Annotated in this window: 42 protein-coding genes, 1 tRNA gene, 1 other RNA gene and 2 pseudogenes (1 of these 46 running past the window's edge); 31 read left to right on the top strand and 15 right to left on the bottom strand. The window is 64.5% G+C overall.

The features are described from left to right. Positions 1 to 549 precede the first annotated feature (549 nt). Positions 550 to 637: transfer RNA gene (locus E3O28_RS13350), tRNA-Ser, on the bottom strand. 163 nt (positions 638 to 800) lie between these two features. Here E3O28_RS13350 and ffs point away from each other — a divergent pair. The 7 genes from ffs to recR all read left to right on the top strand — a co-directional run bounded on the left by ffs (position 801) and on the right by recR (position 11,338). Next, positions 801 to 897: signal recognition particle sRNA small type (gene ffs / locus E3O28_RS13345), an RNA gene on the top strand. A gap of 136 nt (positions 898 to 1,033) precedes the next feature. Further along, the gene (locus E3O28_RS13340) at positions 1,034 to 3,502 is read left to right on the top strand and encodes a phosphoketolase family protein (RefSeq protein WP_134416395.1); all 2,469 of its coding nucleotides are present in this window, start codon (positions 1,034 to 1,036) and stop codon (positions 3,500 to 3,502) included. Positions 3,503 to 3,505: 3 nt separating this feature from the next. Beyond that, positions 3,506 to 5,767, top strand: a complete 2,262-nt coding sequence (pta, locus tag E3O28_RS13335; RefSeq protein WP_104099833.1) for a phosphate acetyltransferase — start codon at positions 3,506 to 3,508, stop codon at positions 5,765 to 5,767. Then, entirely contained in the window at positions 5,764 to 6,978 is a 1,215-nt protein-coding gene (locus E3O28_RS13330; RefSeq protein ID WP_104099832.1) for an acetate kinase, read from the top strand. Before pta ends, E3O28_RS13330 begins: the two co-directional genes overlap by 4 nt. Positions 6,979 to 7,369: 391 nt before the next feature. Further along, on the top strand, positions 7,370 to 7,780 hold the full coding sequence (locus E3O28_RS13325) for a YccF domain-containing protein (RefSeq protein WP_104099831.1): 411 nt from the start codon (positions 7,370 to 7,372) through the stop codon (positions 7,778 to 7,780). Positions 7,781 to 7,861: 81 nt separating this feature from the next. Next, entirely contained in the window at positions 7,862 to 10,735 is a 2,874-nt protein-coding gene (locus E3O28_RS13320; protein WP_134416393.1) for a DNA polymerase III subunit gamma and tau, read from the top strand. A gap of 3 nt (positions 10,736 to 10,738) precedes the next feature. Next, positions 10,739 to 11,338 carry a recombination mediator RecR gene (gene recR / locus E3O28_RS13315; protein WP_104099829.1) on the top strand — a complete coding sequence of 200 codons (600 nt, stop codon included), beginning with the start codon at positions 10,739 to 10,741 and terminating at the stop codon, positions 11,336 to 11,338. A gap of 225 nt (positions 11,339 to 11,563) precedes the next feature. Here the strand turns inward: recR and E3O28_RS13310 are convergent, their stop codons facing one another. The 3 genes from E3O28_RS13310 to E3O28_RS13300 are packed head-to-tail and all read right to left on the bottom strand — an operon-like array spanning position 11,564 to position 13,245. Then, positions 11,564 to 12,562, bottom strand: a complete 999-nt coding sequence (locus tag E3O28_RS13310) for a DUF5692 family protein (protein WP_134416391.1) — start codon at positions 12,560 to 12,562, stop codon at positions 11,564 to 11,566. 50 nt (positions 12,563 to 12,612) lie between these two features. After that, a complete protein-coding gene (locus tag E3O28_RS13305) occupies positions 12,613 to 12,993 on the bottom strand; it encodes a hypothetical protein (protein WP_134416389.1) in 381 nt (126 codons plus the stop codon). 21 nt (positions 12,994 to 13,014) lie between these two features. Continuing rightward, entirely contained in the window at positions 13,015 to 13,245 is a 231-nt protein-coding gene (locus tag E3O28_RS13300; protein WP_134416387.1) for a helix-turn-helix domain-containing protein, read from the bottom strand. A 202-nt stretch (positions 13,246 to 13,447) separates the two neighbouring features. Here E3O28_RS13300 and E3O28_RS13295 point away from each other — a divergent pair, with 202 nt between their 5' ends. After that, positions 13,448 to 14,785 carry an aspartate kinase gene (locus E3O28_RS13295; protein ID WP_104099827.1) on the top strand — a complete coding sequence of 446 codons (1,338 nt, stop codon included), beginning with the start codon at positions 13,448 to 13,450 and terminating at the stop codon, positions 14,783 to 14,785. Positions 14,786 to 14,916: 131 nt separating this feature from the next. Here E3O28_RS13295 and E3O28_RS16435 read toward each other — a convergent pair whose 3' ends face one another. Continuing rightward, a complete protein-coding gene (locus E3O28_RS16435) occupies positions 14,917 to 15,093 on the bottom strand; it encodes a hypothetical protein (RefSeq protein WP_166784832.1) in 177 nt (58 codons plus the stop codon). Between the two features lie 17 nt (positions 15,094 to 15,110). Here E3O28_RS16435 and E3O28_RS13290 point away from each other — a divergent pair, with 17 nt between their 5' ends. The 4 genes from E3O28_RS13290 (at position 15,111) to E3O28_RS13275 (ending at position 20,851) form a co-directional block, all read left to right on the top strand. Then, entirely contained in the window at positions 15,111 to 16,202 is a 1,092-nt protein-coding gene (locus E3O28_RS13290; protein ID WP_134416385.1) for an aspartate-semialdehyde dehydrogenase, read from the top strand. Positions 16,203 to 16,242: 40 nt separating this feature from the next. Beyond that, a complete protein-coding gene (locus E3O28_RS13285; protein WP_134416383.1) occupies positions 16,243 to 18,768 on the top strand; it encodes an EAL domain-containing protein in 2,526 nt (841 codons plus the stop codon). Further along, positions 18,765 to 19,217, top strand: a complete 453-nt coding sequence (locus tag E3O28_RS17045) for a DUF1801 domain-containing protein (RefSeq protein ID WP_134342253.1) — start codon at positions 18,765 to 18,767, stop codon at positions 19,215 to 19,217. Before E3O28_RS13285 ends, E3O28_RS17045 begins: the two co-directional genes overlap by 4 nt. Positions 19,218 to 19,381: 164 nt before the next feature. After that, complete coding sequence (locus tag E3O28_RS13275) at positions 19,382 to 20,851, top strand: malate:quinone oxidoreductase (protein WP_134401277.1); 1,470 nt, start codon at positions 19,382 to 19,384, stop codon at positions 20,849 to 20,851. 175 nt (positions 20,852 to 21,026) lie between these two features. On the opposite strand, the gene E3O28_RS13270 is transcribed toward E3O28_RS13275, so the two are convergent. Both E3O28_RS13270 and E3O28_RS13265 read right to left on the bottom strand, forming a co-directional pair. Continuing rightward, positions 21,027 to 21,869 carry an IS3 family transposase gene (locus tag E3O28_RS13270; protein WP_134416381.1) on the bottom strand — a complete coding sequence of 281 codons (843 nt, stop codon included), beginning with the start codon at positions 21,867 to 21,869 and terminating at the stop codon, positions 21,027 to 21,029. Positions 21,870 to 21,878: 9 nt separating this feature from the next. Further along, on the bottom strand, positions 21,879 to 22,190 hold the full coding sequence (locus E3O28_RS13265; RefSeq protein ID WP_166784831.1) for a transposase: 312 nt from the start codon (positions 22,188 to 22,190) through the stop codon (positions 21,879 to 21,881). Between the two features lie 972 nt (positions 22,191 to 23,162). Between E3O28_RS13265 and E3O28_RS13260 the strand changes: the two genes are divergently transcribed. The 10 genes from E3O28_RS13260 (at position 23,163) to E3O28_RS13215 (ending at position 35,574) form a co-directional block, all read left to right on the top strand. Beyond that, a complete protein-coding gene (locus E3O28_RS13260) occupies positions 23,163 to 24,599 on the top strand; it encodes a hypothetical protein (RefSeq protein ID WP_134416377.1) in 1,437 nt (478 codons plus the stop codon). Then, a complete protein-coding gene (locus E3O28_RS13255) occupies positions 24,596 to 25,936 on the top strand; it encodes a hypothetical protein (protein ID WP_134416375.1) in 1,341 nt (446 codons plus the stop codon). Before E3O28_RS13260 ends, E3O28_RS13255 begins: the two co-directional genes overlap by 4 nt. Before the next feature lie 92 nt (positions 25,937 to 26,028). Beyond that, the gene (locus E3O28_RS13250) at positions 26,029 to 26,658 is read left to right on the top strand and encodes a thymidine kinase (RefSeq protein ID WP_134372096.1); all 630 of its coding nucleotides are present in this window, start codon (positions 26,029 to 26,031) and stop codon (positions 26,656 to 26,658) included. Positions 26,659 to 26,914: 256 nt separating this feature from the next. Continuing rightward, the gene (locus E3O28_RS13245; protein ID WP_104099815.1) at positions 26,915 to 27,568 is read left to right on the top strand and encodes a response regulator transcription factor; all 654 of its coding nucleotides are present in this window, start codon (positions 26,915 to 26,917) and stop codon (positions 27,566 to 27,568) included. 38 nt (positions 27,569 to 27,606) lie between these two features. Continuing rightward, a complete protein-coding gene (locus E3O28_RS13240) occupies positions 27,607 to 29,922 on the top strand; it encodes a hypothetical protein (protein WP_134416373.1) in 2,316 nt (771 codons plus the stop codon). Positions 29,923 to 30,039: 117 nt separating this feature from the next. Continuing rightward, positions 30,040 to 31,464 (top strand): polysaccharide biosynthesis tyrosine autokinase, encoded by a 1,425-nt coding sequence (locus tag E3O28_RS13235; protein ID WP_134416371.1) that lies wholly within the window; start codon positions 30,040 to 30,042, stop codon positions 31,462 to 31,464. Between the two features lie 2 nt (positions 31,465 to 31,466). After that, positions 31,467 to 32,111 carry a low molecular weight phosphatase family protein gene (locus E3O28_RS13230; protein ID WP_134416369.1) on the top strand — a complete coding sequence of 215 codons (645 nt, stop codon included), beginning with the start codon at positions 31,467 to 31,469 and terminating at the stop codon, positions 32,109 to 32,111. Between the two features lie 50 nt (positions 32,112 to 32,161). Then, a complete protein-coding gene (locus tag E3O28_RS13225; RefSeq protein ID WP_134416367.1) occupies positions 32,162 to 33,088 on the top strand; it encodes a hypothetical protein in 927 nt (308 codons plus the stop codon). A gap of 77 nt (positions 33,089 to 33,165) precedes the next feature. Then, the gene (locus E3O28_RS13220; protein ID WP_134416365.1) at positions 33,166 to 34,656 is read left to right on the top strand and encodes a sugar transferase; all 1,491 of its coding nucleotides are present in this window, start codon (positions 33,166 to 33,168) and stop codon (positions 34,654 to 34,656) included. 81 nt (positions 34,657 to 34,737) lie between these two features. Continuing rightward, positions 34,738 to 35,574: a glycosyltransferase gene (locus E3O28_RS13215; RefSeq protein WP_166784830.1), complete on the top strand. Its 837-nt coding sequence runs from the start codon at positions 34,738 to 34,740 to the stop codon at positions 35,572 to 35,574. A gap of 36 nt (positions 35,575 to 35,610) precedes the next feature. Here the strand turns inward: E3O28_RS13215 and E3O28_RS17040 are convergent. Beyond that, positions 35,611 to 35,813: pseudogene (locus tag E3O28_RS17040) on the bottom strand (IS3 family transposase); the annotation flags it as partial. Positions 35,814 to 36,233: 420 nt separating this feature from the next. Between E3O28_RS17040 and E3O28_RS16555 the strand changes: the two are divergent. The 5 genes and pseudogenes from E3O28_RS16555 (at position 36,234) to E3O28_RS13195 (ending at position 39,108) form a co-directional block, all read left to right on the top strand. Beyond that, a complete protein-coding gene (locus E3O28_RS16555) occupies positions 36,234 to 36,881 on the top strand; it encodes a hypothetical protein (RefSeq protein WP_174721910.1) in 648 nt (215 codons plus the stop codon). A 73-nt stretch (positions 36,882 to 36,954) separates the two neighbouring features. Beyond that, complete coding sequence (locus tag E3O28_RS16550; protein WP_174721909.1) at positions 36,955 to 37,620, top strand: hypothetical protein; 666 nt, start codon at positions 36,955 to 36,957, stop codon at positions 37,618 to 37,620. Then, positions 37,617 to 37,817: a hypothetical protein gene (locus E3O28_RS16545; RefSeq protein ID WP_174721908.1), complete on the top strand. Its 201-nt coding sequence runs from the start codon at positions 37,617 to 37,619 to the stop codon at positions 37,815 to 37,817. The genes E3O28_RS16550 and E3O28_RS16545 overlap by 4 nt, the downstream gene beginning before the upstream one ends. Beyond that, positions 37,817 to 38,494 (top strand): annotated as a pseudogene (locus E3O28_RS13200) (ATP-binding protein); the annotation flags it as partial. The gene E3O28_RS16545 and the pseudogene E3O28_RS13200, both read left to right, overlap by 1 nt. 311 nt (positions 38,495 to 38,805) lie before the next feature. Then, positions 38,806 to 39,108 carry an ATP-binding protein gene (locus E3O28_RS13195; protein ID WP_134416359.1) on the top strand — a complete coding sequence of 101 codons (303 nt, stop codon included), beginning with the start codon at positions 38,806 to 38,808 and terminating at the stop codon, positions 39,106 to 39,108. Between the two features lie 85 nt (positions 39,109 to 39,193). Here the strand turns inward: E3O28_RS13195 and E3O28_RS13190 are convergent, their stop codons facing one another. Beyond that, entirely contained in the window at positions 39,194 to 40,555 is a 1,362-nt protein-coding gene (locus E3O28_RS13190) for an O-antigen ligase family protein (protein ID WP_134416357.1), read from the bottom strand. After that, on the bottom strand, positions 40,548 to 41,927 hold the full coding sequence (locus tag E3O28_RS13185; protein ID WP_134416355.1) for a hypothetical protein: 1,380 nt from the start codon (positions 41,925 to 41,927) through the stop codon (positions 40,548 to 40,550). The genes E3O28_RS13190 and E3O28_RS13185 overlap by 8 nt, the downstream gene beginning before the upstream one ends. Before the next feature lie 333 nt (positions 41,928 to 42,260). On the opposite strand from E3O28_RS13185, the gene E3O28_RS13180 reads away from it, so the two are divergent. Together E3O28_RS13180 and E3O28_RS16730 are read left to right on the top strand one after the other, a co-directional pair. Next, entirely contained in the window at positions 42,261 to 43,088 is an 828-nt protein-coding gene (locus E3O28_RS13180) for a glycosyltransferase (RefSeq protein WP_134416353.1), read from the top strand. Positions 43,089 to 44,318: 1,230 nt separating this feature from the next. Beyond that, positions 44,319 to 44,927, top strand: coding sequence for an IS30 family transposase (locus E3O28_RS16730; protein ID WP_347232390.1), 609 nt, complete (start codon positions 44,319 to 44,321; stop codon positions 44,925 to 44,927). 102 nt (positions 44,928 to 45,029) lie between these two features. Here the strand turns inward: E3O28_RS16730 and E3O28_RS13170 are convergent, their stop codons facing one another. From E3O28_RS13170 to E3O28_RS13165, 3 genes are all read right to left on the bottom strand, one after another. After that, positions 45,030 to 45,956: an IS110 family transposase gene (locus E3O28_RS13170; protein ID WP_198411607.1), complete on the bottom strand. Its 927-nt coding sequence runs from the start codon at positions 45,954 to 45,956 to the stop codon at positions 45,030 to 45,032. Then, positions 45,854 to 46,297 carry a transposase gene (locus tag E3O28_RS16725; protein WP_198411606.1) on the bottom strand — a complete coding sequence of 148 codons (444 nt, stop codon included), beginning with the start codon at positions 46,295 to 46,297 and terminating at the stop codon, positions 45,854 to 45,856. Before E3O28_RS16725 ends, E3O28_RS13170 begins: the two co-directional genes overlap by 103 nt. A gap of 986 nt (positions 46,298 to 47,283) precedes the next feature. After that, positions 47,284 to 47,517, bottom strand: coding sequence for a hypothetical protein (locus E3O28_RS13165; RefSeq protein WP_134416351.1), 234 nt, complete (start codon positions 47,515 to 47,517; stop codon positions 47,284 to 47,286). Positions 47,518 to 47,681: 164 nt separating this feature from the next. On the opposite strand from E3O28_RS13165, the gene E3O28_RS13160 reads away from it, so the two are divergent. After that, a complete protein-coding gene (locus tag E3O28_RS13160) occupies positions 47,682 to 48,797 on the top strand; it encodes a glycosyltransferase (RefSeq protein ID WP_134416349.1) in 1,116 nt (371 codons plus the stop codon). Here the strand turns inward: E3O28_RS13160 and E3O28_RS13155 are convergent. Continuing rightward, complete coding sequence (locus E3O28_RS13155; RefSeq protein WP_241973130.1) at positions 48,794 to 49,708, bottom strand: NAD-dependent epimerase/dehydratase family protein; 915 nt, start codon at positions 49,706 to 49,708, stop codon at positions 48,794 to 48,796. The genes E3O28_RS13160 and E3O28_RS13155 overlap by 4 nt on opposite strands. Positions 49,709 to 49,756: 48 nt before the next feature. Continuing rightward, a complete protein-coding gene (locus E3O28_RS13150; RefSeq protein WP_241973129.1) occupies positions 49,757 to 50,302 on the bottom strand; it encodes an acetyltransferase in 546 nt (181 codons plus the stop codon). A gap of 89 nt (positions 50,303 to 50,391) precedes the next feature. Here E3O28_RS13150 and E3O28_RS13145 point away from each other — a divergent pair, with 89 nt between their 5' ends. Further along, positions 50,392 to 50,713, top strand: partial view of a glycosyltransferase family 4 protein gene (locus tag E3O28_RS13145; RefSeq protein WP_347232389.1) — the 5' end (the start) only. The gene runs 992 nt beyond the window's last position; 322 of the gene's 1,314 nt are visible here — the first part of the coding sequence; its start codon is at positions 50,392 to 50,394; its stop codon lies off the right edge, out of view.

The raw sequence follows: 50,713 nt of genomic DNA, 5'->3' as shown, positions 1-50,713 counted from the left end.
GGTGCTCGCCGGGGCTCGCCGGTGCCCGCCGGTGCCCGCCGCCGCCCGTGCCGCGTGCGCCGCGGCATCCGCTCGCCGACTAGCCCGCCGGTGCTCGCCGGTGCCCGCCGGACCTGCCCCGACACTTCCGTGGCCAACTCAGGAGATCCCTGGGCGGCCGCAGTCTGCTCCGCACTGGTCTGCGGCCACGGCGGAGCGGTCCGCGCGGATCTCCTGAGTTGGCCCCATGCCAGGCACGGTCGGAGCCTCGCTACGTGCATAACTCCTGCCAATTCTCGGCGGTGGGCTGTTTCAGGGCTCTATTGGCCACATCCGGCAGAATGTGCGGGAGCTATGTACGCGGGTCGGTGGCTAACTCAGGAGAACCACGGCCAGTTGCGGTTCCCGCCCCCGGAATCAGGCGGTGGATGTTTGCGTGCGGCTTGGATCTCCTGAGTTAGCCCCATCCGGGCACGGAAGCAGCACTGCGGGGGCGGAAGATTCGAACCCCCGAGAGTTGATTGTCGAGTTCGTCGAGACTAATGCCCGCCCGCGTGCTGCAGCGCGATCTGGCGGAGAATGGGGGATTCGAACCCCCGAGGGCTCTCACCCAACACGCTTTCCAAGCGTGCGCCATAGGCCACTAGGCGAATTCTCCTGGCCGAACGTTCCCTCAAGGAACGACCTAGAGAATCTTACCTGTTTCCGGTGGCCTCCGTGCACACTCGCCCCGCCCGCCCGGTGCAGACCCGGTGCAGACTCGGAATCGACTTGGAATCGGCCCGTTTTTCGGCCTCGCCGGCTTTGCGTCTAAGCTAAGGGTCGGCTCCTCGCGTGGCGCCATCTCGGCCAACTCCCCCAGGACGGAAACGTAGCAAGGGTAACCGGGCTCTGGTGGGTGCGCGAGGAGTCTTTTTCATGCCCGCACGCGCCGGAAAAACAGCCACAGCCCAGCCACAGCCGCAGGCCGTTAGCAATGATAACGATTTCGCCTCATCTCGTAAGATGAAACGGCGCAGATAACGCCCCCGCCCCGATAGTGCCTGGAGGCACCATGGCTGAAATATTCGGTAAACCCTTTCTCTGGCCAGACCGGTCACCGCATCCGCTCAGCGCTGAAGCGCTCGCCAGCGTCGATGCCTGGTGGCGGGCCGCCAACTACCTGTCGGTAGGGCAGATCTACCTGCTCGACAACCCGTTTTTGCGTGAGCCGCTCACGCGGGACCACATCAAGCCGCGTCTGCTCGGCCATTGGGGAACCACCCCGGGGCTCAATTTTCTTTATGCCCACCTGAACCGCGCCATCCAGGAACGGTCGATCAGCACCCTCTACGTCACCGGCCCCGGCCACGGCGGCCCCGGGATGGTGGCCAACGCCTACCTCGACGGCACGTACTCCGAGATCTACTCCGGCGTCGACCAGAGCGAGCAGGGCGTCAAGGCCCTGTTCCGCCAGTTCTCGTTCCCCGGCGGCATCCCCAGCCACGCCTCGCCCGAGACGCCCGGCTCGATCCACGAGGGCGGCGAGCTCGGTTACGCGCTCAGCCACGCCTACGGCGCCGCGTTCGACAACCCCGACCTGCTGGTCGCCGCGGTCGTCGGCGACGGCGAGGCCGAGACCGGCCCGCTGGCCACCAGCTGGCACTCGAACAAGTTCATCGATCCGCTTCAGGATGGCGTCGTGCTGCCGATCCTGCACCTCAACGGGTACAAGATCGCCAACCCCACCGTGCTCGCCCGCATCCCGGAAGAGGAACTCCTCCACCTGATGCGCGGCTACGGCCACAAGCCCTACATCGTGGATGGCGGCTTCGACGGCGAGGATCCCCTTCTCGTTCACCAGCGCATGGCGCTCACCCTCGACGAGGTGCTCAACGAGATCGCCGCGATCAAGGCGCGCGCCCTCGCCGGCGACACCGAGCGTCCGCGCTGGCCGATGATCATCCTGCGCACGCCCAAGGGCTGGACCTGCCCGCCCGTCATCGACGGGGTGCAGGTCGTCGACTCCTGGCGTTCGCACCAGGTGCCCCTGAGCAACGCCCGCGACACCGAGGCTCACACCCGGCTGCTCGAAGAGTGGCTGGCCTCTTACCGGCCGGGCGAACTCTTCGACGCGAACGGCGCCCCCGCCGCAGAGATCTCGGCGCTGGCCCCCGCGGGCGACCTGCGGATGAGCGCGAACCCGGTCTCCAACGGTGGGCTGCTGCGCCGGGCGCTGAAGCTGCCCGACTTCCGGGAGTACGCGGTGGATGTCCCTTCCCCGGGCGCCACCACCGATGAGGCGACCAAGGTTCTCGGCACCTGGCTGGCCGACGTCATCCGTGACAACCCCGACAATTTCCGCATCTTCGGGCCCGACGAGACGGCCTCCAACCGCCTCGCCCCGGCCGTCTACGCGGCCACGGACAAGCAGTGGAACGCGGAATTCCACGAGGGTGACACGAACCTCGCCCGCGCCGGCCGCGTGATGGAGATGCTCAGCGAACACCAGTGCCAGGGCTGGCTGGAGGGCTACCTGCTCACCGGCCGTCACGGCCTGTTCAACTGCTACGAGGCCTTCATTCACATCGTCGACTCGATGTTCAACCAGCACGCGAAGTGGCTCAAGGTCACCCGCGAGATCCCGTGGCGCCGCTCAATCTCGAGCCTGAACTACCTGCTCAGCTCGCACGTCTGGCGCCAGGATCACAACGGGTTCTCGCATCAGGACCCCGGGTTCATCGACCACGTCGTCAACAAGAGTGCGGATGTCGTACGCGTCTACCTGCCGTTCGACGCCAACACGCTGCTCGCCACCTACAGCCACTGCCTGCGCAGTGTGGACTACGTCAACGTGGTCGTCGCCGGCAAGCAGCCCGCGCCGAACTGGCTCACCATGGACCAGGCCGTCGCGCACTGCAAGCGGGGTCTAGGCATCTTCGACTGGGCCGGAACCGAGACGTTCGGCACCTCACCCGACGTCGTGCTGGCCGCCGCCGGCGAGGTGCCCACCCTCGAGGTGCTGGCCGCGGCCGCCATCCTGCGGGAATGGCTGCCCGACCTGTCGGTGCGCGTTGTGAACGTCGTTGACCTGATGCGCCTGCAGTCCGAGGCGGACCACCCGCACGGCCTCAGCGACAACGAGTTCGACGCCATCTTCACGGCCGACAAGCCGATCGTGTTCGCCTACCACGGGTATCCGTGGCTGATCCATCGCCTGACCTACAAGCGCACCGGGCACGGTAACCTGCACGCCCGCGGCTACAAGGAGAACGGCACCACCACCACGCCGTTCGACATGGTCATGCTCAACGACCTCGACCGGTACCACCTGGTGATGGACGTCATCGACCGGGTTCCCGGACTCGGCGCCCGCGCCGCCCTGCTTCGCCAGGAGATGCAGGATGCCCGCCTTCGGGCCCGCAATTACACCCGCGACCACGGGGAAGACATCCCCGCCGTCACCGAATGGGTCTGGGACGCCGATGGCGTCGGCGTGACCCCCGACAATGCCGGTGTCTCCACCGGCGGAGATAACGTATAAACCGTGGCTGACAGTATCTACATCACCTCTGCCGAGGGAAATACCGGCAAATCCACCATCGCCCTGGGCGTGCTCGACACCCTGCTCCGTTCGGTGGAGCGCGTCGGTGTGTTCCGGCCCGTGGCTCGCTCGGCGCACCACCCCGACTACGTGCTCAAGCTGCTGCTCTCGCACCTGTCGAGTGCGTCTGCGCTCACCGTGCAGCCCCCGCTGACCTACGACGACTGCGTCGGCGTCACCTACGACGAGGTGCACCTCGACCCCGACGCGGCCCTCGGCCGCATCGTGCAGCGCTTCAAGGCCGTCGAGGCCCAGTGTGACGCGGTGGTCGTGATCGGCTCCGATTACACGGATGTCGGCAGTCCCACCGAGCTCGCCTTCAACCTGCGCATCGCCGCCAACCTGGGGGTGCCGGTGCTGCTGGTGCTCGGCGGGCGGGTCGGTCCCGGCCAGCGCGACACGCTCAGCCAGGGTGACCGGCAGCTCGGCCAGAGCGACCCGCGCACGGCCGAGGACATCCGCCAGTTGACCGACGTGACCCTGGCGGAACTGCGCGACGAGCACGTTTCACTGCTTGGCGTGATCGTCAACCGCGCCGATCCGACTCGGCTCGATGAGCTCATCGACGCCGTGCGGAGCGTCGTCGACGCCGACACGAAGCCCGGCAGCGGGCGCAACGCGGTGCCGGTCTGGGCGCTGCCCGAAGACCCGTTCCTCGTGGCCCCGAGCATGAAGAGCATCCTCAAGGCCACCGACGGCACGCTCGTCAAGGGTGACCCCGCGCTGCTGTCCCGGGAGGCGCTCGGCGTGGTCGTGGCGGCCATGTCGATGGTCAACGTGCTGCCGCGCCTGTTCGAGGGCGCCGTGGTTGTGGTTCCCAGCGACCGCCCGCAGGTGCTGCTGGCCGTTCTGATGGCGAACTCGTCCGCTACGTTCCCGTCGATCGCCGGCATCGTGCTGGTCGGCGGCTTCGCCCTGCCCGAGGAGATCGGGCGGCTCGTCGAGGGGCTCGACGCCTCGGTGCCGATCATCAGCACCGAGCTGAACTCCTATGACGCCGCGCTGCGCATCACACACACGCCCGGACGGATGGCCGCCGACTCGCAACGCAAGCGCGACACGGCGCTGGCGCTCTTCGAAGGCCACGTGGAGGCATCCGTGCTGCTCGACCGGCTCAAGGTGAGCCGCGCCGACGTGGTGACGCCGCTGATGTTCGAGTACATGCTGCTCGAACGCGCACGCACCAACCAAAAGCGCATCGTGCTGCCCGAAGGGGACGACGACCGCGTGCTGCGCGCCGCCGCGACCCTGCTGGCCCGCGATGTGGCCGACATCACGATTCTCGGTGAGGAGTTCGAGGTGCGCTCGCGTGCCATCGGCCTCGGCCTGGACATCGCCAAGGCGCAGGTTCTGAGCCCCTTCGACGACGTGCTGCGGCGCAAGTTCGCGGAGGCGTACGCGAAGCTGCGCGCCCACAAGGGCGTCACGGTCGAGCAGGCCATGGAACTCGTGACCGACGTGTCCTACTTCGGCACCATGATGGTGCAGCTCGGGCTGGCGGACGGCATGGTCTCCGGGGCGACGCACACCACGGCGCACACCATCCGGCCGAGCCTGCAGATCATCAAGACGCGTCCGGGAGTCTCGGTCGTGTCCAGCGTGTTCCTGATGGCGCTGGCCGACAAGGTGCTCGTCTACGGCGACTGCGCGGTGAACCCTGACCCCACCGCGGAGCAGCTCGCCGACATCGCCATCTCGGCGTCGGAGACGGCCGTCGAATTCGGTATCGAGCCGCGCATCGCCATGCTGAGCTACTCGACCGGCGAGTCCGGGCAGGGTGCCGACGTGGACAAGGTGCGGGCCGCCACCGCCCTCGTGCGGGAGCGTCGCCCCGACCTTCTGATCGAGGGTCCCATACAGTACGACGCGGCGGCGGATGCCGCCGTCGCCGCCACGAAGATGCCCGGTTCGGCTGTCGCCGGCCGCGCCACCGTCTTCATCTTCCCCGACCTGAATACGGGCAACAACACGTACAAGGCCGTGCAGCGGAGCGCCGGAGCAGTGGCCATCGGCCCCGTCCTCCAGGGCCTGCGCAAACCCATCAATGACCTTTCTCGAGGAGCACTAGTGCAGGACATCGTCAACACCGTAGCCATCACCGCGATCCAGGCCGCGACGCTCGCAGCGTCCGAGTCCGGCACCCCGGCAGCTTCGGCTTCCGGTGCGGCATCTTCCGCATCGGCCGCAGCGGCGGTGTCCGCATGACCGCCATCCTGGTCGTCAACTCCGGATCGTCGTCGTTCAAGTACCAGCTGATCGACATGGACACCGAAACGGAGCTCGCCAGCGGCCTGGTCGAGCGCATCGGCGAGCCGATCGGGCACTCACGGCACACCGCGGGAACGTCGAAGGGCGGCCGCACCGAGCGCGACCTGCCGATCATGGACCACACCGCCGGCTTCGCCGTGATGATCGAGGCCTTCGCCGAGCACGGCCCGAAGCTGTCCGAGACGAACCTGATCGCCGTCGGCCACCGCGTGGTGCAGGGCGGCAACCGGTTCTTCGAGCCGACCGAGATCACCCACCTGGTCGAGCTGAACATCGAGGACCTCTCCGAGATCGCTCCGCTGCACAACCCGGCCAACGTGCAGGGCATCCGTGCCGCCCGCGCCAGCTTCCCGAACGTGCCTCACGTCGCCGTGTTCGACACCGCGTTTCACCAGACGCTGCCGCCGGCCGCGTACACCTACGCGATCGACAGGGACATCGCGACGCGGTACCGCGTGCGCAAGTACGGCTTCCACGGCACCTCGCACAAGTTCGTCTCGGAGGCCGCGGCGGCCTACCTCGACCGGCCCCTGGCCGAGCTCAAGACGATCGTGCTGCACCTGGGAAACGGGGCATCCGTGTGTGCCGTCGACGGCGGCGAATCGATCGACACCTCCATGGGCATGACCCCGCTGCAGGGGCTCGCGATGGGCACCCGCTCGGGCGACATCGACCCGGCCGTGATCTTCCACCTGCGCCGCCGGGCCGGGATGACCACCGCCGAGCTCGACGACCTGCTCAACCGCCGCGGCGGCATGCTGGCCCTGGCCGGCAACGGCGATATGCGCGACGTGGAGGATGCCGCGGTCGCGGGCGACCCGGTCGCCCAGGCTGCCCTCGACGTGTACTTCCACCGCGTCAAAGGCTATGTCGGCAACTACTACGCGCAACTCGGAACCGTGGACGTCATCGTCTTCACCGCGGGCGTCGGTGAGAACTCGCCGATCGTGCGCGCGGGCGCCCTGGCCGGACTCGAGGGCATGGGGATCGAAATCGACCCCGTGCGCAACGAAGCCAAGTCCCGCACGCCGCGCGTGATCTCCACGGATAACTCCCGGGTAACCGTGCTCGTCATCCCGACGAACGAGGAGCTGGAGATCGCCCGGCAGACGCTGGGGACGATCAAGCGCACGCATCCTTCGGTGTAGGGGGTTCGCTGGTAGGGGTTTCGGCTCCTGTGTCTCGTTGATGCCTTTGTTGATGCTTTGTTGATGCTTTCGTTGATCGGCCGTTCCCGGGTTCCGGGGGCGGCCGATTGGCAGGTGGGGGTTCGGGGCGCTCGGGATGCGAGGTGCGGGGTGCTGTAGGACGTGACTTCGAAGTTTTTAGGCGACACGGGTCACCCCAGCGCCGTGGGCGGCGTGTTGCGAAATTCTCCGAGTTTAAAGTCGAGCCGGGTGCCGGGAGCCGGGAGCCGGAAGCCGGAAGCCGGGAGCCGGGTGCCGGGAGGGCAACACGCGGCCGGCGACGGATGTCCGCGCTCGCCGCGCCCGATTCCGATCCCGCGACCTCCGCCTCCTGCGCGGGTAGTATTTTCGCGTGAGCACACTCCTGAACTTGATCTGGCTCGTGCTGAGCGGGTTCTGGCTGTTCCTGGGCTACCTCGCCGCAGGCATTCTGCTCTGCGTGCTGATCGTTACGATCCCGTGGGGCATCGCGTCGTTCCGCATCGCCGCCTACGCGCTCTGGCCGTTCGGCCGCACCGTCGTGGCCAAACCCACCAGTGGAGCGTTCTCGTTCATCGGCAACGTGATCTGGGTGATCCTCGCGGGCTGGTGGCTGGCCCTGGCGCACATCGTCTCGGGAATCGCGCTCTGCCTCACCATCATCGGAATCCCCCTCGGCATCGCCGACTTCAAGATGGTGCCGGTCTCGCTCGCGCCCCTCGGCAAGCAAATCGTGAGCAATCGCCCCGGCGCGTTCGACCAGGCCGTCGCCCGCCGCGCCTGAGCTGCCGCGCCTGAGCCGCCGCGCCTGAGCCCCGCCCGCCCCACACCGCACTAGTCAGTGGCTCCGGCTACGATTGCTCTCGTGGTTACCGCCCTGTATCGCCGCTACCGGCCCGAGACTTTTGCCGAAATGATCGGTCAGTCTCAGGTGACCGATCCGCTGATGACGGCCCTGCGCACGAACCGGGTGAATCATGCCTATCTGTTCAGCGGGCCCCGAGGTTGCGGCAAGACGACATCCGCCCGTATTCTCGCGCGCTGCTTGAACTGCGCCGAGGGTCCCACCGACACGCCATGCGGGGTCTGCCCGAGCTGTGTGGAGCTGTCCCGCGACGGCGGCGGATCCCTCGACGTGGTCGAGATCGACGCGGCCAGCCACAACGGGGTCGACGATGCCCGGGACATCCGTGAGCGCGCGATCTTCGCTCCCGCCCGCGACCGATACAAGATCTTCATCCTGGACGAGGCGCACATGGTCACGCCGCAGGGCTTCAACGCGCTGCTGAAGATCGTCGAAGAGCCGCCCGAGCACGTCAAGTTCATCTTTGCGACAACGGAGCCCGAAAAGGTGATCGGCACCATCCGTTCGCGCACGCATCACTACCCGTTCCGGCTCGTGCCGCCCGGGCCGATGCTCGAATACGTGCAGCAGATGTGCGACACCGAGCAAATGACCGTCGCGCCGGGCGTGCTGCCACTCGTGGTGCGGGCCGGCGGCGGGTCGCCGCGCGACACCCTGTCGCTGCTCGATCAGCTGATGGCCGGATCCGACGGGCACTCCGTCGAATACGACCGCGCCGTGGCGCTGCTCGGCTACACGAACGCGTCGCTGCTCGACGAGTCCATCGACGCGATCGCCGACCGCGACCCGTCCGCCGCGTTCGACGCCGTCGACCGGGTCGTGCAGACCGGCCAGGACCCGCGCCGCTTCGTCGAAGACCTGCTCGAACGCCTGCGCGACCTCATCATCGTGGGCGCCACGAGTGCCGCCGCCGCTGCCGCCGTGCTGCGCGGCGTGCCGCAGGAGGAACTCGACCGCATGGCCGTGCAAGCCGCGAAGTTCGGCCCCGCCGAGCTCTCCCGCACCGCCGACGTGATCAACGCCGCCCTCACCGAGATGACCGGCGCGACCAGCCCCCGCCTGCAGCTCGAACTCATGATTGCCCGCGTGCTCATCCCCGCGAGCGACGATTCCACCCGCGGCGCGCTCGCCCGCGTCGAACGCCTCGAGCGCCGCATCGGGGTCGGTTCTGGTTCTGGTTCCGGTTCTGGTTCCGGTTCTGATCCCGGCGACAGCTCGGCGACGGATGCCCCAGCCACCAGCCCGGTCGGCTCGCCCCCGCGCGCGGCTGCGGTCTCGGCGACGCATGCCTCCGGCCGGCCCGCGGTCTCCGGCGGTGCGGCTGCTGCTTCTGCCGCCGCACCTGATGCAGCTGCGCCCGCGACCCAAGTCGCGGCCCCGCCCCGCCCTGTCGGACCCGTCACCCTGCAGCAGGTAAAGGACTCTTGGCCGCAGATCCTCGAGGCAGTCAAGGCCGCCAAGATCAGCGCCTGGCTCGTGCTCTACACGGCCCGCGCCATGGAACTGCGTGGCGGGGACCTGTTGGTGCTCTCCTTCCCGAGCCAGAACGACGTCGCCGGACTCAAGCAGTCGGCGGCCCCCGGGCAGGGCGTCGGCGACTATCTCAAGCGCGCCGTCAACGAGGTGCTCGGCTTCACGCCCCAGCTCACCGCCCGGGTCGACTCCCCGAGAACGGATGTCCCAGCCACCCCCAACGCATCCGCCCCCGCTCCGGCACCGGTCGCCCCGGTCTCCCCGGGGTCAGGTTTCGGCGTGCAGGACTCCACCGCGCCGAGCCCTGTCGCGCGGGCCGCAACCGTCAGCGGCTCGGCCGCAGCCGGGTCCGGAAGCGGCGACACCGGCTCCAGGACGACACCCAAATCCGCTGCTGCAACAACCGACGAGGCGTCGCCCGCCGACCCCGATCCGGCTGCTGCCGCCGACCCCGATCCGGCTGCTGCCGCCGACCCCGATCCGGCTGCTGCCGTGAACGCTTCAGCCGGTTCCGCCCCAGCCGGCGTTGGCAAGGTTGACGCCCCAGAAGCGCCTGCGGCATCGGCTGCCGGCCCCACGGTGACCAGCCCCACGGTGACCAGCCCCACGGCGGCCAGCCCGGCGGCGGCCAGCCCGGCAGTGGCCAGCCCGACAGTGCCCGAGTCGCCGGTGACCAGCCGCGCAACTGCCAGCCCGGCGGTCGCCGCGACCGGCTGGGCGACCGCTGCCATTCCGAGTCCCTCGGATGCCGGCACCGGCTGGGCCACGGTGGCCATCCCGGGGTCAGCCCCGGCTGCTGAAACCGCTGCTCCTGCGTCTGCGGCCTCCGCTGCGACCCCCGATGCCCCCGCGCACGCATCCGCCCCGCAGACCGCCCCGCGTTCCACGCCGAGCGCGCCGGCGCCCACGACGCTTCCCGCGTCCGGGCGAGACCCTGAGCCGCAGCCGCCCTACGACGACGAGCCCCCGTCCTACGACGAGGAATTCCCGCCGGACCTGCACCCGAACGGCGGCCAGCCCGGCCGCTACCAGGCGCCCGCCGCGCGTGCGGGATTGTCCGCAGCGGGAGCCCAGCACCAATCGGGAGCCCAGTCTCAGCCGGGAGCCCAGGCCCAGTCTCAGTCCCAGTCTCAGTCTCAGTCTCAGCCGGGAGTCCAGTCCCAGTCCCAGTCTCAGAACGGCGCCCAGAACGGCGTACCAAACGGCGCCCAGCCCGGAACCCCGGCGCGCACCCAGGTGCAGGCTCCGAACCGGGCGGGCGTCGAAGCATCCGTTGCCCGTCGCGGGCCCGCCTTTGCGGAGAAGCAGCGCTACGGCGAGTCGGTGGTGCGCGAAATCCTCGGCGCCACCTTCCTCGAAGAACAGCCGCACGATCCGGCATCCCGAACCAGAGGCGACTAAACCATGTACGAAGGCATTGTTCAGGAACTGATCGACGAGCTCGGCACGCTGCCCGGGATCGGGCCCAAGTCCGCGCAGAGGATTGCGTTCCACATCTTGCAGACCGAGCAGTTCGACGTGACCCGGCTCGCCAACGTGCTGCTCGAGGTGCGCGACAAGGTGAAGTTCTGCGACATCTGCGGCAACGTGTCCGAGCAGAAGACCTGCATGATCTGCCGCGACCCGCGCCGCAATCCCGCGATGATCTGCGTGGTGGAAGAGGCCAAGGACGTCGTCGCGATCGAGCGCACCCGCGAATTCAAGGGGCTCTACCACGTGCTCGGCGGGGCGATCAGCCCCATCGACGGCGTCGGACCGGACGACCTGCGCATCCGTCAGCTGATGCAGCGCCTTGCCGACAACACGGTGCAGGAGGTCATCATCGCCACCGACCCGAACCTCGAGGGGGAGGCGACCGCGACCTACCTGTCGCGCCTGCTGACCACCCTCGAGATCAAGGTCTCCCGGCTCGCGTCAGGGCTGCCGGTCGGCGGCGACCTCGAGTACGCCGACGAGGTGACTCTCGGGCGGGCCTTCGAGGGCCGCCGTACCGTCACGAACTAGCCCCCCGCGCCGCCTGCCCACTGCCGCAAGTGTTGCCGGAGCGGACAACTGTGCCCGGTGTGCCGGCAACAGTTGTCCGCTCGGGCAACAGTTGCCGCCAGGAGTGGCCAGGGGGACCGTATCCGCCACCGACCTCGCCGGACTGGACGGCCCGCCCGCCCGGACGACAGACGGGCCGGGGCGACGGATGCCGCGTGTCGCGAAATTCTCCGCAGTTACGGCGTTCTATTTCGCGCTGGCGGTCGCCCGCGGGTGCGCGGCTGGAGCAGCCGCCGCCGGCACCAGCGGCTTGTTCGCTTCGAGCACCGTGCGGTACGTGGGCAGGTGCGTGAACAGCCCGTCGGTGAGCGGGTTGCGGCGTCTCTTCACGATCGTGTAGATCTGGTAGACCACAACGGCGATGTTGGCCGCGAGGGCCACGGCGCTCACCCAGAACAGGGCGACCGGGTCGTGCGACGACTTCACTGCGAACTGCGAACTGCGAACTGCGAACTGCGAGCTCGACACGAAGGTCGGGAAGGCCATGGTGAACATCATCCAGAACGCCAGGGTCTGCGCGCGGTGCTGCAGCCAGGCGCCGCGCTTGATGAAGAAGGCGGGGATCGTGCGCGACACGAGTAGGGCCGCGCCGGCGTAGAACGAGTGGTCGCCGACCGCGTTGTAGACGTAGGCGAAGTTCCAGAGGTCATAGGCGATGATCCAGAACCACAGCATGTCCGGCCAGATCATGTCCTTCTTGGGGCCGCGGCTGATGATGATCCCGGCCCAGCCGCAGATCGTGAGCAGGTTCAGCAGCCCGGCGATACCGTTCATGATGTTCCACGGCCCGCCCACCATGAACACTCCGTCGACCATCCCGTTCAGCCCGTAGACCTGGAAGTCGCGAATCACGGCCTCGAAGATGTTGAGAGCCAGAATGAACGCGGGGAACATCAGCGCGTACCGGTTCTTGGCCAGACGCGGAATGAAACGGATGGCCATGAAGCCCAGGCATCCGGCAAGTGCCGAGTAGACCTTGACCCAGTGAAACCAGGTGCCCGTGCTGGACCCGGCGCCGGCGGTGGTGGGCCACACGAAGATCGTCAGCGCCACCGGCAGTGCAATAAACAGCGCCAGCGACGCCCATTTGCTCGACCGTGCGACCTCGTTGGCGATCATCAGCCCCGCGACGACCGCGACCCACATCAGGGTCGACGACCACGGGATGGCATCGAATAGGAACATATGCGAATACTTCTTTGTACTGGGTGAAAAAGTGATGCTAGAGAAAAGTCTTAGGCCGGCGCGTTGTGGTCGAGGTGGAGCGTCTGGCGCACAATCGCCACGAGCACATCGTCCGAGACCGTGGGCGTGGAACGTACAAGCCCGATCAGCCCGAACACCAGCACAGAGAACACCTCGGAGACGTTGTCGATCCGGATCTCGTGCCGCCGCGCGTAGGCCTCGACGGTCGTGACCTGCAGCCGGTCGACGACGGCCCTGACGGCCCGGTCGACGAACTCGTTGTAGAGCCCGGCGTACTCGGTGCGGCCGAGTTCCTCGCGGAAGAGGTCGGTGCGATGCAGGTGGTGACGGAACAGTGCGACGCACTCGACCAGCGCGCTGTCGATGTCGCCGGGGATGCGGGCGGCGTCCCAGAGGTTGAGGTCGGTCACGAACTCCGCGATGTGGTCCTCTCAGATGAGGTCGATGATCGCGTCCTTGTTCGGGAAGTAGTGGTAGATCAGGCCGCGGGTGACGCCGACCCGGGCGGCGATGTCGGTGATCTTCACGCGGGACACGCCGCGCTCGGCGACCAGTTCCCGGGTGGCGCGCAGAATGTCGTCCCGGCGCTCGTCCGGCTGCTTGCTCTGGCGCACCGGCACCGGCACCGGCACCGGCGCTTTCGACGTGAACTCGTCGGGCATCGGAGCTTCCTCGGCAACTGGGTCAAACCGCGTGGCGGGGCGGGATCCACCCTCTGCCCCGATCCTGCGACCGCGATTGACATAGTGTCAATGACAGGGCGTCAATGGGTGCCGCACACCGTCACATGACCGCTGCCGAATACAACAGCATTTATGATGGGAGCTTGCCTGTGCCCGCGTACCCGAACCCTTGGAGTGCCACGTGAGCTTGATCGTGCAGAAGTTCGGCGGATCATCCGTCGCCGACGCCGAAAGCATCAAACGCGTGGCCAAACGCATCGTCGACACCCGCAAAGCGGGCAACGAGGTCGTCGTCGCCGTCTCCGCGATGGGAGACTCCACCGACGAGTTGCTCGACCTTGCGCACCAGGTCACCCCGATCCCCGCGCCGCGCGAGCTCGACATGCTCCTCACCGCGGGCGAGCGCATCTCGATGGCGCTGCTCGCCATGGCGATCAAGAGCATGGGCTACGACGCCCGCTCCTTCACCGGCAGTCAGGCCGGCATGATCACGGATGGCCAACACGGCGCCGCCCGCATCGTCGACGTGACTCCCGGGCGCATCCGCGATGCCCTCGACGACGGTGCCGTGGCGATTGTCGCCGGCTTCCAGGGCTTCAATCGCGACACCAAAGACATCACCACGCTCGGTCGCGGCGGTTCTGACACGACCGCCGTCGCGCTGGCCGCCGCGCTCAGCGCCGATATCTGCGAGATCTACACGGATGTCGACGGCGTCTTCACCGCCGACCCGCGCGTCGTTCCCCGGGCCCACAAACTCGACCGCATCTCCAGCGAGGAAATGCTCGAGCTCGCCGCCGCTGGTGCGAAGGTCCTCTATATTCGGGCGGTGGAATATGCGCGTCGGCACGGTGTGACGCTGCATGTGCGGTCCTCGTTCAACAACAACGTGGGAACCATTGTCTACAACCCCGACACCACGAGCCCGCATGTCGCAATCCCGAATTCGTCGGCCACCGAGCGCACACATCCCAATAACGCATCCGCGAATGGAGAGACAGTGGAAGAGCCAATCATCGCCGGGGTCGCCGCCGACCTGAGCGAAGCCAAGGTCACGGTCGTCGGCGTTCCCGACATTCCGGGCAAAGCCGCGCAGATCTTCAAAATCGTCGCGAAGACCAACGCGAACGTCGACATGATCGTGCAGAACGTCTCGGCTGCGTCCACGGGACTGACCGACATTTCCTTCACCCTGCCCAAATCGGAGGGCCAGCAGGTGCTGACCGCGCTGAGCAACGAGCAGACCAACGTCGGGTTCGCCGGTCTGCAGTATGACGACCAGATCGGCAAGCTCGCGCTCGTCGGCGCCGGCATGCGCACCAACACGGGCGTGTCCGCGAAGCTGTTCGAGGCGCTGTTCGAGGCCGGGATCAACATTGAAATGATCTCGACCAGCGAGATCCGCATCTCCGTGGTCACCCGCGCCGACACCATCAACCAGGCGCTGCGGGTCGTGCACACCGCATTCGGCCTGGACTCCACCAACGACGCCGTCGTGCACGGCGGCACCGGCCGCTAGCCGGCATCCGTCGGCCCAACCGGGCTCGGCCGGACGCCAGCCGGGCTCGGCCCCACCCCGCCTCACCCCGACTCACCCCACCCCGACTCACCCCACCCCGACCCCGTTCAACCGGTTTCCCTGGGGCTAACTCAGGAGAACCAGAGGCCACAGGCGCGATCCGGCTGGAATTCGGGCCAAGTCGCGAGAATCTCCTGAGTTAGCCACAAATGCAAGTGCAGATGCAGATGCAGATGCAGATGCAAGTGCAAGTGCACGAGCAAGTGCACGAACGAGAGCGAGACCACCAGCACCAGCAGCCACGGCATCCAGCGGAGGAAACACAGTGAACAGCACCGCAGCAACCAGCACCGCAGCAACCAGCACCACAGGAATCCAGATCGGCGTCGTCGGGGCCACCGGCCAGGTCGGAGCCGTCGTGCGCAGCCTGCTCGAGGAACGGGACTTCCCGGTCGGAGGCATCCGTTTCTTCGCGTCGTCCCGGTCCGCCGGCTCCGTGCTGCACTTCAAGGGCGAGAAGATCGTCGTCGAAGACGCCGCCACCGCCGACCCCAGCGGACTCGACGTGGCCATCTTCTCCGCCGGCGCGACACTCTCGAAAATTCAGGCTCCCCGGTTCGCCGCGGCCGGCGTCACCGTGATCGATAACTCCTCCGGGTGGCGGATGGACCCCGACGTGCCGCTGGTCGTCAGCGAGGTCAACCCCGAGGCCATCAAACTCGCCACCAAGGGCATCATCGCGAACCCGAACTGCACCACCATGGCGGCCATGCCCGTGCTCAAGGTGCTGCACGACGAGGCCGGCCTCGAACGCCTCATCGTCAGCACCTACCAGGCGGTCTCCGGCAGCGGCCTGGCCGGCGCCCGCGAGCTCGCCAGCCAGGTGCGGGCCGCCGCCCTGAGCGACAACCTGCTCCAGCTGGTCCACGACGGGTCCGCTGTGCCCATGCCGGCACCCATCGTCTACGCCCGCCCGATCGCGTTCGACGTGATCCCGCTGGCCGGTTCCATCGTCGACGACGGCGAATTCGAGACCGACGAGGAGAAGAAACTCCGCAACGAGAGCCGCAAGATCCTCGAGCTGCCCGATCTGCTCGTTTCCGGCACCTGCGTGCGCGTGCCCGTCTTCACCGGCCACGCCCTCTCGATCAACGCCGAGTTCGCCAACCCGTTGACCGTCGCCCGCGCCCTCGAACTGCTCGCCACCGCCCCCGGCGTGGTCGTGACGGATGTCCCCACACCCCTCGAAGCGGCCGGCCAGGACCCGAGCTTCGTCGGCCGCGTGCGTCAGGACCGCGGCGTGCCGAACGGGCGTGGATTGGCCCTGTTCATCACCAGCGACAACCTTCGTAAAGGTGCGGCACTCAACGCCGTGCAGATCGCGGAACTCGTCGCCGCGGACCTACTCGTTCGCTGACCTCAGCGTGGTGGTGTATAACCGGGCGCTCACTCCGCTAGTGTCAGACTTCGTGGGCGGGAATCGGAACTCAAGGGGCGTTAAACGCCTGGCTTTCCTTGCGTTCGCCGGCATCGGCCTCGCGCTCATCGCCACGTCGTTCGTGCTGCTCCTTGATGACCCCTCAGACAGCTGGCTGATCGCCGGGGTCGGTGTGGTCTGCGCGGCCGCCCTCGAGCTCACCTGGGTGCGCGTGGGCGCCGTGGCGCACCGCAGCCCGATGATCAGCCTCCCCGTTCTGGCGCTGCCGGCGCTGGCCCCTACCCTCTCCCTGCCGGTCTCGGCCGGGCTGATCGCGCTCGGCGTTCTGCTGGCCATCCTGATCGAGTCCGGGCGGGCATCGGTCGCGCTCTACAGCGCCGGCCTGCAGGGTGCCGGCGCCCTCGCCGCCATCGGCCTGTTCACCTGGTTCGGCGCGGGCGGACTGCCGATTCTGGTGGGCGTGGCCGCGGCATCCGTGGGCTATGTCTTCTTCATCATCGCGACCGAGGTGCTGCGCAGGCGCTTCGTCGCCGGCCCGCTCGGTCGGCGCAGCGGCGGGCGACCCCTGTCGCCGTTCCGGGTTCTGCTGGTGCTGGTCGGAACCGTCTTGGTCACGGTGACGGCCGCGCACTGGAGTGTCGTCGGGCTGCCGTTTCTGGTGGAGGTCACCAACACGCTCGATGCCGTCATCGTGCTGTTCGCCCTGATGATCGTCGCCTCCGTGGTCAAGGTCTCCACGGTGATGGCGGTCATGCGCCACCGGCTGGCCGGCATGGTCGCCGCCACGAGCGCGCTTGCCGCCGACCCGGCCACCGGGCCCTCCGGGCGGGTCACCCCAACGAGCCCAGCCACCACAGGCATCGGCGCCACGAGCGGTACCGCCATCACGAGCGCCGCCGACAACACCTACCCCGCCGCGAGTGCCGCCGACGCCACCCCAGAGCCCGAGCCCGGCTCCCCGGCGGCCGTCACCGACCTGCTGCGCCGGGTGGTGGCGGATGCAATCGGTGCCGAATCCGTCATCGTGCGCAGCGAGCCCGCGCAGCCCGGCGAGATCAGCATGCTGCTGCCGCTGGCCGGCGCCATCGGGCCGGACCAGTACATCGTGGCCCGGCGCGACGCCATGGACGGCGCCTTCACCGGCAACGACCGCCGCGCTCTCCAAGCCCTGGCCACGACCGCCGAGATGGTCGTGCGGGCCCGCCGCAACATCGCCGGGCTCACCCTGCGCGCCAACACCGATCCGCTCACGAGCCTGCCCAACTACGGCGCGTTCCAAGAGGCCCTGGCGAACATCAACGACCACCGGGATTACTCCGAAGCCCTGGCCGTGCTGTTCATCGACCTCGACGAGTTCAAACGCCTGAACGACCGGTTCGGCCACCAGACCGGCGACGAGGTGCTGCGCGAGCTCGGGCGTCGGCTGAGCGCCGTGGTGCGCCCGAATGACGTGGTCGCCCGGGTCGGCGGCGACGAGTTCGTGATCATCCTCACTCACCTGGCGTCGCTGGCCGAGGCGAAGTCCATCGCCGAGCGCATCCTGGTGGTCTCCGGGGAGCCGATGCTCATCGGCCAGACGACCCACAGCCCGATTATCAGCGTGGGCCTGGCCTACTCGGCGCACCGCGAAACCGACGTCAACCAGCTGGTCCAGGATGCCGACCGGTCGATGCTCGCGATCAAGAAGTCACGGCGGCGCGGCGGCCCGTCGAAGGAGAGCAGCCTCAACATCTCGAGCCACCGCTCCTCGCAGATGAACGACATCATCGCCCACGCCATCGACGAGGACCTGCTCGAGCTGGCCTTCCAGCCCATCGTCAGCCTCGTCACCGGGCAGATCTGGGCGTTCGAAGCCCTCGTGCGCTACACCGACCCGGACCTCGGCCCGCTATCGCCGCCGTCGATCGTCGAGAAGGCGAAGGGCCTCGGCCGGCTCGACGCGATGACCCGCCAGGTGGCCGTGAAGGCCATGGCCGCCGCGGCGGACTTCCGGCTGATCGAGCCGCGCGTGGTGTGCATGACCATCAACGTTGAGGCCGGGCAGATCCTGCCCGAGCGTGTGGGCAACTACATCGAGGAGCTCGCGGACCGCTACCCCGGCATCTCTCTCTGCCTCGAGCTCAACGAGCGGTCGATGACCAAGGTCACCCCCGCGATCCGTGCCCAGGCCGACCGCCTGCGCGACCTCGGCATGATGATCGCGCTCGACGACTACGGTTCCCAGGATTCGTCGGTCGACGCCCTGGTACGGATGCCCATGGACATCCTCAAAATCGACCGCAGCCTGGTCGACGACCTCGACGACATCCGCCAGCGGGAGGTGCTCACCGCCCTGCAGGGTTTCGGTGACAACCTCGAGTACTCGATGATTGTCGAGGGTGTGGAGAACGATGCGATGGCGAACCACCTGAGTGCGCTGGGCATCCGTAGCGCACAGGGGTTCCACTACGGCGTGCCGGAGAGCTTTGAGAAGACCCTGTCGCGGCTGGAGTTGTACGGCGCCCGTGCGGTCGTGCCGAGGCTCGGCATTACGCTTGTTTCATGAGCACAGAACCGGTTCCGTTCGAGGTGGAGACGATCGTTTTCGACCTCGAACCCGAGCGTCGGGCGGTGATCTACCCGGTGCTCGACGTCGTGCGCGATGCCATGCCCGCGGGGTATCGGCTCGGCGTCTACGGCGGCATGCTCGGCTGGGCGGTTCCGCTGGAACTGTTGGCGAACACCGACGACAAACAGCCGCTCGTCTACGTGAGCCTGGCCGCGCAGAAGCACTACAACTCGCTCTACCTGATGGGCCTCTGCAGCTTTCCCGAGAAGGATGCCGCGTTCCGCTCCCAATGGGACGCCACCGGACGCACGCTGAACATGGGCAACAGCTGCGTGCGGTTCAAGACGCTGGCCGACCTCGATCTCGACCTGATCGTGCGCGAGGTCGCGAGCGTGTCCGTCGACGACTTCATCGCCAACTACGAGCTCCTGAAAAGTCGCGGCTGAGCCGCTTTTGGTGGCAACTGAGTCGCTTATCGGTCGCGACTGGACCGGTTTTGAGCCGCGATTGGGTCGCTTTTGAGCTCGTTGCCGAGCTAACCGTGACCTGACGCGTCTGCGTCCCGGCGGGAGGCATCCGTTGCCACCGATATGGTGGAAGAGTGAATCCAATGGCGAAGATTGATGTCGTTCTTATTGGTGGCGGCATCATGAGCGCCACCCTCGGTACCTTGATCAAGCAGTTGCAGCCCGACTGGAGCATCGAGGTTTACGAGCGATTGGGGGAAGTCGCTCAGGAAAGCTCCAACCCGTGGAACAACGCGGGCACCGGCCATGCGGCTCTGTGCGAGCTGAACTACATGCCCGAATCGAAGGACGGCTCGGTGACCGCGGCCAAGGCCGTGGCGATCAACGAGCAGTTCCAGATCAGCCGCCAGCTGTGGGCACACCTGGTCGAGACGGGCGTGCTGCCCGAGCCCACCAACTTCATCAACTCCACCCCGCACATGACTTTCGTGCACGGCGAGAGCAGCGTCGAATACCTGCGCAAGCGGTTCGCGGTACTCCAGGGCGAGCCCCTCTTTGCGGGCATGGAGTACAGCGAGGATCCGGCCGTGATCGGCACCTGGACCCCGCTCCTCACCCAGAAGCGCCCGAAGAACCAGAAGATCGCGGCGACGCGCATCGTGTCCGGCACCGACGTGGACTTCGGCGCCCTCACCCGCTACCTTTTCGCCAACCTCACCGCCGAGGGCGTGGGCGTGCACACGAACCAGCAGGTCACCGGTGTGAAACAGCTCACGGATGGCTCATGGAAGCTCAACCTGCGCCGCCTGGTCGGCAACCACCCGAGCGTCGTCAACGCCCGGTTCGTCTTCGTCGGTGCGGGCGGCGGCGCCCTGGCGCTGCTGCAGCAGAGCGGCATCCCCGAGATCAAGGGTTTCGGCGGGTTCCCGATCAGCGGGCAGTTCCTACGCACCACGAACCAGAAGCTCGTCGCCCAGCACCACGCCAAGGTCTACGGCAAGGCGGCGAAGGGTGCTCCGCCCATGTCGGTGCCGCACCTCGATACCCGCGTCGTCGATGGAGAGACCTCGCTTCTGTTCGGACCATACGCCGGCTTCACCCCCAAGTTCCTCAAGTCGAGCAGCTGGCTCGACCTGCCGTTCTCGATCCGGGTGCACAACATCGGGCCGATGCTGGCTGTGGCGGCGCACAACTTCGGCCTGATGAAGTACCTGATCGGCGAGGTGTTCGCCTCAAAGAAGACGAAGCTCAAGGCGCTGCAGGAGTTCATCCCGACCGCGAAGCTCGCCGACTGGGAACTCATCACCGCCGGACAGCGCGTGCAGGTCATGAAGAAGGATCCGGAGCAGGGCGGCGTGCTGCAGTTCGGCACCGAGGTCATCACCTCGGCCGACGGCACCATCGCCGGGCTGCTCGGCGCCTCCCCGGGAGCCTCGACCGCGGCCCCGATCATGGTTGACCTGATCAAGCGCTGCTTCCCCGAGGAGTACCCGGCCTGGGAACTCAAGCTGCGCGAGATGATCCCAAGCCTCGGCACGAAGCTCTCCGACGACCCGGCCGTTGCCGCCGCGTCGCTCGCCGCGACCGCGGCCGTGCTGAACCTGACCGCGTAGGAGGTTGCCCGGGGGTGGGGTTGCCCGGGCCCCACGGGCTGGGGGGTGCCTGTTCTCTGCCCGTGCCCGCGCGCTGGGGGTGTCTGTTCTGCCCGTAACTGCGGAGTTTTTCGCAACATGCCGTCCTGGCAGGTGGGGTGACCCGGTCTTTTCGGACGGGGTCCTCGGTTTCATTTTAGGCGGCGAGTGTGAGTTTGATGAGGCGTTCGGTGGGTGTTGAGTAGCCGAGAGTTTGGTGCAGGCGAACGTTGTTGAAGTGGTGAACGTAGTTGATGACTTCGGTGCGGGCCTTGCGCCTTGTCGTGAAGGTTTGCCAGTTGAGGCTTTCGCTCTTGAGTTTGGAGAAGAACGTTTCGGCGGCGGCGTTGTCCCAACACTGCATCTTCGCGCCCATGGAGCGGATGATGCCGTGTCGGCCGCAGTACTTCGTGAACCGTTTCGACCGGTATTGGACTCCGTGGTCTGAGTGGAAAACTGCTCCTGGTTTGACGTGGCCGGTCTCGAGGGCCATTTTCATGGCCCGGGTGATGAGTTGGGTGGTCATGCGGGCCCCGGTCGCGTGGCTGAGCACGGAGCGGGAGGCTAGGTCGATGACGGTGGCGAGATAGAGCCAGCCTTCCTGGGTGTGGATGTAGGTGATATCACCGACGAGGATCGTGCCGACGCTCAGCGAGGTGAAGTCCCGCAGGAGCAGATCGACCGGGTCGGCCAGTCGGGAGGCCCGCTGGTAGCGGATCGTGAAGGCGCGTTCTGCAGCTGGGGAGATTAATCCGAGATCGTGCATGATTCCGGCGATGGTTTTGCGGTTCACCGGGACCCGGGCCCGGTTCAGAGCCGCGGTGACTTTGCGGTATCCGGCCGCGCCCTTGGACTCGGCGAACGCGATCATCACCTGCGCGGTGAGGTCTTCATGCCGCCTCTGCGAGGGCGCGGTGACGTGGTGCGACCAGTCGGAGAACCCTGATGTTGATACTCCGAGCCGGCGGCAGAGGTAGGCGATGGGGAAGTCGGCCTTCATCCGGGATGATCATTTCGAACCGTGGTCGTTTTGATCGAGTTCAAGGAAGAAGGCCTTCGCTTTTTTCTCGAAGTCGAGATCCCTCCGCAGCAGGGCGTTTTCCTTCTCCAGGTCCCGGATCCGTTTCCGGGCTTGCGGCGTGAGCTCACCAGCAGGATCGATGGTCTTCAGCCTCGCGGCGTTGACCCAAGTCCACAGAGTCCGGTGGTTGATCCCGAGCGCTGCGGCGACTTTCACGATCGATTTGTCGCCCTCCGCGACGCGGGCCACCGCGGCAGCCCGAAACTCCGGGCTGAAGTGTTTGTGTTTCTCGTGTTCCATTTGTCTATCCAATCCTGAATTCAGGAGGACTGTCCGGAAACACTGGGTCACCCCAAGGCGCGTCAACCGGCGTGTCGCGAATTTCTCCGAAGTTAGCTCACACTGCTGCCCCGAACGGATGCCGCGCCGCCGCATCCGTCACGCCCTGTCGCTGGCTCGCCCAAGAGCCTCGACACCCGGCCCGTGGTGGGGCTAACTCAGGAGATCTCGCCCGAGTCGCGGCCGAGTGTCGGCTACTTTGGCACTGCTTCGCGCCCGTGGTCGGGACGCCGGCTGGGATCTCCTGAGTTAGCCACATCCGATGCCGGTGACCGCGGTCGCTGCGCCCTGCTCCTGCTCCAGGAGGGCCGATATCGGTGCGGGGAAGTCCCTGCACCGGTGCCGCCGTATTTTTTTGCCTTCGCCGTGGCCCGTACCCGAGCCATGCTCTGCATAACTCCTGCAGATTCTCAGAAGCGGGTCAAAGCGGGTTAAAACGGGCCGGAATCAGCCTATTTTGGCCAAATTGCAGGAGATGTGCGTGCCCGGGGGTGGGAAGAGGCGGGGACTGGTGGCCAACTCAGGAGATCCCGGCGGGGTCGTGGCCGAGTCGCGGCGACTTCGGCACTGATCCGTGCCCGCGCCATGGCCAGCGGCTGGGATCTCCTGAGTTAGCCACAACCGGGCGCGGGGGGATGGCAGGGAAGGCATGGAGGGGCGCGGGGGATGGCAGGGTGGCTAGGGCCAGAGCCGCCAGAGCCGCCAGGGCCGCCAGCGCCACCCGACCGTAGGCGACGGATGCCCCGCCGCCCCGCGCGACCCCAGCCGAACGAATTCGACGAAGATCTTGCACGATGATTGCGCAAAAGCGCCCCGTGGCCACGTTATTGTGCACAATCTCCGTCGAATTCGATCTGGGCGAAGCGGATTACCCGGGGCAGCGCGGAAGCGCCCTCGCGGAATGAGAGAATCAACCGAACAGAGAGGGTTGCCATGACGCTTGGACTCCCGGACCACCTGGTCACGAGGGCCCTCAGCCATGCCCTCGCGCGGGCTGCACACTGGTTTGCGCTGACCTGCCTGGCCGCCTCCCTCGCCGCCATCATCCTCCTCAGTTTGTCCACAACCGCAGCCACAACCGCAGCCACAACCGCAGCCACAACCGCCACAACAACTGCGACAATCGCAGCCACAACCGCCACAACCGAAACCGCAGCCACAACCGCCACAACCGAAACCGCAGCCACAACCGCCACAACCGCAGCCACCACAGCCGCCGCAACGCTCGCCACCACACCCACCGAAACCCTCGCCACCATCGTCGCCCTCCTCCTCATGGCCGCCGTGCTGATCGCCCTCTCCCTGCGCCGCACCGTCGCCCTGACGATCGCCTACCTCGTCACCGGCACCGTCGCCACCTACCTCTACACGATTACCGTGCTCGGCATCCCCGCCCTGTTCCCGAGCTCGAACGTCTTCCTCGTCACCCTGCCGAAACTGGCCCTGGTCATGATCGGCGGCGCCGGAGTCTCCGCCCGCGCCGGCGTGCTCTGGAGCACCACCGCCTTCGTCCTGGCCGAAGCCGTCACGGTGTACGCCGCCACGCAAACCGAGGTGCCCTACGGCGCGGACGTCTTCACCATCTCGACCTATCTCTTCCTCGTCAGCGTGCTGCTGCTCACGGTCTTCGTGCGCCGCGAGTGGTCCGTTCAAATCGCCCTGCACCGGGCCATGCAGACCGACCAGACCCGCCTGCTGCGCCACGAGCTCGACCTGCGCACCCTCGCCCTGGGTCAGGACACCACCCTCCAGCAGCTCGTCGCCCTCGCCCGCGCGCATCCCGGGCCGGTCAGCGCCAACCTGGCCGGCAGCATCCGTGACACCCTGCAGACCCTGCGCGGCACCGACTGGCTCACCGACGCCGATGCGCTGAGCGTCGAACCGCACGGGGGCACGGATGCCTGGCTCACCAGCGCGGTCTACGCCGCCATCGAGCGCAGTCGCGATCGTGGCCTCGTGGTCGAAGTCACGGGAGACCGCGCCGCCCTCGGCCGCCTGAGCCCGGCCAGCGACCGCGAGCTGAGCCTGGCGGTGCAGCAGTGCCTCGTGAACGTGATCCTGCACTCCGGCATCGTCGCCGCCGAGGTCGTGATCGAGTCCGAGCCGAGCAGCATTTCACTGATGGTGATGGATGCCGGGCGCGGCTTCACGGAATCGGAGACCGGCGCCGACCGTCTCGGCCTGCGCCAGGCGGTGCGCCGCCGGATCGAACGCCTGGGTGGCTCGGTGAGCATCCTCACCCGGCCGGGCGCCGGCACCTCGGTGATGCTGAGCGTGCCCGTGGCGATCGAGGAACCCGGCGGGCACGCCGAGCCGACAAAACAGCCCGAACAAACAGAAACCCCAGACCCCGAGCGGGTGGCCCAGTGACACCCACGAACGCAACCTCGCCATCAGGCAGCGCCGCGGCCACGGCCGCAGCTGCAGCCGCACAGCAGAACCACACCCCCGTCCCCACGCCTCACACCAAACCGCACGCCTTCACCCAGCAGCGCCTCGACCCGCTCGGCGCCCTCGCGGTCTGGACGATCGTGCCCGGCATCGCCCTGGTCGTGTTCGGCTACGCGGTGGTGACCACGGTGCTGCAGGCCGACGAGATCCGGCATCCGTTCCTGGCCGTGCTCGCGCTCGTCGCCACCGCAGCGGCGTCCGCCGCGCTCGTGTCGGCCGTACGACCGTCGCGGTCCCCGGTGCGCCAGACGTCGCTGCTGCTGATCATCAGCCTCGGCCTGGCCGCCCACCTGCTTGACCAGGCCGCCCGCTGGGGCAGCAACTCCCTGGTGCAAGACGACTTCGGCCCGATCACCATCGGCTTCCTGCTCGTGGCCCTCGCCCCCTTCCGCCCGTGGCGTGAACTGGCGCTGACCGCGGTGCTCGCCTCCGTCATCGTGGCCGCGGTCACACTGCCGCAGGAACCGTTCCGCTCGCTGCGGGTGCCGTCGGGCGTCTTCGTGGTCGTCGCGGTCACCCAGGTGCTCGCACTCGGCCTCGCCGGCGCCGCGTATTCCCGCCGCATCGTGCGTCAACTGCTGGCCTGGCAAACGGATGCCCGCCGCGCCATCGCCCGGCGCACCGAAGAATCCCGCGGCAGCGTGGTGCGCCAGGTGGTCGAGCAGCAACTCGCCACCCTGCAGCCCGGTGTCTTCCCCCTCTTCGACGGCGTGCTCGAACGCGGCGTGGTGACCAAGGCCGACATCAATCGCGCGAACGAGCTCGCCGCCGGGGTTCGCCGGGCGATCGTGGCGCACATCGACGAGACCTGGCTCGATGCCGTCATCGCCCGCGAACGCACGGCGCTCCTCGAGCGTGGCAAGGATCCGCTGCTCGTCGTGGCCGACCCCGAGCACCGGGCGGCGCACTTCGGCACGCAGCAGCGCGCGGCCACCTCGGCCCTGATCAGCATGCTCTGCCTGGCCCCCGGCTTCGACCCGCGCAGCCTCGTGGTGCAGGCAGACACCGAGCCCGACTCCGAGCCCGACACCCAGGTCGATCCGCCGAGCGACCGCCAGCAGCGGCACTCCGGCATCGACACGTTCTCGATCCGGGTGGCGCTCGACCTCCCGCCGCGCCGGGTGCGCGCCCTGCTGCGCTCCTACACGGCGGTGCTGCGGGTGGTGTTCCCGTGGGTGCGGGTGAGCATCCGTCGCCCCGGCCTGACGCTGGAATTCGGCGACAAGCGCCCCCGCCCGGTTCCACCAGTACGCTGAGCTAGGCGCACGCAGCGCCACGACACGCAGCGCGGCATGACGCAGCGCAGCAGAGCGGCACGAGCGCGACCAGCCGAGGGGGCGACCACGCAATGGCGAAACTGTATTTCCGCTACGGAGCCATGAACAGCGGCAAGAGCACCTCGATGCTCCAGGCCGCCTACAACTATGAGGAACGCGGCCACCAGGTGCTGTTGGCCAAACCGTCGGTCGACACCAAGGGCGACCGGGGCATCCTCTCCCGGCTCGGCGTCACCCGGGCCGTGGACTACCTGCTCACCCCCGAGACGGATGCCTACGCCCTCTTCCACGAGCACCGCGCCCGGGTGCTCGCCGAGACCGGCCTCGACGTGAGCTCCCTGCTGGTGGACGAGGCGCAATTCCTCACCGAGCAGCAGGTGGACGATCTGCTGCGCATCGCGATCCTCGAGAACATTCCGGTGCTGGCCTACGGCATCCGCACCGATTTTCAGACGGTGGCCTTTCCGGGCAGTCGGCGCCTGCTCGAGGTGGCGCACAGCCTCGAAGAGCTGAAGACCATCTGCCGGTGTGGGCGCAAGGCCGTGTTCAACGGGCGCCAGATCGACGGGGTCTTCGTCTTCGACGGCGACCAGGTGGCCATCGACGGCGCCGAGGTAACCTACGAGTCGCTCTGCGGATCGTGCTACCTCGAGGAGAGCAATGGTGTGCTGAACAACCGCAGCCGGCCCGCGTCCACATGAACACCCGCGCCCGCATGAACTCCCGCGCTCGCAGGGCAAACAGAAACTCGGGTGAAAAGGGGCGCTCGAACGACTTCGGGATCGCGAGCGCCCCACCAACCCCCCGGTTGGTTTTCCCCATGCCTAAACGTAAGGGCCGCTTTCCGGACTGACCAGCCGTTACTTCTTGTGGCACCAGAACAGGGGTCACTCCGCACGTCGTTGAACCCTGCCCGAGACCCCGGCAGGCACCGCCCCGAGAATCCAAGGATCGCTGATGTCCCGCTTTCGCGTAGCCCTGATCGATGACCACGAGATCGTCGCCCGCGGATTCGCCGGCCTCTTCGCCACGATCCCCGAGATCGAGGTGGTGGCCACGGTCGCGACCGTGACCGAGCTGCTCGAGTCTGCCGTGCAGCAGACGCCCGTCGACCTGGTCATCCTGGATCTGCGGCTCTCCGACGGGTCCACCGCCACCGGCAACGTCGACCGGCTGCGCGGGGCGGGCGCGGCGGTGCTTGCGTTCACCGGTGGCGACGACGCCGCTCTGATGCGGGCCGCGGCGCGCAGCGGCGTGCTGGGTGTGGTGCGCAAGTCCGAGCCGACCGCGGTGCTGCTCGACGCCGTCACCCGGGCGGCGGCGGGGGAGACCGTGGTCTCCACCGAGTGGGCCGCGGCCCTCGACGGCGATCCCGACCTCTCCGACGCGGGCCTGAGCGTGCGCGAGTGCGAGGTGCTCTCGCTCTACGCTGCGGGCGCGAAGGCACCGCTGGTGGCCTCGCGGATGGGACTCTCCGAGGCCACGGTGATCGACTACATCCGTCGGGTGCGCTCGAAATATGAGCGGGTGGGCCGCCCGGCGAACACCAAGATCGACCTCTACAAGCGGGCACTGGAAGACGGCCTCCTGCCCATCCCCGGCCAGCCGTGACCGGGCCGCCCCGGACAAACCGGCCAAACCGGCCAGCCGTGACCAGGACGCCCCGGCCAACCCGGCCAATCCGGCCGCAGTCCTCGACCGAGCGCCTCGCCCGCCTGCTCTACGGCGCGCTTGGGCCCACCGCCCTCGTCTTCGGGCTGCTCTGCCTGGGCACCGTGCTCGAGCAGGCCTGGAAGCCGCAGCGGTCCTGGTCGGTGGCGGCGTGGCTGCTGATCTTCGGGCTGCCGATGCTGCTCGCCGTGCTCTCACGCCGGGTGCCGTTGCGCGTGCTGCGGGTGATCGCGCTCGCCGAGGGGGCCCTCTTCGTGCTGCTGCTGATGTTCTGGCTGACCGAACGGGCGGAGCCGCTGCCGGCGGGCGCGGACATCCCCTGGGCGATCACCCTCACCGGTGTGCCCGTGATGGCCGTGGCGGTGACCACCCGCGACCGCACGGCCTGGGCCTATCTGGTGCTTGTCTGCACGATGAGCGGGCTGCTGCGTGCGGCCACCTCGACTGACCCCTCCCCGGTGCTGGTCGGTGTGGAAGACGGCCTCTACTCGTTCCTGCTGCTGAGCATGCTCGTGGGACTGACCACCATGGCGCGCCGCAGCGCCGGCAAGGTCGACCAGGCGGCCACGATCGCCCGCGTGCAACTCGTCGATCGTGCCGACCGCCTCGCGCGCAAACGCGAGCGCCTCACCATCGACGCCCTGGTGCACGACAGCGTCATCTCGACCCTGCTGATGGCCGGACGCGGCGGCACCCCGGTGCCCGTGCTGAGCCGGCACGCGGCCGACACCCTGGTGCGGCTCGACGCTCTGCGCGCCCCGCTACCCGAGCCGAGCATGCCCGGCCCCCAGGTGACCCGGCGCCTCCAGCAGCTGGTGGCCGAGCTGGCACCGGATGCCCAGATCACCTCCAACCTGCCCGGCACCCTCACGGTGCCCGACCTCGCCGTGACCGCCCTGCTCGGCGCCGTCGGCGAGGCCCTCCGCAACTCGGTCGCCGCCGACGTGCGGGAGCCCGCGCGGAGCCCGGTGGCCCGCACCCTTACCGTGCGCAGCTACCAGGGCGGCATCCGGGTGGCCGTGAACGACGACGGCGTCGGCTTCGACCCGGCAAGGGTGCCGGCCGAGCGCCTGGGCATCGCGCAGAGCATCATCGGCCGCATGGAGCGCCTCTCCGGCGGTGCCGCCGCCGTGCGCTCCCGCCCCGGCGCCGGCACCGAGGTGGTGGTCTCCTGGACGCCCGCACCTGCAGCCCCCGCGCCGCCGGTCCCGTCCCTCTCGAGCGCACCCCCGACCCCGCCGCGACCCGCCACGCAGCTGAAGGGCGTGACCCGGCTGCCGAAGGTCCTGTCCACGTCCATCCTCATGGGATTCATCGCCGTGCACGCCGTTCTCGCCTTCGCCGACGGTGAACCCCTGTGGGGCCTGCCATACGAGATCCTCGGGTTCGTGGCGGTGTCTGCGGCGGCCGCCTGGCTCACCCTCGTCGTGCCTGACCCGGTGTCGCCTCGCAACGCCGTCATGGTGCTCGCGCTGTGCGGGCTGTCCGCCGTGGCCACGGCATTCCCGGTGCCGCCGGTCGGGTCGACCCCGTTCGCCCACTGGTACCTCGGCGCCATCACCATGCTGTTGGTCGTGCTGGCGGTGCGCGGCCGGCCCGGATTCGCCTGGTACGGCTACGGCATGATCATGGCCATCTCGATCGTCTGGGCGCTGCTGAACGGGCTGACGCTGCTCGACGGGGTGAATCTGGCCATCCGTCACGCCGGCACCCTGCTCGCCGGAACCCTGTTCGCCGTGGGTCTGAAGCGCTCCACCCAAACCCTGGCCGTGCTGAACCGGGAGCGGGCCCGCAGCGGCGCCGCGGCGGCCACGGCGGCGGCGGCCCTCGAGGAGCGCGAGACCCAGCTGACCCGGGTGAATACGCTGGCCCGCCCCACCCTGCAGCGCCTCGCGAATTTGCTGCAAGGCGCCGCCCTGCAGAACAACCCCCTGCAGATCGACGCGCTTCAGATTGAACCGACCCTGCGGGCGGAAAGCCTGCTCGTGGAGGCCACCCTGCGCGACGCCATCCGGGGGCGCTCGCTCTTCGTCGAGCCGGTGATCACCGCGGCCCGCGCCGCCCGCATCCGGGGTGTCGACGTGACCCTGCTCGACGACAGCGCCGACCGCCCGCCCCGGCAGCTGGCCGCCGCGGCTGCCATCGTGGCCGCCCAGCTCGACTCCCTCACCCACGGTCACCTGATCGCCCGTCTATTGCCCGCCGACCGCCCCACAATCGCCTCAATCGTGGTCGACGCCGGCGAGCCACGGATGCTCACGGTCACCCCCGACGGCCTCCTCCAGCCATCTTGAACGCCGGTGAAGGGCCGCTCCGGGCGGCTGTGTGAGTGGGAGCAGTGCGTTCTATGCCAAACTGGACCGGGGGTACCTTGTTCGTGCCTTGTCTGTAATTTAATGGGAGGCCGCCGCGTGGAACTTCGCGACTACATACGAATCCTGCGCAAAAGCTGGGTTCTCATCGTGCTCCTGACCCTCGTGGCCGTCGGTGCAGCCTCCACCTACTCCATCCTGCAGACGCCAAAGTACAGCGCCACGTCCAAAGTGTTTGTCTCCACTCAGGCAGGCGCCACGACGAATGATCTCGCGCAGGGCAGCAGCTTCACCGTGCAGCGGGTGAAGACCTACTCCGACCTCGTCTCTACGCCCCTCGTGCTCCTGCCACTGATCGACAGTCTGAGCCTCGACATCACCGCCGAAAAGCTTGCAAAGAAGATCACTGCGTCTGCGCCGCTCGACACGTCCATCATCGAGATCACCGTCATCGAGACCGATTCGGCGCGCGCTGCCCAAATCGCAAACGCAGCTGCAGATAGTCTCACTGCCGTCGTGCAGACCATTGAGACACCCGAGATCGCCGACGCGATCTCTCCGGTGAAACTGACTCGCGCACAGGAGGCCACGGTGCCCACGGTGCCGGTCAGTCCCAACGTGCCTCTGAACATTGCCCTGGGAGCCTTGGTGGGGCTGGCCATGGGCATCGGCCTGGCCGTGCTCCGCGAAACGCTTGACACCCGCATTCGCACCGAGCGCGACGTGGAATCGGTGACCGACGTCGCCATTCTTGGTGGCATCGTCTTCGACCCCAAGGCAGGGGAACGCCCCCTGATCGTGCATGTCGACCCGCGCAGTCCTCGCGCCGAGTCGTTCCGCACATTGCGCACCAACCTGCAGTTCCTCGACGTAGGTCGCACCGACCGCAGCTTCGTGGTTACCTCCTCCATCGAAAGTGAAGGCAAGAGCACCACCGGAGCGAACCTGGCCATTGCACTCGCTGACTCCGGCCTGAGCGTGCTGCTCGTCGACGCCGATCTGCGCCGTCCCAAGGTGCACGACTACATGGGCATCGACGGAACGGTCGGCCTGACCGACCTGCTTGTGGGCCGAGCCGAACTGAAGGACATCGTTCAGCCGTGGGGCAAGGGCAAATTGTTCGTGCTGCCGGCTGGCCACGTGCCACCGAACCCGAGTGAGCTGCTCGGCTCGGCCCGCATGGTGCATTTCATCGGTGAGTTCAACAGGACCTTCGACGTGGTCATTTTCGACGCCCCGCCGCTGCTTCCTGTCACAGATGCCGCCATCCTCGCCCAGAGCGTGGGTGGCGCGATCATCGTCGTTGCCTCCGGCCGCACCCACAAGAACCAGCTGAAGGCGGCCATCTCGGCTCTCGAAAACGTTGGTGCGCCCATCTCGGGCCTGGTGCTCACCATGCTGCCCACCAAGGGCCCCGATGCCTACGGCTACGGCCGCTACGGCTACGGCTACGGCTACGGTGCCGAAGAAGTGGTCGAACCCACCACCCGCAAGTCCCGCATACTTGCGAAGGCAGGGCGCTGACGATGGGCGATTATCCGGTGGTCGAGTCCCCGGTGGTCGAGCCTGCCGAATGCCCCGCGGACACCATGAACATCCTCATAGTCTGCACTGGCAACATCTGCCGCTCCCCCCTGGCCGAGAAGCTCCTCCAGTCCCGCCTTACCGCGGCCGGCATCCCCGCCATCGTCACCAGCGCCGGAACCCGCGCCATGGTCGATCACCCCATGACCGACGAAGCAGCATTCCTGGCCACCCAACACGGCGCAGAGCCCACCCCGCACGCCGCTCAGCAGCTCACCGCTGACCGCATCGCAGCCGCCGACCTCATCCTCACTGCCACCCGCGAGCACCGAGGCGAGGTCGTCTCCCTGCACCCCCGCGCCAACCGCTACGCTTACACCCTCAATCAGTTCGCCAGACTGGTAGCCGATTTCCCGGCGGTCGAGCCACCAGTGGTTGAGCCTGTCGACACCCCAACGATCACCAATTTCCTCGCCGAAATCAACGCCACAAAAGGCCTAGCCTTACCACCGGCACACCCAGGCGACGACGACATCGAAGACCCCTACCGCCGTTCCGCTGAGGTCTATGACCGCGTCGGTCACATCATCGACAACGCCGTCACCACCATCGCAACCGCTCTGGCCACCACAACTGGCAGGGGCTAGCGATGGCCAAGCCTCCCCGCTTCGTTCCACGTGACACCTCCCGTCGCCGAATGTCCGTGTATCTTGCCGTTGGCGCGTTCATAGCTGTTGACATCTTCCTCGTCGTCTTGGCGCTCGGGTCGCACCAAGTTGAAACAAAGGCAAGCGCCCCCCGAACCACGTCTACGATTGCCGCAGTGCCCCGCGCGAGCACTCCAACCGCCACACCTACTGTCATCCCGGCAGCTGAATTGATTCTCCCGTTGCCGCCCACCCGACTCCTAGGTGCTGTAGACGAGAACACGGCCTGGCGTGGCGTCACCGGTGACTGCCCGTCAACTCCGGCCTCTCCGGAACTCACGACCGACGGGGGGGCGACTTGGAAGACGACCGACGCCACAGGCCCGGCCAATGTCACCGCACTGCAGCGCCTCATGGTAACCAGTGCGAGTGTGATCGAAATGGTGGGTCTCACTGAGACTGATTGTGCTCCGGAGTTTGTCAAAACTTACGTCGGTGGAGACAACTACTCGTCCTATCCCGACAAAATCAACGGCGCCTGGTATGTCGACCCGGCCGATCGGGCAACCGTGCACAGCCCCGTCGGCGACGCCAAGGCACCCTGCGACGCCGTCGTCACGCTGGCCGTCCGCGACGATGAATCCGCCGCGGCGCTCTGCGCCGACGGACTAGTCTTCGCCACCGCGGACGCGGCTAGGACCTGGTCGGAGCCAAGCCGAGCACCGGGCGTAATGAACTTAGCGGCGGCTGAGGGCGGCTACCTGGCAGCTGCCGTCGGAACAGTCGAATGTGATGGGGTGCAACTCCTGATGCTCACCGCAGCATTGGCCCCCAGCCCGTTCGGCTGTTACCCGAGCACCGCCTCGCCCGCAAAGCTGTCGGGAAACGTTACCGTGTCGGAGACAGCAGACACAATGTGGCTCTGGGCTGGCGATTCACTCGCTCGTTCAGCAGACGGAGGCGCTACCTGGAAGTAGGCAGTATGTCACAACGAGGCGCCAGTGCGCATCAGGGCCGATAGCACTGCGGTGCCCGCAACACAGTGGAGAGTAAAATGACCAAGAGCGCTTTATCGGAAACAGCGGCTGTGGGGTGGGCGGCTAAGGGTCGCGACTGGCGGAGTGTCTACGCAGCCCGTCTCGCAATCACGGATCTGCTGGTCCTGATCTGGGTCGTGCTTGGCGTGCAGATTTTATGGTTCGGTCTGGATACAGAAGATCTTGCATTCCGGGGCAACCCGTCGGAGCTGAGTTTAAGTTATTCCATCGTGTCGATCCTTCTCATTGGTTGTTGGATGGCGATGCTCGGTATCTACGGTTCCCGAGGTTATCGTGTGCTCGGTACAGGCCCAGATGAATACAAGCTCATTGCTGGGGCTTCGATGAGGCTCTTCGGCCTCCTGGCCATCGTCGCATTTCTCTTTCATGTTGACGTGGCACGCGGTTACATCTTGCTCGCCTTCCCTTTAGGGATGATCGTGTTGGTGTTTTCTCGCTGGATCTGGCGACAGTGGCTGGTCGTGCAGCGGCTTCGTGGCAAGTTCTCGTCCCGTGTGCTCCTGGTAGGGTCTCAGGTCTCGGCTGCGCGAATCAACCGAGAGCTGGCTCGTCAGCCTGGCGCCGGCTACCTCGTGGTAGGTGCCTGCGTTCCAGATGGATTTCCAGATTCGAATCTGGATGGATCTAATATCCCAATTCTGGGCGATATGGATTCCCTCCTGGACGCACTTCAAGCAGCCGAGGCCGATACCGTTGTCGTGACCAGCAGTTCAGAATTTTCTGCAATCCGGATGCGGGAACTTAGCTGGAGCCTGGAGCCTGGGAAGCACCATTTGGTCGTCGCTCCGAGCCTGACGGATATTGGTGGCCCACGCATCCACACCCGTCCCGTCGCAGGCTTGCCGCTAATTCACGTTGAGACTCCACGCTATGAAGGCAGAACTCTCTTCGCTAAGCGCGCATTTGACGTCATCGGCTCCGGTCTCCTCTTGCTAGCGCTTTGGCCACTTTTTGGTGGAGTCGCCTTGGCTATTCGGCTAGGTGGGCCCGGCTCTCTCCTCTTTCGCCAAGTGCGGGTCGGCATTAATGGCACGTTGTTCAGTATGTTAAAGTTTCGATCCATGATCACCGGCGCAGAAGGCCAGCTCGACGAGTTAGTCCTGCTGGAGCGCAGCGAAGGTAATTCCGTCATGTTCAAGATGAGAGACGATCCGCGTGTGACGAGGGTTGGTCGTTTCTTGCGACGCTACAGTTTGGACGAGCTTCCGCAACTTATCAATGTCTTTGCGGGTCAGATGTCGCTGGTGGGCCCTCGCCCTCCTCTGAGCGGTGAAGTGGACCACTACGAGACGCATGTGCATCGTCGTTTTCTTGTGAAACCTGGCATCACGGGTCTATGGCAAGTCAGTGGCCGTTCGAATCTATCCTGGGAAGACAGCGTTCGCCTTGACCTCTACTATGTCGAGAACTGGTCCATGATGGGCGACCTCGTAATACTGTGGCGAACTCTGAAGGCCATCGTAGGGCCCGGGCACGGGGCGTATTGATGTTCATGCCCCTGCATTGTTTCCCCCCTTTGGCTCCGAAGGAGCCCTCTGTACTTTTAGTTGTTGACGCAGGAGATCCAATTGACTGATCATGAAGTGCGCGGGCTTTCCATCCTTACTGCATCCTTCAATCCGGGCAAGTACCTTCTGAGTGCTGTCACTTCGGTGTTGCCACAGCTGGATGAGTTCTCAGAGATATGTCTCCAAGACGCAAATTCGACCGATGATTCACTGCGCTCTCTGGTTTCAATTAGGGACCCCAAGTTGAAAGTCATCTGCGCCCCGGACGACGGCCAATCCGACGGGTTAAACAAGGCTTTGCGTCGTGCTAGGGGTGAGTGGATACTCTGGATGAACGCCGATGACGTTGTTTTGCCAGGGGCGATTAGGGAATTCGAGAGAGCCATTAAAGGCCTCGATGGGGATGTCAACGTGATCTACGGCTCGTACTCGCGAATTGATGCCGACGGGCGGGAGATTTTTCGACTCCATCCCGGAGTAATGACCTTTGAAACACTGGCGTTTGGCCGCAGACGGCCCTGGAGTGGTGCAACCTTCGTGAAGAAAGCGTGGCTTGAAGAAATCGGCGGTTTTAATAATGAGTATCACTTTTGTATGGATTTTGAGCTCTTTCTGCGGTTGTGGCAGAACCCCCGAACCGTCGCGTTTCGGCTGCCAGAATCAGTACCCATTGGTGCGTTGAGAATTCACGGCGGAACCAAGACGGCGAGTTTTGGCTGGTCGTTCGTGCGGGAATTGCGTCGTGCGAGGAAGCACCACCTAGTCTCGAGGTTCCAGAATGCATTCGCGGTGATAGCTTCGGCAGTCGATGTGGCCATTCAACTGTCAACTCCGATTCGCGAATCGAAAATCTACCGCATCGTGCGCGGCCGAGAGAGAGGTCCGCAGTTCGGTTGACAGCGTGGGCGCCTCGGGTGAAACCCTCGGCGCGATCCGGAAGGGCCGCGGCTGGCAGGCACGAGGTCGATCTGCCGCATGACCTGCTTGACGAGCTGGGGCGAGCACTCAGTCTGCTCAGCCGCGAGGTCGGCGTGGATGCTCCGGTAGCCGTAAGTGCTGTCGGTGACCTCGAAGAAATAGTGCATTTGGGCGATCAGCGCCTACCTATGAATCGAATTCGCGGGCTGCGGGCGCGTTGGTGAGTAGCGTGGTGGTTGCGGTATTTCATGTAGGTGGTAGGTGATCTCTCAGGACATCGTTTACAACCTCACTCAAGACTTCGCTTACAGGATTAAGTATTTGCGGGTTGTGAGGCCGCTGAATATTGCCTTCGGGTGCCACCGGTATTGCCCTGCGGTGCCAGGCTGTCGCGCGGTCGGGGGCCAGTTGGCGAGTAGCGCTGGCTGCACGAACACACTCTCGTGCTCGCCACGACCCGGGAACAGCAACGCATACACCTCAGCATCGCTGCGTGGCGAGTAGCGCTTGGTGGTAGCGGTAGTCTGGCGCGTTGGTAGCACGTTTCCGGGTGTACGGTAGCGCTGGCGGTCAGTGGACTGCTCTGCTGTGAATAGACAACGCATACGGCGTCGTCGTTTCATTGTTAAGGGCGGGTCATGGCGGACTACCGAAAAATATTGGGGTTGTTGCTGGAGGGGCGGAGTTACCGCGAAGTCGTAGAGATCGCGGGGTGCTCGCATCGCGACGTGGCCCGGGTCCGGCAAGAGGTCCAGGACCGGGGTCTGACCTCGATGGTCGCGGTCACTGACGCTGAGCTCGCGAAGTGGTTCCCGGACGGGCGCCGGAAGGTATCGGAGGAGTACGTCCAGCCCGACCTGGCGCGGGTAGTGACGTCGATGAAAGCGAACCGGAACTTCACGTTGCTGTTGGCCTGGCGCCGTTACGTCGATACCAAAGACGCGGGCAAGAAGTATGGGTATTCGCAGTTCTGCGCCCTGTTCACGGACTATCTCCGCACCCAGGATCTGGTGGTGGTGCTCCGCCACGAGCCGGGCCGGGCGATGCTGGTGGACTGGGCTGGCGACACCATCGATCTGGTCGACGCGGTCACCGGCGAGATCACCAGGGCGGTGCTGTTCGTCGCGGTTCTGCCATTCGATGATGTTCTGCCGCGTCTATGCGGATATGAAGTCCCCGGCCTGGCTCGACGCCCACGTTCAGGCGTTCGCGTTTTATGGCGGCGTCCCGCAGATCGTCGTTCCGGACAACCCGACGACCTCGACCCACCAAACCCACAAGGGTGACGCGGAGCGGGTCGTGAATGCCCGGTATTAGCAGCTCGCCGAACACTACCAATGCGCGATCGTCCCAGCCCGCGTGAAGCGGCCCCGCGACAAGGCGGCAGCCGAAAACGCGGTGAACGTCGTGAACAAACGCGTCATCGGTTACTTCGACGATGATGTCTTCACTTCCCTCACCGAGTTGAACGACGCGATCGAGGAGCGGGTGCGAGAGATCAACCACGACATTCGCCGCGCCGACGACACGACCCGGTGGGAGAGGTTCAACACCGAGGAGCGAGAGCTCCTTGGCTCCTTGCCCGACGCCGGGTTTGAGGACGTCGAGTGGAAGGAGCTGAAAGCGGCCCGGAATTACCACGTCACCGCGGACACGCAACGGTACTCCGTGCCGTTCGCTCTGGCGGGCAAGCTGCTGCGGGTCCGGCTGACGTCGTCCCGAGTGACGGTCTTCGACGGGAACGACATGCTCTGCGAACACCCCCGGTTGACTGGCCGGAAAGGCCAGTACTCGACCCTGCCGGAACATGTCCCGCCGCAGCACCGCAATATCGACGGGCTGTGGTTCCGGCGGTGGTTCACCGACCGGGCGCGCAGCGTTGGGCCGGCAACAGTGACGGTGATCGAGCAGATCCTCGACGGCCAAGTGATTGAGGCGCAGGGCTACCTGTCCTGCCAGAACATCCTGGCCGGCTGGGCAAAAACAACCGGGAACGGTTGGAGGCGGCCTGCCAAGAGCTCGTGAACCGCAGCGGCTATCCGACCTATTCGACACTGAAACGGTTGATGGCGGCGATCGACAGAGATGCGAAGAAGCCCCGGCCGGTGGTCCCGGCGGCCTCCACGCGCAAACGCGTCAGCACCGTCGATTTCCGCGACACCATGCCAGACGTCTATGTTCGCGACGCCTCCCACTACGCACGCGACGAGGAGGGAAAGTGATGTTCACCAGCATCGATTACGACAAGTTCCGGGCTCTGCGCGTGACCCATGTTGCGACCCGGCTGGAGGAACAAATACAGGACGAAGCCAACGACACCCTCACCCCCGAGCAGCTGTTCCTCAGTGCCGTCGACGACGCGTTGGAGCCCCGACGCATCAATAAGGTCGACAAACTCATCCGCCAGGCCGCGTTCCCGATCCCGGGCGCGACCGTCGTCGAAGTCGACTACCGCGACGGACGCGGGATCACCCCGGTCAGAACGCGGCGCTATGCCGCCCATGACTGGCGCTCCGATGCGACGAACCTGCTCATCATCTCGCCCACCGGCGGCGGAAAAACTTACCGCGCCTGCGCGCTGGCCATCGGCGCCTGCCACAGTGAGCACTCGGTCCTCTACTTCCGGATGGACGACCTCGCCCGAAGGCTCGTCATCGCTCGCGGCGACGGCATCGCCCATCAGAAGCTGTTGAACGAGCTCTCCAACATCGACCTGCTCATCATCGATGACTTCCGCACCGTCGGCATCGACAGCGACGCCGCCAGCGACCTGTTCGCGATCCTTGCGACCCGCGAACACCGGCTGCCAACAATGATCGCCTCGCAGACCGGGCCCGCGCACTGGGTTGCCGAGCTGCCTGACCGGGTCGCGGCGGACTCGATCGTGAACCGCCTCGCCAACAACGCTCGAACCTGCGGGGCGAACGCGTCGAAACTCGACCCGACAGCGGGCCGCTGGTACTTCGGCAGCCGGTCCGTTTCCAGCGCCCGCTCCACCGTCCCCCGCGAAACGCCGACGAGCCGCCCGATCTCCCGCTTCGAGTACTCACCCGTCGAAAACAGTTGGCGTATCTTCGCCCAATCGTCCATATTGATCACCTTCCATACTGGTCGGTGGTCCTGTCTTCAATCGGCGTTAATGGTCCTGTTTTCGGTCGGCGTTAACACTTTGGCGCCTCCCAAAGCGAGCACTCGGTTCTCTACTTCCGGATGGACGACCTCGCCCGAAGGCTCGTCATCGCCCGCGGCGACGGCATCGCCCACCAGAAGCTGTCGAACGAGCTCTCCAGCATCGACCTGCTCATCATCGACGATTTCCTCATCGTCGGCATCGACAGCGACGCCGCCAGCGACCTGTTCGCAATCCTCGCGAACCGGGAGCGCCGCCTTCCCACAATGATCGCCTCCCAGACGGGGCCAGCGCGCTGGGTTGACGAGTACAAATCCTCAACCGGGCCCTCTACGCCAAAGGGGCTATGTCGGCACCATGGCTCAGTGCGCATAGAGCGGTGAGCAGGTTATCCAACGACTACTTGCCGTCAGAAGTTGGGCTCCTCATGTTGTGAACAAAACCCCCGCATGCAGAATCCAGTTGCAGTCAATGGGACATGATCGGAGGAGTCTTGGCGCTGATTCTCGTGTTTGGCCGAAAAGGCCATACCTCGTCTCGCGGGGAGCTGGCGAGAAGGAGGATGCCGGAAGCAAGAGCGATAGTACTCCAATCCGGAGCACCGAACGAAACGGGGCGCTCAAGGATTCCAGCCCACACCAGGGTCGTAACGTAGAACAATGACGCGAAATCACCGCGGATCCCCCGACCAATCCAATACCCTAGCAGGACAACAAAAGCCACCCCAGCGATGAAACCGCCTTGGAGCCAGACGTCCAGAAACAGGTTGTGGGGGGAATAGACGGACGCTGAGTCGAAAGAACCAGTCGTTCGTCTGATGTCTGACCACCCCTCGGCTCCTAAGCCAATCCAAGGGTTCGTGGCGATGTACCCGCGTGCGATCTCCCAAAGGCCAGCCCTCCCGGTGAAGGCGCTGGGCGCTAAGTCGCTGGTGGTGAGCACGACAGAAAGCGCAATGCCGCCCAGCGGTACAAGGGCTAAGATACCCGGTCGGAACCGCGGAACCCGATCTCCGTGGACTACGACTAAGAACCAAACAAGCGCGAGACCACCGAGCGCTAAGAGTGAGGTTCGACTCCCCGAGACGACGACTAAGAGCAGCACCGCACACGCGGACGTTGCCATAAGCCGCCGGTCGCCAATGACGAGCAAGAACGGTAGCGTCATCACCAGCATGAGTGCCAAAGAGTTCTCATGACTCGCGACTCCGCTGAATAGAACACCGGCCACGCCGCACTTGTCTGCCCGGCAGATTTCTACTGCACCTGGTAAGCCGAGAAGACCGGAAACTGCCGACGCAAGCGCGATGCATTGCGAGATCAAAGTGACGCCGAACGTCAAATTATGCCTCTTGAAATCTTTCAGGATTACAGCCAGCAAGAGGATGATCACAGTGATGATTACGAGGGACGGCCATCGATGTGAGTTAAGTAACGTGCCTGCAGAAATCGCGCCGAAGATTGTGGCCAGAGCGAGGGGTGGCCCGACCGTGGCACTGAGGATGCTCCGGGAGCTACTCATCGCCCTGAGAAGAGCAACAAGGAGCACTCCGGCGAGAGCGACCAACCCGACTCCGGACGCAATGTCAAATATTCGGCCATTGAGGGTGACTGGCTCCTTCAGCGCACTGTAAAAGGTAACCTGTTGGCTTGCTACTTTGGAAAACATACTTGGTGCTGCGGTGGCAAGAAATATCCCCACGATGGACGCCGTTGCTACACTCAGAATGCTTTTGGGCGCATAGAGAACGAACAGGCGATAGATCGAGACCGCGCTAAGCACTCCGGCAAAAAGTAAGACCGCAGTCAGGCCCGTCGATGGGCTATTCACGGTGCCCCCTGTAATTGACCGGCACCAATCGCTGGCCAGGATATTTCCTAGATTTTCGCCGAACCGTGCCCTCCAGAACTAGCCTCGGGACCAGCAGCAGGTCTGGCAGGAATTGACCAACTAGGACGCCGGTCGCCGCCCCAAGCGCAAATCCTGCTCCTCCCATCGTCCTCGCCAATAAGAGGCCAACACTTAGACTGAGTGCAGCCATCACAAGGACGCAAACAGCTTGGACCCACAGCTGTCTTGGCGTGGTCAAGAGGCTTCCAGCTGGGAGGTGCAAGCTCTGGGCGATCAATAAGGCTCCGAAAGACATGGCGAGTACGGGTGGAATTAGGATCTCCCCATGAGAGATTACCGAGCCGGCCCAAGGCGCCAAGGCCCAGAGGAAGGCCGCCCCAAAAGCGCTTAGCAGCCCAAACGAGACCACCATCCATCGCCATATGGCGATCGATCCATTGGGGTCCGCCCTTCGCTGCGCGAAGATCGTCCATAAAGCGCCTGAAGCCGTGGAGAGAACTGACCACGTGATTGCATAGAGTTGGGCCATCAGCGCGTACTGCGAAAGCATCATCGGAGAACCAGTACGTGAAAGTAGGATTCGCCCTGTCTCAAGGCCGAGCGGAAGGCCAATCGTGATGATGATCAACGCGCCGGATCCCGACAGCGCCCGAAAATCGTATCGCCGTATCGGTTTTGATCCCAAGAGGGTTTGGCTGGCATCCCGAGTAGGGGCGCCCTTCCTCAGTAGGTGATGCGCAAGGAATGTGCTGATGAGACCTGCTGAAAACAGGCCGAGGAAGCTCGTCAAGGAGAAGATCATACCGTGCCCGCCCGCCAGAGCCATCACAGCGGTAAAAGCAAGGGAAAAAATTGAAGATGTCATCGCAATTGCGACGGCCAAATCATTTCTCCCAAGCCCTATCAGGATTCTTACCCCGAGACCCAACGGCACGGCGAGGCCAAAAACCGAAACACCGACCGAGATGATTCTATTGTCACTCACCGAGAGGTCCTGGCCGAGCAGGGGACTCCACAGCGCAAACATACCCATCATCGAAGCTGTGATCACGATAAAAAAAGCAACTGCGATCAGAACAAAGTAAGCCGCTTTAAGCTTGTGTTTCAGCCCGGCCCTCGGCGCCACGGAGTCGAGGGCGACGGCCGTCGTCACGGTGCCCCCGACACCCAAATCAGAAAAGGGCAGCAGGGCTCCTAACATCGCCACGGTGTTCACGATTCCATACGCGGCGATGCCGGTGTTTGCTACAACAAGGGAAGTATTGGCAATCCCGGCGATCGCAACAATGGGGAGCCCAATCAGCCTCAGAACTGAGCCGGAAAAAGCCTGGCGGAAGATCGAGCGATCCACAGCTCTTCCCATTGACAATCCGTTTCCCTCTTTGAGCGCCAAGGCCGTTATAAACCAACGCTGCAGCCTATCAAGACGCTGGGTCTGCTCAGACTCAGCGTCATCATCGGTCGGAAGCCCAGCGAGTACAATCAGAACTCGGCTTGGGTGTCAATGACTCTGAGCTTCAAGGGGGCAAAAAAAGATGAGTACTAAACGACGCAAACCGGACCACGTGCGTGATCCTTCGAGCATAGATACGTCGCTCCGTGTCTCCTCGAGATCAACGTGTTTGTCAAACTGGCGGAGATCATCCATTACCAACAATTCCAGTGATACCCAAGGGGCCGTAGGTTGACACGCTTCGCGATCGTTACCCCTGTCCGAAACGCCGAAACGCTGGTTGGCGAAACGATTCGAAGTATCATCGAGCAGTCTGGTGTAGCGTCGGGTCGCCATCAAATTGATTACATCGTTTGCGACGGGGCCTCCGACGACAGAACTGCTGAGATTGCGGCTGAGGTGGGTGGCAGTCTCGTGCGCGTCATCAGCGAGCCAGACTCGGGCATGTACGACGCGCTGGCCAAGGGTTTGCGTCACGTGGATGGTGACATCTACTTCTACTTGAACGCCGGCGACCTCTTGCTGCCGGGGGCGTTCGACGTTGTCGGGCGAATCTTCGATCGGGGGGATTCGGACTGGTTGTGTGGCATGCACATCCACTACTCCGTCAGCGGCAGCATAGTGCGCGCAAGTCTCCCTTTTCGCTATCGGACCACCTCGATCTTATCCGGCTACTACGGTGCGCAACTGCCTCACATTCAACAGGAATCAACATTCTGGACGAGGTCTGCCATGAAACGGGTAGATCTAGACAGACTCTCCACCTTTAAGCTTGCGGGGGACTACTTCCTGTGGTGGCAATTTGCACAATTGAGTGAGCCGCTGATCGTGGAGGCTGCTCTCGGAGGGTTCCGCCATCATGGAGGGCACCTTGGCAATGATCGCTCCGGCTATAGAAGAGAGGTTCAAACTCTCGTGTCAAAGCGCTCCTTGCTTCGGTCTGTGATGGCAATGCTCGAACGGCCGGTCTGGCACGCTCCTGGCCGGGTGAAGGCACTCATGAACTCTAGAATCCTCCGATACTCGCCAAGCCGTGACGAGTGGAGTTCCGACCGATAGTCAAGCATCTTGACTAGACCTCGTTTCGTATTTCATCGGTCAGCGTGTGCAGTGCGAGGAAGAGTGCTCATGATCGTCCCCGAACCCAGCAATCCTCGGGCAGCTGCGCTGAGTTGCGGAAGAGGTCGTCAGCCTGTTTCCCAGCGGTAGAGGCTCGTGCGTACACCACAAGTCGCACTGGACCTGCCAGCCCGTCGCGGTCGAGGCAGCCAGCCAAATTCGGCGGAATGTGTACGGGCCGATCCCGGCGGCCTTGTCGCGGAACACCGGCGTTGATCCGGGCGAGCCGACCCGCTTGGCCAAACGTCTATGCAGGCATCGTCGGTGCGGGCCATCAGCGCCGGAATCTGCGGGGCGAACGCGTCGATAATCGATCTCAATGCGCGCCGCGCGTACTTCGGCAGTCGTTCCGGCCGAGGGCCGCTGCACCATCCCTCGCGCTTTAGTGATCGCGCATTGAATACGATTGCCGCATCTTCGCCCAATCGCCCATACGGACTTGGTTCCTTACTGGTCGGTGGCCCTGATCTATCGACTTTGGGGGTTCTGATGTGTGAATCGGCCGAGCTGGTCAGGGCTCTGGTATCAACGTTTTTAATGCCGACTGAAAACAGGGCCACTTCTGCCAGGCGAGTTCTAGGTCGTCGCAACACTCCACCAAGATTTGGAGTGTGAAGATGGCCAGACGTGGGCGCAAGAGAAACCTCTACCGCGGAGATGAGTATTGGAAGCTCATCCTTGCCTGGGTCGGACCGATCGCAGCCGCGAAGCGCGTCGGGATCGGGTGCACGACCGGTCATCGTTGGCGATCTCAACGTGTCGGGATCGCACCGCTACGACTTGCTGAGGCAGACCGACACGAACGGTACCTGAGCCTGATCGAACGTGGGCGGATCACCTTGTTCAGGCGAGAAGGATTCTCCATCTGCAAATCCTTGCCACCCCCGACGCGGCCTGGATCAACAAACCCCTCGAAGCTCAAGAACAAGAGCCAAAATTAGCCGCCTAAACTCACGCTGGCCTCATTGACCCTGACAAATTCCGCGGGCGCGAACTGGGCGCATCGGGCAAGACCTCCAGCTCCGCGACCTGGTCCAGGACAAGCTGAAACTGGATTGGAGCCCTGAATAGATCAGCTACTGGCTACGAGACGCTCACCCACAGACACGATTGTGGCACGTGTGCCACGAAACGATCTGCCAGGCCCTGTAATGGCCGGGAAACATCGGTTTGACCAAGAAATTGACACGATATCTTCGAACAGGCCGGCCACTGCGTAAGCGTCGTCGGCGCCCCAACGTACGTGCCCCACGCTTCATCGCACCGGCGACATTGATCGATCACCATCCCCAGGTCGCAAACGAGCGGGCCCGGTTCGGGTACTGGGAAGGCGACCTGATCATCGGCACGCGCACCCGTTCGGCGATCGGCACCCTGGTAGACCGCAAGAGCGGCTACACCGTCTTCCTGCACTTTCCCGGTGGGCACACCGCAGCTGAAGTCAACGCATCGCTCATCACCGCGATGTCTGCGCTCCCGCAGGAGCTCCAGCGGACTTTGACCTGGGACCAGGGCGCCGAAATGGCCAGCAACGACAAGATCGCATCCCTCTTCACGGACGGCATGTTTTTCGCCCACGCCGGCAAGCCTTGGCAGCGCGGCTCCAACGAGAACATGAGCGGACTGCTGCGGCAGTACTTCCCCAAGCACACCGACCTCGCCATTCACAGCGCCGACGACCTCGCCGCCGTCGCGACCAAGATCAGCAACAGGCCCCGGAAACGACTCGGTTGGACAACACCAGCCCAGCTCCTCGCCGACGTTCTACGATCCAAATAACTGATCCGTGTTGCGACGACCGCTGGAATTCGCCCTAGAACTCGCCTGGCGTTTCCAGCCCTGAAGTGTGAATTTGCGAGCTGCTCCCGGGAACGGTACTGTCTACTCGGCTGGGATGGTGAGCGTGACCTCTCGGCCGAGTTTCTCGATCTGGTGGACAAGGCGGGCGCGTTGTTGTTCTGGGCCTTGGCGTCGAACGGCCCAATCAGCTCCCAGATCGATGTAGTCAACGTCGTCGTGGATGATGTGCCAGTAGGCGACGAGGATGTCGTGCCTGGTAGCCCCAATCGCTTCGAAGGTTCCGCGTCTGCTCCTGACCGAGTGGAAATGCGCGGTGAGGTACGCGCCCTTCGTGCGGGCCGCCGACTGCGCTGCCTCGGTGAGCACGGTGCGGAGCGCCACCGATCCGTGACGGGTCCGACCTGACCTGGCCTTGCCGCCGGACGCATTGTTACCGGGACAGATTCCAGCCCAAGAAGCCAGGTGCGCCGCTGAGGGAAAGACGCTCATGTGGCCGCAGATCTCCGCGACCAAACTGACCGCGATCTTGCGGCCGACACCGGGGGTCGTTTGCACGCGTTCGAGAACCGGTTCGTGCTCCATCACCCGCTGTTCAATCTCAGCATCGATTTGCTCGGTCTGGCCATCCAGAAAATCGATGTGAGCGAGCATCTGCTTCACAAAGACGTCGTGATGCGATACCCGAAACGTGCCCTGAGGAGCGTCCTGGAGTTGCGGAATCTTGGACCGCATTCGACCCAGCGCCAGGTTTGCGAGGATAGCAGGGTCGGCCCCGCCGGCCAGCATCGCGTCCAAGATCGCACGACCCGACTTCGTCAAGATCGTCGACGCGGAACCCGAAAACTTGACGCCGGCATCTTGAAGCACCTTCTCCAACCTCTGAATACCTCGAGTCCGTTCCTCGTTCAAGGTCCGACGATGCCGGGTGAAGTCTCGAAGCTCGCGGATCGGAGGCGGCGGGACAAATGACGTCGCACCAAACCGTGTTCCACCAACTGGGCGATCCATTTGGCATCGCCCACATCGGTCTTCCGGCCCGGAACGTTCTTCAAATGGACGGCGTTCAACAGCCACACCTCGGGGACGCGATCCTCCAGCAGGTAGAAGATCGGTTTCCAATACACACCAGTGGACTCCATGCCCACCCGAGTCACTCCTTGTTCGACAAGCCAGCCGCCGAGCGTCAGCAGACCCTTCGTGTCGGTGGGAAATGTGCGTGTTTCGACCTCACGTTTTCCCCGCCCACTCGGGCGTATCACGGCGGCCACGACGGTATCCCGATGGACACCCAAGTCAGCCCAATATTGAACAACCCCATCCGTTGCGACCTTCCTCCGTTGCACCACCATCACAAGTGCTTGCCGGAGGAAGGCCGTCAGTCAAGGACTCTGAAGTTCGCGCTCAAGGCAGCACGACCGGGTGCCCACAACCCTCCACGCCACACTGTTTTCCGAGCTCATGGGCACCAAGGGCCATCGACGTCCAGCCCGACAAACACATCATCAGAATCCATCCCCAGGACGCTGCCAGCAAGAGGTGACCACCCCCTCGATTCTCATTCGCCCAGGTGCGGCTGCGCGGCAGCTCCATGCTTACTGTTTTCAGCTGGCGTTAACTCACGCTGCTGGCTTGGTCACAGTGACCTCTCGGCCGAGTCGTGAAGAACCATGCCTGGTGGAACACTCCCGCGGCTGCAATGAACCTGAAACGACTCCTCAACCTCGGACTCACCAGCCAGAATGGGGTTTGTGCCCTTGGCTGAAGAACCCAGGCAGGGCCCCCCCCCGCACTCACCCAATGCAGACGACCTCGCCAGCCTGGCGTGGCTCGCAACACTGAATAGATCCCGCGAGTGACCCAAACTACATTCACACGCGGCTCAATGACGGCCCACTTGAGCCGCTGGGCCCACTGCAGCCATCTAAATCAGCACGCTCCTATGGCATGTGGGCCATGGTGCTGTTGGTCGGTCGAAAGTAGGCCTCCTGCTACCGCCACCGCCGCTGTTCCCCGACGCTATTAAATAAGCCTCGTCCCCGGTCTGGTTCGCGCAGCTACCTCTGCCAGGTGGCGACGATGTATCGGCTGTGCCGGGTCCATGGCGAGACATCCGACCGGCACGAGTTGGCCATGCACTCTCCCCTGCGAAACCAGAACTGATCGCGTCGGAACCGATCCAGGTGTGTTCGTGGGATCGCACCACGCTGAAAAGCCGGGCAACTTGGTCGTACTCTTCCACCTCTATTCCATTATTCCATCACGGACATCAACCTCCGTTGCATGGCCGGCTGGGTGGTCGCCACCGGCGAATCCGCGCAACTGGCCGAGCGGGCTCCTAATCGACAAGATTGCAGAACAGCACCAACCGCGACGAGCTGACGATAAATGCCGATAGAGGTGCCGGGCTAATTTCAGGCCACACCAGATGGTCCTCCTGCGTCACCGTGGCTGCGGCCTCACCAGCGTCTTGGATGGAATTGAACAAGCTCACCAACCGGTCCAGCTTGGCTTCCTTGAGGCCGAACTCGCGCCCAGCTGCTGCCACCGTCCGACCGGTCTCCATTCCCAAGCTTCAGGGCCTCGACTTCGAAACGCAGGAGTAAACTCCTGGCGTATGTCATGAACAATCTTTCTAGAGAGCAATCCACCATCCGGGGTCAAGGCGAAATGTCCTATCTATTTCGAGAAGGGAATGTGTTCAAGGCGAACTCCAAACGCCGTTAGCCTCGAAGGGTGAAGATTGCGCAGATTGTGACCTATATTTCGGCCGACGCGGCATTTGGTGGGCCAGTTTCTGTCGCCGTCGCTCAGGCAGTACAGCTTGCAGAGTGTGGCCATGATGTGGAATTATTGGCGGGGTGGGACGGCGTTGCGGAAATTGACGCTCCTGGTGTCCGAGTGCGGTTGTTTCACACACATTCTCTCCTCCCAGCCGGCTTCAGCGGTTTGGTTGCGCCTGGGCTCTTGTCCCACATTCGAGCGAACCATGGGTCGTATGATGTAGTGCATATCCACCTGGCCCGTGATCTTATTACTCTCCCAGTGGCATTGTTTCTCTCGCTTAGAGGAGCGAACTTCGTGGTGCAGCCCCACGGAATGGTTGTTCCAGATGCTCGACTTCGCGCACGCGTATTCGACTTCTTGGGCGTCAGGCCGGTCTTACGCCGTGCGAGCTCCGTAATCGCGTACAAAGGCGTAGATGACGAAGCATTATCGGCCCTGTCGCGTGGAGAAGCGTCCATTGAATTTTTGGTGAACGGTGTTGAAAGCGGCGGACTCCACGACGGCGAGTCTCGTACTTCGGATGTAGTCATGTTCATGGCACGACTTCACCCCCGAAAGCGCGTGATGGCTTTCGCGGAGATGGCCCGGATCCTGAGCGGCCGGCGTGTCCCGTGCCGATTCGTCGTCGTAGGTCCGGACGAAGGCGATTTGCGGGAACTTCAATCCTTCATCCAAGCCCACATGCTGGAGGAGGTCTTCGAGTACGAGGGGCCTATACCCTACTCGGAAGTGCGCCGTAGGCTCCGACGGAGCGGAGTATTTGTTTTGCCAAGCGTAAATGAACCATTCCCGGTTACGGTGCTTGAGGCAATGGCAATTGGAACGCCGTGCGTAATTACAGATTCGTGCGGGCTTGCACCCTACTTCCGGGAAGACTTAGCGGGACTCGTCACAGACGGCACACCCACTGGGATGGCAGACGCCGTCGAGCGGCTGATTCGGGAACCGGATGCTCGAGATTCGATAATTAGAAACGCGGAACAAAGTATTCAAGATCGGTTCAGCATCCGGGCGGTTGTGAACATCCTGGTGGGCTTATACCGGAAGGGTATCGCGAACGTTTAGCGAAAAGCCGACTCCAGTTGCCCGGCCCAGGTTTTCTCTATGCCGTGTTCCAATGAAATCAAGGAACGTACAGAGAATTCGGCACTAATGCGGGTCGTATCCAGTACAACCTTGTTGACAAACGTTGGAGGTATCGGGACTTGACGAATGTCGAAGTCCTGTTTTGTCACTTTGCGGATTGTCTCTAAGACATTGTTGACGGTGTTGCCTCGACCGCTTCCAAGGTTGTACACATCATGCTCCGTCTCGATGCCCGTCATCTCTGCTATGACCCGTGCGACATCCTCTACATAGATGAAGTCACGGATCATCGTCCCGGACCCGAATCGGAGGACTGGCTCGCCCAACGCTATTTGGCGCAGTGCAATGGGAATCAAACCCTGTGTCTTTCGAGGATGTTGGCGGGTTCCGTAAGGGTTGGAGATTCTCAGGCTCACCGAGTCAAGGCCGTGTTTTGCGCGGAAGTATCGTAGGTAATGCTCGATAGTCAACTTCGCAATACCGTAAGGAGAAACGGGAAGGGCGAGGTCGGTCTCTCGATACCGAGAATGCCCTTGGTCGCCGTAAATTGCACCGCCCGTCGATGCGAAGTAAACCTTCTCGATGGCCGCATTTGCACATAGCTGGAAGAGGTCAACCGATTGCGAGATGTTGGTTCGGATATCAAGAGTTGGTTCGTTATCCGCGATCGCGGGGGTAGTGGTAGATAGGAAATGAAATACAAATTTCTGATTAGCTAGGGCGTCGGCCAAGTCCGCATGATTCAGAAAATCGCCCGCATGCCGCGTCACGTTCGGTGAGCTGAAGGAAACCTCTCCGGAACTGAACCGATCAAAGGCCGTCACTTCATGCCCCTTGCTTGCGAGCGCATCCACGACATGCGAACCGATGAATCCGTTCGCACCGATCACCAGACATCTGCTCACTACTGGAGACCTTCTTTCATCGAGGTAGAACAGTCAAACAAATCGACGTCCCAAGTCTTGAGGCTTTGCGCTTCCAAAGATCGTGTTGGCCGGAATGGTGCCTGTCACGACAGTAAGCGGCGTGATCAGTGACGACCTACCGATTCTTGAGCCGCCTAAAATAATACATCGTGAAGAAATCCAGGCCCCGGACTCAACGATGATCGGGCGGGTCAAGAGCGCCATGTCTCGTCGGTGGGCGTGACTGCCGGTTGTCAAAAAGGTCTCTTGTGAGATGGCGACGTCGTGGCCGACGAAAATATGGTCTTGGTTGTGAAACCACACTCCCTCGCCGATCCAAGACCGGTCGCCGATGTGCAACTTCCACGGGAACTTGACCCGTGTTCGCGGCCGGAAGATGACACCAACGCCGATCTCGGCGCCAAAGGCCCGAAGCACCCGCCTTCGCATAACAGAACTGATCTGCCACGGGTTGTAGACGAAAAGAAGCTCACAGATCGCCCAGAGGTAGACGTAGAGCCTTGGGCGGTCCCAAGCCGTCCTCTCGCCGGGGGCATCCTCGAGGTTAATGACCGGCACGGCACTGTTGACCGATTTCTCAGTCTCGTTCGGTTCGATGGTCTGCCCCTCCGGAACGTGAATGCCTATGGGGCACTAGTCTTGCAGCTATGGGGGACCAAGATATGCAGGTGACGATCGTCGGGCTCAACTACTGGCCAGAGTTGACCGGGAATGCCCCATACACCACGGGTCTCGCTGCCGGGCTTGCCGATAGGGGATGGCGAGTGCGTGCCGTCACGGGATACCCCCACTACCCCATGTGGCGTGTGCCAACCGAGTATCGCGGTTTGCGCATGACGGAGAATATTTCGGGCGTATCCGTCACGCGGCTGCGGCCCTATGTGCCGAACAAGCCCTCCGGTCTTCGACGTTTGCTCATGGAGATTTCATTCGGTTTGAGTTCCGTCTTCACAAGTTGGGGAAATCCTC

The organism is Cryobacterium sp. TMT2-14, assembly GCF_004402465.1.
GTDB classification, from domain to species: domain Bacteria; phylum Actinomycetota; class Actinomycetes; order Actinomycetales; family Microbacteriaceae; genus Cryobacterium; species Cryobacterium sandaracinum.
This window is presented reverse-complemented; position numbering and strand designations above follow the sequence as displayed.

What these genes read in the sequence shown, in the direction of transcription:
- E3O28_RS13340 (WP_134416395.1), top strand. Translation starts at nt 1,034, where the DNA reads ATGGCTGAAATATTCGGTAAACCCTTTCTCTGGCCAGACCGGTCACCG.
- E3O28_RS13330 (WP_104099832.1), top strand. Translation starts at nt 5,764, where the DNA reads ATGACCGCCATCCTGGTCGTCAACTCCGGATCGTCGTCGTTCAAGTAC.
- recR (WP_104099829.1), top strand. Translation starts at nt 10,739, where the DNA reads ATGTACGAAGGCATTGTTCAGGAACTGATCGACGAGCTCGGCACGCTG.
- E3O28_RS13310 (WP_134416391.1), bottom strand. Translation starts at nt 12,562, where the DNA reads ATGTTCCTATTCGATGCCATCCCGTGGTCGTCGACCCTGATGTGGGTC.
- E3O28_RS13300 (WP_134416387.1), bottom strand. Translation starts at nt 13,245, where the DNA reads ATGCCCGACGAGTTCACGTCGAAAGCGCCGGTGCCGGTGCCGGTGCCG.
- E3O28_RS16435 (WP_166784832.1), bottom strand. Translation starts at nt 15,093, where the DNA reads ATGCCGTGGCTGCTGGTGCTGGTGGTCTCGCTCTCGTTCGTGCACTTG.
- E3O28_RS17045 (WP_134342253.1), top strand. Translation starts at nt 18,765, where the DNA reads ATGAGCACAGAACCGGTTCCGTTCGAGGTGGAGACGATCGTTTTCGAC.
- E3O28_RS13275 (WP_134401277.1), top strand. Translation starts at nt 19,382, where the DNA reads ATGGCGAAGATTGATGTCGTTCTTATTGGTGGCGGCATCATGAGCGCC.
- E3O28_RS13270 (WP_134416381.1), bottom strand. Translation starts at nt 21,869, where the DNA reads ATGAAGGCCGACTTCCCCATCGCCTACCTCTGCCGCCGGCTCGGAGTA.
- E3O28_RS13265 (WP_166784831.1), bottom strand. Translation starts at nt 22,190, where the DNA reads ATGGAACACGAGAAACACAAACACTTCAGCCCGGAGTTTCGGGCTGCC.
- E3O28_RS13260 (WP_134416377.1), top strand. Translation starts at nt 23,163, where the DNA reads ATGACGCTTGGACTCCCGGACCACCTGGTCACGAGGGCCCTCAGCCAT.
- E3O28_RS13250 (WP_134372096.1), top strand. Translation starts at nt 26,029, where the DNA reads ATGGCGAAACTGTATTTCCGCTACGGAGCCATGAACAGCGGCAAGAGC.
- E3O28_RS13245 (WP_104099815.1), top strand. Translation starts at nt 26,915, where the DNA reads ATGTCCCGCTTTCGCGTAGCCCTGATCGATGACCACGAGATCGTCGCC.
- E3O28_RS13230 (WP_134416369.1), top strand. Translation starts at nt 31,467, where the DNA reads ATGGGCGATTATCCGGTGGTCGAGTCCCCGGTGGTCGAGCCTGCCGAA.
- E3O28_RS13225 (WP_134416367.1), top strand. Translation starts at nt 32,162, where the DNA reads ATGTCCGTGTATCTTGCCGTTGGCGCGTTCATAGCTGTTGACATCTTC.
- E3O28_RS13220 (WP_134416365.1), top strand. Translation starts at nt 33,166, where the DNA reads ATGACCAAGAGCGCTTTATCGGAAACAGCGGCTGTGGGGTGGGCGGCT.
- E3O28_RS16555 (WP_174721910.1), top strand. Translation starts at nt 36,234, where the DNA reads ATGGCGGACTACCGAAAAATATTGGGGTTGTTGCTGGAGGGGCGGAGT.
- E3O28_RS13195 (WP_134416359.1), top strand. Translation starts at nt 38,806, where the DNA reads ATGGACGACCTCGCCCGAAGGCTCGTCATCGCCCGCGGCGACGGCATC.
- E3O28_RS13170 (WP_198411607.1), bottom strand. Translation starts at nt 45,956, where the DNA reads ATGGATCGCCCAGTTGGTGGAACACGGTTTGGTGCGACGTCATTTGTC.
- E3O28_RS16725 (WP_198411606.1), bottom strand. Translation starts at nt 46,297, where the DNA reads ATGGTGGTGCAACGGAGGAAGGTCGCAACGGATGGGGTTGTTCAATAT.